Origin of the sequence: Lyngbya sp. CCAP 1446/10 (genome assembly GCF_026130175.1) — a bacterium.
Lineage (GTDB): Bacteria > Cyanobacteriota > Cyanobacteriia > Cyanobacteriales > Microcoleaceae > Microcoleus.
In genome coordinates this window covers 57,672-99,386 of sequence record NZ_JAIGNI010000156.1, presented here as the reverse complement: position 1 = coordinate 99,386, position 41,715 = coordinate 57,672, and the positions used below count along the sequence as shown (strand labels likewise).

General features: G+C 45.7%; 41 protein-coding genes and 1 tRNA gene (1 of these 42 cut by a window edge). 23 read left to right on the top strand and 19 right to left on the bottom strand.

Annotated elements, in window-relative coordinates; genetic code table 11:
• Nucleotides 1-157 precede the first annotated feature (157 nt).
• Nucleotides 158-1,459 carry a precorrin-6y C5,15-methyltransferase (decarboxylating) subunit CbiE gene (gene cbiE, locus K4039_RS28985; protein WP_265239974.1) on the top strand — a complete coding sequence of 434 codons (1,302 nt, stop codon included), beginning with the start codon at nt 158-160 and terminating at the stop codon, nt 1,457-1,459.
• 178 nt (nt 1,460-1,637) lie between these two features.
• On the opposite strand, the gene K4039_RS28980 is transcribed toward cbiE, so the two are convergent.
• The 4 genes from K4039_RS28980 to K4039_RS28965 form a co-directional block, all read right to left on the bottom strand.
• Nucleotides 1,638-2,507, bottom strand: coding sequence for a CPBP family intramembrane glutamic endopeptidase (locus tag K4039_RS28980; RefSeq protein ID WP_265239973.1), 870 nt, complete (start codon nt 2,505-2,507; stop codon nt 1,638-1,640).
• A 110-nt stretch (nt 2,508-2,617) separates the two neighbouring features.
• The gene (lpxD, locus tag K4039_RS28975) at nt 2,618-3,658 is read right to left on the bottom strand and encodes a UDP-3-O-(3-hydroxymyristoyl)glucosamine N-acyltransferase (protein ID WP_265239972.1); all 1,041 of its coding nucleotides are present in this window, start codon (nt 3,656-3,658) and stop codon (nt 2,618-2,620) included.
• Nucleotides 3,659-3,947: 289 nt separating this feature from the next.
• On the bottom strand, nt 3,948-4,262 hold the full coding sequence (locus tag K4039_RS28970; RefSeq protein WP_265239971.1) for a YkvA family protein: 315 nt from the start codon (nt 4,260-4,262) through the stop codon (nt 3,948-3,950).
• A 390-nt stretch (nt 4,263-4,652) separates the two neighbouring features.
• Entirely contained in the window at nt 4,653-5,768 is a 1,116-nt protein-coding gene (locus tag K4039_RS28965) for an SPFH domain-containing protein (protein WP_265239970.1), read from the bottom strand.
• A 315-nt stretch (nt 5,769-6,083) separates the two neighbouring features.
• On the opposite strand from K4039_RS28965, the gene K4039_RS28960 reads away from it, so the two are divergent.
• A complete protein-coding gene (locus K4039_RS28960) occupies nt 6,084-6,563 on the top strand; it encodes a hypothetical protein (RefSeq protein ID WP_265239969.1) in 480 nt (159 codons plus the stop codon).
• A 1-nt stretch (nt 6,564) separates the two neighbouring features.
• Nucleotides 6,565-7,005, top strand: coding sequence for a hypothetical protein (locus K4039_RS28955; RefSeq protein ID WP_265239968.1), 441 nt, complete (start codon nt 6,565-6,567; stop codon nt 7,003-7,005).
• A gap of 76 nt (nt 7,006-7,081) precedes the next feature.
• Here K4039_RS28955 and K4039_RS28950 read toward each other — a convergent pair whose 3' ends face one another.
• The 3 genes from K4039_RS28950 to K4039_RS28940 all read right to left on the bottom strand — a co-directional run bounded on the left by K4039_RS28950 (nt 7,082) and on the right by K4039_RS28940 (nt 11,089).
• Nucleotides 7,082-8,383 carry a hypothetical protein gene (locus K4039_RS28950; RefSeq protein ID WP_265239967.1) on the bottom strand — a complete coding sequence of 434 codons (1,302 nt, stop codon included), beginning with the start codon at nt 8,381-8,383 and terminating at the stop codon, nt 7,082-7,084.
• A 207-nt stretch (nt 8,384-8,590) separates the two neighbouring features.
• On the bottom strand, nt 8,591-10,657 hold the full coding sequence (locus K4039_RS28945; protein ID WP_265239966.1) for a hypothetical protein: 2,067 nt from the start codon (nt 10,655-10,657) through the stop codon (nt 8,591-8,593).
• 30 nt (nt 10,658-10,687) lie between these two features.
• Nucleotides 10,688-11,089 carry a hypothetical protein gene (locus K4039_RS28940; RefSeq protein ID WP_265239965.1) on the bottom strand — a complete coding sequence of 134 codons (402 nt, stop codon included), beginning with the start codon at nt 11,087-11,089 and terminating at the stop codon, nt 10,688-10,690.
• A 297-nt stretch (nt 11,090-11,386) separates the two neighbouring features.
• On the opposite strand from K4039_RS28940, the gene K4039_RS28935 reads away from it, so the two are divergent.
• Nucleotides 11,387-12,190, top strand: coding sequence for a DUF4058 family protein (locus tag K4039_RS28935; RefSeq protein WP_265239964.1), 804 nt, complete (start codon nt 11,387-11,389; stop codon nt 12,188-12,190).
• Between the two features lie 38 nt (nt 12,191-12,228).
• Here the strand turns inward: K4039_RS28935 and K4039_RS28930 are convergent, their stop codons facing one another.
• From K4039_RS28930 to rlmD, 3 genes are all read right to left on the bottom strand, one after another.
• On the bottom strand, nt 12,229-12,576 hold the full coding sequence (locus K4039_RS28930; protein ID WP_265239963.1) for a DUF5615 family PIN-like protein: 348 nt from the start codon (nt 12,574-12,576) through the stop codon (nt 12,229-12,231).
• The gene (locus tag K4039_RS28925; RefSeq protein WP_265239962.1) at nt 12,577-12,891 is read right to left on the bottom strand and encodes a DUF433 domain-containing protein; all 315 of its coding nucleotides are present in this window, start codon (nt 12,889-12,891) and stop codon (nt 12,577-12,579) included. It lies immediately after the preceding gene.
• 122 nt (nt 12,892-13,013) lie between these two features.
• The gene (rlmD, locus tag K4039_RS28920; RefSeq protein ID WP_265239961.1) at nt 13,014-14,426 is read right to left on the bottom strand and encodes a 23S rRNA (uracil(1939)-C(5))-methyltransferase RlmD; all 1,413 of its coding nucleotides are present in this window, start codon (nt 14,424-14,426) and stop codon (nt 13,014-13,016) included.
• Nucleotides 14,427-14,871: 445 nt separating this feature from the next.
• Between rlmD and K4039_RS28915 the strand changes: the two genes are divergently transcribed.
• Entirely contained in the window at nt 14,872-15,357 is a 486-nt protein-coding gene (locus K4039_RS28915; protein WP_265239960.1) for an allophycocyanin subunit alpha-B, read from the top strand.
• 272 nt (nt 15,358-15,629) lie between these two features.
• On the opposite strand, the gene K4039_RS28910 is transcribed toward K4039_RS28915, so the two are convergent.
• Nucleotides 15,630-16,031: a hypothetical protein gene (locus K4039_RS28910; protein ID WP_265239959.1), complete on the bottom strand. Its 402-nt coding sequence runs from the start codon at nt 16,029-16,031 to the stop codon at nt 15,630-15,632.
• Between the two features lie 182 nt (nt 16,032-16,213).
• On the opposite strand from K4039_RS28910, the gene K4039_RS28905 reads away from it, so the two are divergent.
• Complete coding sequence (locus K4039_RS28905) at nt 16,214-16,615, top strand: helix-turn-helix transcriptional regulator (protein ID WP_265239958.1); 402 nt, start codon at nt 16,214-16,216, stop codon at nt 16,613-16,615.
• A 33-nt stretch (nt 16,616-16,648) separates the two neighbouring features.
• Here K4039_RS28905 and K4039_RS28900 read toward each other — a convergent pair whose 3' ends face one another.
• The 3 genes from K4039_RS28900 to K4039_RS28890 all read right to left on the bottom strand — a co-directional run bounded on the left by K4039_RS28900 (nt 16,649) and on the right by K4039_RS28890 (nt 18,976).
• On the bottom strand, nt 16,649-17,461 hold the full coding sequence (locus tag K4039_RS28900) for a nucleotidyltransferase family protein (protein ID WP_265239957.1): 813 nt from the start codon (nt 17,459-17,461) through the stop codon (nt 16,649-16,651).
• Between the two features lie 87 nt (nt 17,462-17,548).
• A complete protein-coding gene (gene mazG, locus K4039_RS28895) occupies nt 17,549-18,379 on the bottom strand; it encodes a nucleoside triphosphate pyrophosphohydrolase (protein WP_265239956.1) in 831 nt (276 codons plus the stop codon).
• Between the two features lie 6 nt (nt 18,380-18,385).
• Nucleotides 18,386-18,976, bottom strand: a complete 591-nt coding sequence (locus tag K4039_RS28890) for a metal-binding protein (RefSeq protein WP_265239955.1) — start codon at nt 18,974-18,976, stop codon at nt 18,386-18,388.
• Between the two features lie 71 nt (nt 18,977-19,047).
• On the opposite strand from K4039_RS28890, the gene K4039_RS28885 reads away from it, so the two are divergent.
• From K4039_RS28885 to K4039_RS28870, 4 genes are all read left to right on the top strand, one after another.
• Nucleotides 19,048-19,119, top strand: a tRNA-Val gene (locus K4039_RS28885).
• Between the two features lie 111 nt (nt 19,120-19,230).
• Nucleotides 19,231-19,362, top strand: a complete 132-nt coding sequence (locus tag K4039_RS28880; RefSeq protein ID WP_265239954.1) for a hypothetical protein — start codon at nt 19,231-19,233, stop codon at nt 19,360-19,362.
• A gap of 23 nt (nt 19,363-19,385) precedes the next feature.
• The gene (locus K4039_RS28875) at nt 19,386-19,769 is read left to right on the top strand and encodes a hypothetical protein (protein WP_265239953.1); all 384 of its coding nucleotides are present in this window, start codon (nt 19,386-19,388) and stop codon (nt 19,767-19,769) included.
• A gap of 189 nt (nt 19,770-19,958) precedes the next feature.
• Nucleotides 19,959-21,011, top strand: a complete 1,053-nt coding sequence (locus K4039_RS28870; protein WP_265239952.1) for a folate-binding protein YgfZ — start codon at nt 19,959-19,961, stop codon at nt 21,009-21,011.
• A gap of 383 nt (nt 21,012-21,394) precedes the next feature.
• On the opposite strand, the gene K4039_RS28865 is transcribed toward K4039_RS28870, so the two are convergent.
• Nucleotides 21,395-22,213, bottom strand: a complete 819-nt coding sequence (locus K4039_RS28865) for an FkbM family methyltransferase (RefSeq protein ID WP_265239951.1) — start codon at nt 22,211-22,213, stop codon at nt 21,395-21,397.
• A 207-nt stretch (nt 22,214-22,420) separates the two neighbouring features.
• A complete protein-coding gene (locus K4039_RS28860) occupies nt 22,421-22,924 on the bottom strand; it encodes a hypothetical protein (protein WP_265239950.1) in 504 nt (167 codons plus the stop codon).
• A gap of 312 nt (nt 22,925-23,236) precedes the next feature.
• On the opposite strand from K4039_RS28860, the gene K4039_RS28855 reads away from it, so the two are divergent.
• The 5 genes from K4039_RS28855 (at nt 23,237) to K4039_RS28835 (ending at nt 28,809) form a co-directional block, all read left to right on the top strand.
• Nucleotides 23,237-23,479 (top strand): hypothetical protein, encoded by a 243-nt coding sequence (locus K4039_RS28855; RefSeq protein WP_265239949.1) that lies wholly within the window; start codon nt 23,237-23,239, stop codon nt 23,477-23,479.
• A 130-nt stretch (nt 23,480-23,609) separates the two neighbouring features.
• Nucleotides 23,610-24,692, top strand: a complete 1,083-nt coding sequence (locus K4039_RS28850; RefSeq protein ID WP_265239978.1) for an ATP-dependent 6-phosphofructokinase — start codon at nt 23,610-23,612, stop codon at nt 24,690-24,692.
• A gap of 251 nt (nt 24,693-24,943) precedes the next feature.
• Nucleotides 24,944-26,392 (top strand): YcjF family protein, encoded by a 1,449-nt coding sequence (locus K4039_RS28845; protein WP_265239948.1) that lies wholly within the window; start codon nt 24,944-24,946, stop codon nt 26,390-26,392.
• 321 nt (nt 26,393-26,713) lie between these two features.
• Entirely contained in the window at nt 26,714-28,165 is a 1,452-nt protein-coding gene (locus K4039_RS28840) for a GTP-binding protein (RefSeq protein ID WP_265239947.1), read from the top strand.
• Nucleotides 28,162-28,809, top strand: a complete 648-nt coding sequence (locus tag K4039_RS28835; RefSeq protein WP_265239946.1) for a type I restriction endonuclease subunit R — start codon at nt 28,162-28,164, stop codon at nt 28,807-28,809. The genes K4039_RS28840 and K4039_RS28835 overlap by 4 nt, the downstream gene beginning before the upstream one ends.
• Before the next feature lie 97 nt (nt 28,810-28,906).
• On the opposite strand, the gene K4039_RS28830 is transcribed toward K4039_RS28835, so the two are convergent.
• Nucleotides 28,907-29,596, bottom strand: coding sequence for a hypothetical protein (locus tag K4039_RS28830; RefSeq protein ID WP_265239945.1), 690 nt, complete (start codon nt 29,594-29,596; stop codon nt 28,907-28,909).
• A gap of 142 nt (nt 29,597-29,738) precedes the next feature.
• Complete coding sequence (locus tag K4039_RS28825; protein ID WP_265239944.1) at nt 29,739-30,602, bottom strand: TlyA family RNA methyltransferase; 864 nt, start codon at nt 30,600-30,602, stop codon at nt 29,739-29,741.
• A gap of 295 nt (nt 30,603-30,897) precedes the next feature.
• Between K4039_RS28825 and K4039_RS28820 the strand changes: the two genes are divergently transcribed.
• Nucleotides 30,898-31,107, top strand: a complete 210-nt coding sequence (locus tag K4039_RS28820; protein ID WP_265239943.1) for a hypothetical protein — start codon at nt 30,898-30,900, stop codon at nt 31,105-31,107.
• 113 nt (nt 31,108-31,220) lie between these two features.
• On the opposite strand, the gene apcB is transcribed toward K4039_RS28820, so the two are convergent.
• Nucleotides 31,221-31,730 (bottom strand): allophycocyanin subunit beta, encoded by a 510-nt coding sequence (gene apcB / locus K4039_RS28815; protein WP_265239942.1) that lies wholly within the window; start codon nt 31,728-31,730, stop codon nt 31,221-31,223.
• 357 nt (nt 31,731-32,087) lie between these two features.
• On the opposite strand from apcB, the gene glnA reads away from it, so the two are divergent.
• From glnA to K4039_RS28780, 7 genes are all read left to right on the top strand, one after another.
• Nucleotides 32,088-33,509, top strand: a complete 1,422-nt coding sequence (gene glnA / locus K4039_RS28810; RefSeq protein WP_265239941.1) for a type I glutamate--ammonia ligase — start codon at nt 32,088-32,090, stop codon at nt 33,507-33,509.
• A 1,108-nt stretch (nt 33,510-34,617) separates the two neighbouring features.
• On the top strand, nt 34,618-35,910 hold the full coding sequence (locus tag K4039_RS28805; protein WP_265239940.1) for a glycosyltransferase family 1 protein: 1,293 nt from the start codon (nt 34,618-34,620) through the stop codon (nt 35,908-35,910).
• A 106-nt stretch (nt 35,911-36,016) separates the two neighbouring features.
• Nucleotides 36,017-37,243, top strand: a complete 1,227-nt coding sequence (gene glf, locus K4039_RS28800) for a UDP-galactopyranose mutase (RefSeq protein ID WP_265239939.1) — start codon at nt 36,017-36,019, stop codon at nt 37,241-37,243.
• 158 nt (nt 37,244-37,401) lie between these two features.
• Nucleotides 37,402-37,728 carry an STAS domain-containing protein gene (locus K4039_RS28795; RefSeq protein ID WP_265239938.1) on the top strand — a complete coding sequence of 109 codons (327 nt, stop codon included), beginning with the start codon at nt 37,402-37,404 and terminating at the stop codon, nt 37,726-37,728.
• A gap of 315 nt (nt 37,729-38,043) precedes the next feature.
• Nucleotides 38,044-39,927 (top strand): glycoside hydrolase family 2 protein, encoded by a 1,884-nt coding sequence (locus tag K4039_RS28790; RefSeq protein WP_265239937.1) that lies wholly within the window; start codon nt 38,044-38,046, stop codon nt 39,925-39,927.
• A 141-nt stretch (nt 39,928-40,068) separates the two neighbouring features.
• Nucleotides 40,069-41,190 carry a beta-glucosidase gene (locus tag K4039_RS28785; RefSeq protein WP_265239936.1) on the top strand — a complete coding sequence of 374 codons (1,122 nt, stop codon included), beginning with the start codon at nt 40,069-40,071 and terminating at the stop codon, nt 41,188-41,190.
• 139 nt (nt 41,191-41,329) lie between these two features.
• A protein-coding gene (locus tag K4039_RS28780; RefSeq protein ID WP_265239935.1) for an NACHT domain-containing NTPase crosses the window boundary here: on the top strand, nt 41,330-41,715 show its beginning. Its footprint extends 1,930 nt past the window's final position; the window shows 386 of its 2,316 coding nt (coding positions 1-386); the start codon lies at nt 41,330-41,332; its stop codon lies beyond the right edge, outside the window.

The window sequence follows — 41,715 nt, the reverse complement described above, 5'->3', positions numbered from 1 at the left end:
CCCCCTCTCCCCCCTCTCCCATCTCCTCTGTTTCAAGAGTCAGGATATTGCCGATTAAATGCTTTAATTATTCTGGCTTGGTAACAAAATCAAGCAAAAAATTTATGATAAACCAGGAAAAATCAGTAATTCTGGTTTTTTAATTTTTGATGAAAAAGTGACTGTACACGTTGTTGGTATTGGTTTAGATGGAGCTGCTGGGCTGAGTTCCTCGGCGCGGCAGGTTGTAGAAATGGCGGCTCTGCTGATCGGGAGCGATCGGCATTTGAGCTATTTTCCGCAGCACAGCGGAGAGCGCTGGGCGTTGGAAGATTTAACCGAAGCAATTCTCGAAATTCGGCGTTGGTTGGCTACTGAGCCGCAGTTAGAGCCGAATGCGGAGACGGTGGAAAGGGGGCGAGGGTCGATCGTACTTTTAGTAGCCGGCGACCCGCTGTTCCACGGCTGGGGAAAGTTGCTAATTGCCCAAATTCCGGCAGATAAATTGACATTTCACCCCCATGTGAGCTCAGTGCAGTTGGCTTTTAACCGCTTGCACATCCCCTGGCAGGATGCTCATTTTGTGGGTTCCCAGGGACGTTTTTTTGAGGAACTGACGGCAAAACTCAAGCTGGGTGTCGAGAAGATTGCGGTACTCGCGGACGAAACTCGGACTCCGGCGACTATAGCAAGTTTAGTAAAAGCTCTAGATTTGCCCACACGCTACCAGTTTTGGGTTTGCGAAAATTTGGGTTCTGCCGAGGAGACGGTGGGTTGCAGGTCTCTGTCAGCTTTGCTGGGAGAGTCTTTTGCCGCTTTGAGCGTGGTGGTGATGCTGCGGCAGTCTCCACCGACAGAAGCTTTGGATTTGGGAAAGTTGCCTTTGTTGGGGATTCCCGATGCAGCTTTTATCGGTTGTGGCGATAGGCCTGGTTTGACAGTTGAACGGGAGGTGCGGGTGTTGGTACTGGCACAATTGGCTTTGCAACCGGAACAAGTTGTCTGGGATGTGGGTGCTGGTAACGGTTCTGTGTCGATCGAGATTGCTCGTTTATTCCCGCAGTCTGAAGTATATGCGATCGAGCAAACGGTTTCTGGTACTTCTGCGATCGAACTCAATTGTGGCCGTTTTGGGCTGCAAAATGTGTTCTCAATTCACGGAACCGCCCCGGAAATCTTGCATCGCTTGCGTCCCCCGCACCGGATTTTTATCGGTGGCAGCGGTGGAGGGTTGACTAAAATTTTGGGTGTTTGCGCGCTGCGGCTGCTCGCTGGAGGCTCGATCGTGCTGGCTTTGGATGCTTTTGAGGATATTGCTACTGTTTTGAGCTGGATTGGCGATCGGGTGCGCCGGGAACCGCACTGGAGTTACCGAATTGTGCAGGTGCAGTTATCACGTTCTGTTTCTGCGGGGAGTTTGACTCGTTTTGATGCGTTGAATCCAATTTCGATTGTGACGATCGATCGACATTTGAATTAATTTTAGACTTTTAACCGGAGATGAAGGCTGGTTGATGGCTCTGTTATCTGTGTTTTTTTGTGGTTTTAGTTTCGGAGTGATTGAATCTAATCTTTTTTTTTACCGCAGAGGGCGCAGAGGGCGCGGAGGAAGAGAGGAAGAGAATAGCTAATTTTAAAGGGGTTTGGGGTGTTAGGTTTTAATTTTTAATTAACAAAACTACGGCTGCTGTTGCTAGCAGTAACAGGATTCCGGCTGCACCTGCTAGGGGTTTTGCTGCTATTCCTGTAATCCATTCGGGTACATTTTGGGTAGGTTTAATTGCGCCTTCTGTATCTACGGTAGTTATACCCCAAATCCACCCGGCGTGAAGTCCGATCGCCAATCCTAAACTGCCATTGTCGGCGATGCGGGCTAAGGTTAAAACCATGCCCATCAGCCACAATCCTGGGAGTTGCGGTAGAGTTTCTTTGGCGGCCCAAATTAGGTGGGCGATCGCGAAAATGAAACTGGCGATCGCACCTGCGGTTAATATTGAGTAATCTTGCTGGAGTAGATTTTGCAAACAGCCGCGAAAGATTAACTCTTCTGTAGCGCTAATCCACACTGCTAATAACAGAGTCAGCAGAGTGGAAGGCTTCAGGATTGCAGCCGCAGGATTAATGATTGTTTCGCCTATTTCGGTTTGAACTGTGCTACTTTGCAGTTCGATCCAACCGGCGGTTAATTGCACGCCGAACAAAATTGCTAAGCTGACTACTGCTAATGTTAATCCTAGCAGCGAGGATATCAAAGTTGCGGGTTGCCAATCCCAACCCCAGTCGGTAAAAGATGTGCCTTCGATCCAAGTTGTCGCCCACAAAATGAAGGGAACAATTAAGTAGAGGGAGGCGAGTAAAGGTAGTTTTTTGTTGCCTAAAGGTTGGGGCGGATGCCATTTGAGGGCGATCGCCAGCACAATCGCTACAGGTAGCCACACCACAATCCAAGTCGAGAAAAACAAGATTATTTTGACAATTGCTGGTATTGACGGCGACATTAGTCGCAGGTTAGTTATACTATTCCACATTTAAGGGGTTGCAACTATAATACTGTTGACTGTTAACTGTTGGCTGTTAACTGTTGACTTTTGACTGTTAACTGTTAACTGACTACTGCCAACTGCCAACTGCCAATTGACTACCGATCGATCCGGCGCTGAATTTGCCTCAAAGATTGGTACATTTCCGGTAAGCGATTGTAAACAGCAGCGGCTTTGAGAAATAGTTTGTGGGGAATTGCTGGAACACCCGTCACGATCGCACCTGCGGGCACATCGCTGTGAATTCCGGCTTTGGCTGTGGCGATCGCCCCATCTCCAATTTTAGCTTGATTAGCAATGCCCACTTGACCTGCCAAAATTACATTGTTACCAATTATTACTCCGCCCGCTAAGCCAACATGGGCGGCAAAAACGCAATTTTCCCCGATTTGACAGCCGTGACCTACGTGTACTAAATTGTCGATTTTGGTATTGTGGCCGATGCGGGTTTCTCCGACTGCTGGCCTGTCGATCGCGCTATTGCAGCCCACCTCAACGCCCTCTTCCAATACCGTGCAGCCAGACTGCTCCATTTTTACCCATCCTGTGGCTGTCGGCACGAACCCAAAACCTTCGGAACCGATCGCCGCACCGCTGTGAATGACGCAATTTGCCCCGATGCGAGTACGTTCGTGAATCACACAGTTAGCGTGTAAAACCGTACCTTCACCAATTACCGCATCTGGGTAAATTACGACATTTGGATGAATGCAAACGTTATTGCCGATTTTGACTTTTGCTTGAATAACGACGTAGGGGCCAATATAGACATTTTCACCAATTTCTGCTGAGGGGTGAACGACGGCTGAGGGATGAATTTCGGATGCAGGGCGAAACGGTTGATAGAAAATGGCGATGGTTTGAGCAAATAACAATCGGGGATCGGGTGCGGCTATCCAAGCGATGTTGCGATCGGTACATTGAGCTTGCAGGCTTTCGTCTAAGGGTAAAATTAAAGCCGAAGCATTTGTAGTGGCTGTATGAGCGGCAAATTTAGCACCTTCTATGTAACTGATTGTACCCGATGCAGCTTCATCGACTGGGGCGGGGCCTGTGATTTCTCGATCGTCCGCGCTAGAGGCCTTGAGGCTGTGGCTGTTGGTTAAATTAAGTTTTTGTACTATTTCGCTAAACTGCATTATTTATCAAGATTTCCTATTCACACAGATTTCTCACAATTAAAGTTACCAGCTTTGGGGCGCTACCGGAGCATTTGCCCAAAAACTTTGGTAGGGTTTCAACCGCCGTCTTGAAATTATCTGCGTTGATCTGCGTTGATCTGCGTTGATCTGCCTTGTATCTGCGGTTGATCTATCAAAGATTTAGGCAATTCAAGCCTAGTTTAGCAGCGCCAATGGAAAAGGGAGCCGATCGTCTTCTGCTCCCACTCACTCTCAAAAAGCTGCAATATTGAGTTATTTTTGGCAGTTATTGTACAGAGGACGCTTCTACATCAACGGTGCGTGCTGTACCTTCTGAATAGGTGCTGGTTGCTTCAGATGCTGAATCTTTCTCTGTTTGACGGGATTTAAAATGGTCGATCGCCATTTGGGACACTTCCGAAATCAGCAATACTGCGATCGCCAAGTCGTCAATTTGTCCGATTACGGGGAGAAAATCGGGCGCAATGTCGATCGGGCTTACCAGATATGCCAACGTTCCCAGAATAATCCACCAGCGGTACTTGGGGTTGCGGAGCGTGTCGCGATACCAGTTGTAAACAGATTGTATAGAAAAGTTCATGGGTTGTCCTCTCGTTATATTTTCCATCTTGACAAATTCTGGATCGAAACGCTTGTCGAGATATCCCCCCTAGGGTTGGGAAGAGAATTCTACTCGGAGGTATTTGGAATTGGGGAGGGAGAAGTTGTCAAGCTGTGTCGGAAGGGCGGGGACTCTTGACAACGCCCCTACAAAAACCTGACAGATGAAAGCCGATCGAATTAATCTGCGTTGATCTGCGTTGATCTGCGGTTTTAAACCATCTTGATCTATTACGTGTATGTAGTGATTAAATCAAGTTACTTAGATTGGGATTTTTTAACCGCAGATATCAGCAGATAAACACAGATGAACGCTGATGGGATTTATCTGTGTTTATCGGGTGTTTCAAATAATCTTCATATCTCTCATTCACCCGTCTTGAAACACCCATTTTTGGTCGCCGATCGCAATTTCGCAACCATTCGCCAACCAAAAAGGCTCGTTAGCAGCCAGTCTCTGTCCGCCCACAAAAGTGCCGTTGGAACTGCCACAATCGACAAGTTGATATCGCTGTTTGCCAACTTCGTCAGTGGCCCGGCGGATCTGGGCGTGGTAGCGCGAACTTTGCGGATCTTGTAACACTAAACTGTTGGTGGGTTCCCGTCCAATTGTAAAAGGATTCGCCGTTAAACCGATCGCCTGTCCCGAAAACTTGTAGATTAAATATGCGGTGTTTTTGCGATCGCTACTTGCCAATATCGTCGGTGCAAGTTGCGGGCGATTCAGGGCTGGTGGGAGACTGTTTTGAGCAAGTTTTTCTGTCAGTTGTTGCAAATCGCGATCGAATGATGCTGCTGTTTCAGAAGCTGGAAGACTCGCCGGAGAATGACCTGAAATTAAGTTTAACTGCTGGATGGGGGCTTGAGGTGCGATCGGGCGGCCCGCTTCAGCAATTCTCATTTGCAGGGCGGCGGAATTTTCTGCTTCCTGTCGCGCACTCATTCCCTCAACTTGGCGAATAACTCCATTTGTTTCGGGAAAGCTGACATCGCCAATTCGCACGTCTTCTAAGTTAAAACCGAGTGTATAAAAGTCTTGGACGCGATCGAGCAAATTTTGGCGCAGCAACAGCCGGCCTTGGGTGATAAGCTGTTGTAAGGAAAATTGCCCGATCGCCATTCCCATACAATCCTTAACTGCACTTGCTAAAGCAGCTATAGGATCGGACAATTCCAAAGCTACCCGTTTCGGATCTATAACTTGATAAATAACCGTCAGAGTCGCATCAATTAAAAATCTATCCTTAGACAAGAAATCTCCGTGGGATTGCACGTCCAAATTGCGGAGTTTGGTGTCTACGAGGACAATTTGACACTGTTCCAGCAGGGGAAGGGCGAAGCTGAAATGCCGCCCTGATTTCAGGGTACGCACGGCGCGGCCGTTTTTGACCAACAGCCCCGTGTAACCCGCCCCGATAAAGTCCATACTAAACCCGGCCCAGCGTTCTGGGGTGACGGTTTGAATTAGGGGAGAGGCGTTGTTCATGGGATGCAGTGGAGGGAGGTTTGATTCTACTTTTAGGGTAACAAATTGCTGGGGGGCGATGCTCTTCGTTGGCGCAGCCCCCGTAGGGGCGGGCTTTAAATCGAGGCGAACGCTAACGGGCGATCGGTGTGCCTGTTTGGCAACTTCTATACTTTACGCCTCCACGAGTCCCGATTCAGCACGTACTGGCTCTAGTGTGGATCTAGAATTTATTGGCTACACTTTACTTTACGAAGTTATCGATCAAAATTGGATTCTTATAGCAACTATAATTTATTTGTTACACTTAAGAAATCATCCTAGTTTGTAAGCGAGATGAACACCATCACGATCGCCATTTCAGATGAGCGCCTGCTGAAACTACAAAAAGTCGCTGCCGATCTGAATGTATCAATAGAAGAGTTAGTCTTAATGGGTTTGAAAAACTTGCTTGCAGAGCGAGAATTTTCCTCTCCACATACTGCCACAGATATCCTCAATAAAAATGCTGAATTAGACTCAGTGGTAATTAACAAATTTTATCACCTTGCCGAGCAGTGGCAAAGTGAAGTTGCTGGAATGTCTTCGACAAACCGAATGTCTCAGCATCCTGCATATCAGGAAATTATTAATATGGGAAATCCAATTATACCGCTACTGCTATCAGAACTGAAAAAAAATCCCCTTTACTGGTTCGCAGCATTGAGTGCAATTACAGGTACAAATCCCATCAAAGCAGAACAAAAAGAAAGAGTAAAACAAATGGCATTAGCTTGGATAGAGTGGGGTAAAAATCAAGGATACGCGATTGAATAGAATGTATAAAAGACCTGAATTTGAAATTAAATGGCGGAATTTGTCTCACACTGATTATCAAGTTACCAGTCTAAAGTCAGAGGAATATAACTGCTTTGCTTGGGCTGCTGGCGAAGATGTTCGATGGTGGCAACCAATACCGGGAGAGCAATTTTATTGGCCAGAAGGCGTGCCGCAAGAGGAGACGCTAGAAGCATATATTCTGGCTTATAAAACGCTGGGATATGAAATTTGTAATGGCGACACATTAGAACCTGGATCTGAAAAAATAGCACTATATATTGACTCTAGCTGTATCCCAACTCATGCAGCTAGACAATTAGCTAATGGTAAGTGGACGAGTAAGCTGGGATGGTTGGAAGATATTGAACACGAACTCGATGGATTGGTTGGCGATAGGTACGGAGTTGTCGGTCAAATTCTCAAACGTGCGGTAAATTAGGGAAGAGCGATCGCCTTTTTTGTTATTTTGGAAAAAAGAGCGCACTTGGGGAAAATAAGGGCGATCACTCTTTTGGTTACTTGGTGACAGGGGCAATACTTACAATATCAGAGACCCAAAACAAATACACTAAAGAAGCATACTGTTTCCCTGTTTCTAGCCGATTAGCCCATTCAACCATTCCTTCTAAATCCATTGTCACCTGACCTTGCAAATTGGCAGTTGGTAAAACTTGAGTGTGTAAAGCTTGTAAAGCTTCCACTACAGTCTTTAAATTTGGACGATTTTCATAGTCAGAAGGTGAGAATTCTCCTAAAAAATTTAGTATTTCTACCTCTGTATCTAGCACTAGCTGTAAGGCTTCACTCATAGGATCAACTAGACGCTGAATATACTCGGCAAATTGTTTTTCTCCTTGCTCATCTAAATCAGGAAGTCTTTCAAAATCTCGAATATGGGCGGCAAACAACGATAACTGAGACACCGAATCAATTAGCTTCTTCCCAATTTCTAAACACGGATCTGTCCAAGTCATTAACATCAATTTCGTTAAAGCATCTGGAGGAATAGAATGGGGAACTAAATTCCACCACTTTAATTCAAGCTGTTCGTCATTTGATAACAGAACAGTTAGGTTGATATGCCATGCCGTAGCATTCAAAGACTTGCCTTTGACTAAGGGTACAATGGCAACAAAAGACCAATTTAAGTCAATCACATGGTGTCGCAAGTCCTTGTTCTTAAATTCCAAAAATGCCTGCCAAATCGCAATCAGTACGCTTTCCAATGACTTGTGTACTTCTACTGGATTTTCGCCATCAATTTTTATCCAGAGTGTCCGCTCCTGTCTCCAAAGAACCTCTTCAGATATAATCTGAATTCGTAACTTGTCAGAGCAAATATTTCGTAACTCTTTTTTGAGATGGTTTATAATTCTTCTTTTACTATTTTCAAATTGATTTGCAGACTCTTGCACAGGATTCTTTAAGCGTAAATCTGGCTGAAATGTAAATAAATACCAGAGATTCCATACACGCCTATAGACTGCCTGTTCTTGACCATCCAAAGACTCCAATTCATTGTCATTGATAAATTGAGCGATCAACTGTCTAAAGTTCTTGTGGAGCTTGGGCAAAACTTTGATTGTATTAGATAGATTGAAATTGGATATGCGAATCAAATTAGCTTTAATTCCATACTGTTCTGTGTTTTTAATTATTTGGTTTCTGCTGATCTCATTTTTCTGGTCAGGCTTCAATCCTTTTCCCAGGAGAGGGTTTAATACCATCGCATGAGTGGCTTGGTCAAAAAAGTTATAAAGAGTGTTGGTGTAAGTTCCAAAATCAGTTAAAAAAGGTTTGTATAATTTGAGGAACAAACTTCGTTTGCTGACAACGGATAACTTTTCCTTAGCCTTTTGACTAGGTGAATCTGAGCCTAGTTCATCAACAAAACCCCACTCATCAACAGCGCAAAGAGGAAGCAGGGGCTTTTTTAGCAGTATCTGCTGACAATAATCCCATCTTTTTGAGTCAATTAATTTGCCAATTAACTGAACGTTCTTTGAGTGACGGAAGTAGACTTCTCAACCCTGTTCTAGTTGTTTTAGCGCCTGGAGTATAGCCTGTCTGAGATTGAAAATTAAATCAGTATATTCCAGCCAAGTTTTAGGTCTAAAAGGTTGTAGCGCCAATCCTCTAAATGTTGAATTGACTGAGAGCAGCCACGAGATTGGAAGATAAGACTTGGGAATACCTGTTTTTTTAGTTTCATCGAATGGGATTTCACCTGACCAAACCCTGTGCCCGTAACCTTGACAAGCATACAGTTCTCGATTTGGCAGAAGTCTTCTTAATAGTCCGCATCGCTGCACGGCTTCTTCATGCAAGCGATTTTTAGTAGTTTCGGCTTCTTGTTCGTCTTCATATTGAGAGCCGTTTTGTTGCTGGATATCAACAATAAAATGAGCCGTAAGTTTTTCTCCATCATCTTCCAATGCTACTGTTTGTGTTTCTTGCCGCAAGCGATTCATAAGTCTAGAGCGATTCGTCTCCAGCCAAGAACTAAAGCCGTCTTGATATCCGCAAGACATCCCTAGCATTAAATCAGCTAATATCTCGATGGGGAGCGCATCAATTGCTCGGTCAATCTTATAATTAGAAAGCCATTCTGCTAAAGGCCAGGACACTCCAAAATGTCCTATCCAAAATATTGTTTCCGCCATACTCGACCAATCCACATCAGATGAGGGTGTTGTAGGTTGTTGAGTCCGACTTGACAACCATCTTTCAGCACGTACAAACACTTGCTTTTTATCAGTCTGACGAGCTTGATAAGCTTCTATTCGCTGCCGTCCTTCTGGAGTAAATGTATGTCCAAAGTTGCTTAACCACGATCTGCCCAAGCCTGGTGCAGCGTCTACAAAATCGCAATCTAATACAAACAGAAAACCAGTTCCTACATCTTGATATATTTCTGCAAGAAGTTGTTTATTAGCTTCAGCGTATTCCTTAATACCTAACCAAATTAAAGCCCGCGTGACTCCTGCTATTCCAGTCCACTGTTTTGGCTGATAGCAAGCAAGAGACTCTAGCAGAGGTTCAATTTCTGAACGGTGACGCGAGAAGGCGTAAAGGAGAAAGCTTTCAACATCACCTTCAAAGATAAATGGCAAACAGATGCTAGCGCTTTCTGACCACGGTGAAAATATTGGCTCGATTAGAAGGTCTGCAAGTATTGCTGAGCGTATAGGATGCAACCCTTGTATCAGAGAACCATCCGCACTAAGCCTAAGCAAATACTCTTTTTCAAACAGTTCAAAAGTTCTCTTTGGCGCAGTTAAAGCTAAATGTTTGACAAGAGGTTTAATCTGCAATTGAGATTCAAAAGCTGACGCTACAGAAGCTAATCTCAAAAGAGCAATTTCTGCATCACTTAACTTTCCTGTCCTAACTTCATCCTCAAGTCGTCTTACTTGTTGTGACAGTCTTTCTCGAAGAGAATTTCCCTGAGTCACCAGATAGACAAATTCCATGAGGGGGCCTTCACCACCAAATTTATTCCAGGCATCCTCAAAAGTTAGGAATTCTGCTGGAAGTTTCTTGCTTGTAAGAGATTGATAGATTTCCTGCGCCTCAGTCCGATTAAACGTCAGTTCAACTCCAGAAAACTGAATTTCAGCACCTGAAATACTAGCTCGACGAAAATCTTCTTCGCGAACCGTGACCAGAACTCGAATGTTTCTGTGAGTAGATAATTGTCTGACCAACTCAGTCCAGCCAATATCATTAGGTGAAATATCCAAATAAACGGCAATCGGTATACCGATTGCATCAGCTTTATCGGCTATAGCTGTCGCAATACTAAGAGCGTGTTTTCTGCTATCAATTAGTTGAACTTTAAAGCGCGATTTGTCGGAAAAGAATTCGCGAAGATAGCGAAAGGCTAAAGTAGTCTTGCCTTGACCAGAAGCGCCGTGGATAATAACGACTCTGTTTTCTTCAAATTTTTCAGCTATTTCTTGTAATTTCTTATGACGCAAGACATCAACATCAGCCAAAATATGCTCGTAACGAGCTGAAATCCCGCGATAAAATTCATCGGATAATTCATCTTTTACTTGGGCATCAATCTCTTGCTCTTCTAAAGGCACAATTACCCGTTCCGCTTCGGGCGAGTTCAGTCAATTGTTCAGGGTAACATTCCCCCCGATGGAAGATCCCTGAAAGTTTCCATAGATTTTCTCTGCGTTCGTAATATTCTGACTTGTTTGTGGCTGAGACTTGACAGCATCGGCCAAAGCTTGAACTGCCACCGCGATTTCAGAGTCGGATTTAGCTGCTGACTCGACTTTTTCCACCAAAACGGCTTCTCCATAATCTTCTGGCTGCTGTTCAACTAATTTTGGATGTTGTGCTACCAATTCTATGGCACTTGCCGTATCAGGAGACTTACGCTTGAGCAGTTGCATCAACTTGCCAGCTTGCTCTAATACCTTTTCTCCCAAAGTTTCACCTGCCTTTTCAGTGGCTTTCGTTAAAACCAGAGTTGCAGTTGCGATCGCGCCAGTTGTGAGGGGGTCCATATCTTACCAATTGTAAATGGAGTTGAGTTAGCTATGTAGCTTTCTATTAAGTATCTTAGCTGCAACAGTAGAGAAGCGTCAATGATACAAATCCAGACAAGTCTTTAGTGTGAGCCACATATCCTTCCTGAAAAGAGCGATCACCATTCCACCCACCATCTAACTAAATTACGTACGCGCGCCGCGCAGCTATCCCCTAGGAAATCGCCCTTTTCTTCCCAAAAGGCGATCGCCCTTGTCGCAACATTAACCCAGTGCTAAAATGATTATAAAATCAACAAATCCCAATAAAGTCCTATGCCCTCACCCTTTCCCGGAATGAACCCCTACTTAGAACACCCCGATTTCTGGCAGGAAACTCACAATCGATTAATTATTGCGATCGCCGATTCGATCATGCCTCAAATTCGCCCCAAATATGAAATCGCCATTGAAAAACGCATCTATCAAATTAATGATATCAATGACAATAACGAGGACTCGCTGTTAGTCGGCATCCCCGATGTAGCAATCAAACGTCAACCCAATACCCCCGATATTCCTACCGGTTCAGTTGCCACTGCAACCCTCACAATTCCCACTACCGTCAAAGTGCCAGCCCCCGAAAAAATCAAACAGAGTTACCTAGAAGTACGAGAAATGGCAACTAAACAAGTTGTAACCGCAATTGAAATTCTTTCTCCAGTCAACAAACGCAGTGGAGATGGCAGAATTACTTACCTCAAAAAACGCCAAAATATTTTAGGTAGCCTAACCCATTTAGTTGAAATCGACTTGCTGCGAAAAGGCGAACCCATGCCCGTACTTAACAATTCCATTCAAAGCGATTATCGCGTTTTAGTCAGTCGCAGCAATCGCCGTCCTCTGGCAGAACTTTATGCTTTTAATCTGAGCGATTCTCTACCTGTATTTCTACTTCCCTTGCGTGAGGAAGATGTAGAACCCATTGTTAACTTACCAGAATTGTTCGCAGGTGTTTACGATCGCGCGGGCTACGATTATCGAATTGATTACGATCGAGATCCAATACCGTCTCTGTCAGAACAAAATCTGGTTTGGGCAAACCAACTGTTACAAGAAACTGGACTGCGAGATAATTAATTCTATTTAATCTTATTACTATTAATCGACGAGCGCCCCTAAAAAGGAATATACTCAACAGCATTCATCCATTCATCAGATTCCGAAGCTAAAGCAATGAGTTCCAAATCCTTAACAAATTGTCCGATCGTACCGCCTAACTGATGTCCAAATATCAAACCAGCAAACTGTTTTTGCTGACGCTGCCAATCGTGAGCCATTGCCCTAAAACCGATATTTTGAGTAAATAATACTCTCCCTAATTGAGTGGTACGTTCCAAAAGTTGGTCATCTGGCAATTCTATCGCACCATCTTCGATCGCACTCAAAACATCCACACCGCGACGGCGCAACTGTTCGGTAATTGCTTGCGGAATATGAACGTCCATGTACAGAGAAATTGCCACTTACAACAACCCCTTAGCTCGCATTCTCACGAAAAATGGTGAAGGCGAAAGCAAAGATTTTTCCTGTTGTACCTGCTCCCATTCCATCCGAATTTCTCGATCGATTTCTGCTTGAAAGTCGAAGTAATAAGCCATCGCTGCATGAGCCTCCGACTGCATCAAATAAGGATGCTGGCGGCATATTTCCTCCACAGACCAACCGTAAGCTAGATAATCCATCACAATCTGAGCAACCCGCACGCGCGGTATCCGCTGCAACCGTGCGGGTTGACCCGCTACTTTCTCGATATGAGGATAAATTAAAGCTGATGTCATTGCTTTTTGGATCTATCTCTACAGGAGCTTAGCATCAATATTATTATAACACTCAACCAAAATGAAAAGAGTTAAACAAGCCGATCGCCCTTTCATTCCCAAAAGGCGATCGCCCTTTTGACTCACCGCACCAAAAACGCGGCACACTCCACATGAGAAGTCTGAGGAAAGAAATCCGCCGGCTGCACCCGCGCTAACTTATAATCTCCATTTTCGCACAAAATCTTCAAGTCGCGAGCCAAAGTAGCAGGCTTGCAGCTAACATAAACAATCCGATTTGGCTTAATTTCCTTGATAGCTTCCAACACCGCGCGATCGCACCCTTTTCTCGGAGGATCTAGCAATACAATATCCGGTGTCAATCCCAAAGTAGGCAGCAAATCCTCTACAGTTCCCACCTGAAAATCGACATTTCTCAAATCATTTAATTCAGCATTTAATCGGGCCTGCTCGATCGCCACAGGTTGCACTTCTAAACCGATCGCAATTTTAGCTTGTTTTGCCAGCGGCAAAGTAAAAGTCCCAATGCCGCAGTAAGCATCAACCAAAACCTCATTTCCCTGCAAATTTAATTCCCCGACAATCACCTGCAACAGCCCTTCGGCGGCTTCAGTATTTACCTGGAAAAAAGTATCTGCTCTTAACTGAAAGTTCAAACCAGCAAATTTTTCTCGCAGATAAGACTGGCCAGCAATGCAGCGAGTTTCTGAACCAAAAATTACATTAGTTTGAGCTGAATTTACATTCAAACAAACACCTACAAGTTGAGGATACTGTTTCAGCCACTCAGCCGCTTGTTCTTCGATTCCCGGCAAGTCTCCAGTGCGAACTATTAAAGTTAGCAGCATCTCCCCCGTGCGCCGTCCGATTCGCAAGGACAAATGACGCAATTCTCCTGTATGTTTCTTTTCGTCGTAGACTGGCCAATCTCTCCAGTGTATGTCTTCTTTGATTTCTTTTAATAACGGATTGAGGCGCGGGTCTTGCACCGGACATTGATTGAGATTGACTAATTTGTGGGTGCTTTTTTGATAGTAACCTGCTTGGACTTGACCTGTGGCAGAAATTGCTACGGGATAAGTCGCTTTGTTGCGATATCCCAAAAATTGGGAAAATCCTTCGATTTTCCCCGTTAACATTTCATCGACTTGCAAATCGTTAAATCCGCCAATCCTTTCTAAGGCTTGAATGACTTGATTTTTCTTGGCTGCAAGCTGATATTCATAGTCTACGTGCTGCCACTGACAGCCGCCGCACTTGTCGGCGACAATACAGTTGGGTCGGATGCGGTGTTCTGATGCTTCGAGAAGTGTGTCCAGCTTACCTGTAGCATAGCCTGGTTTGACTTGCACGAGGCGGGCCAGGATGCGATCGCCCGGAACGGTATCGGACACAAACACTACAACCTGCTCAAAACGACCAACTCCGTCGCCGGTGTCTGCCAAGTCGGTAATCTCAAGCTCAATCAGTTGACCTTGCTGGCAAGGGTTTGCCACTTTCGTCGAGTTTCGGGTGGGGAATTTAGATTTGGTCACAAGTAGTCGTGGTAGGATTTAATATGGTAATGCAATATCGTTCTCTCTTTCGAGAGATAAGTAGATCGCACTTAAGCTCAAGCGCAGCCTGTCTTCCTGCGGCTGAACGTCTTGCTGCTACAGCCAAGCTTTAACCGGGGAGATTGTACTCGATCGAGCCTGTGCGATATGCTATTGGGGCCAAGCAGTCCAAACTCGTCAAACAGTCTCAATGTCTGCCGACATCCAAACTCTTGCATCGCAGTTTTTGAATTTTCCCCCCAGTACCTTGGGACACAAGGAAACTGGCTTAGTCACTAAGCATAACGCTTGCGGAGATTTACTATCTACTTCTAAGATTGATTAATGTTAGCAGCAAGGTAAGTCGCCCAAGCAGGAATCTCATCTTTAAGAGATGGGAATGTCAATTAATCTTTTCCTCAAATATCCTCAAATTTGAATAACAATGAGCGTAGTTAGCCAATTTATTCTCCAAGCCGATGACGAACTTCGTTATCCCAGTACCGGCGAACTCCAAAGCATCAATGATTTTTTTAAGACGGGAGAACAGCGGGTGCGTATTGCTACTGCGCTGTCTGACAGTGAGAAAAAAATTGTTGAAGAAGCTAGCAAAAAACTCTGGAAAAAACGCCCTGATTTTATCTCCCCTGGAGGCAATGCTTACGGCCAGCGCGAACGGGCTTTGTGTCTGCGCGACTACGGCTGGTATTTGCGTCTGATTACCTACGGTATCTTGGCCGGTGACAAAGAGCCGATCGAAAGCATCGGTTTGATTGGTGTTCGGGAAATGTACAATTCTCTGGGCGTTCCTGTTCCTGGCATGGTGGAAGCTATTCGCTGTTTGAAGGAAGCTTCTTTGGCTTTGCTCAATCAGGATGATGCTCAGGAAGCTGCTCCTTATTTTGATTATATCGCTCAAGCAATGTCTTAATTGAAGAGGCGATCGCTTTTGTGGATGTGGCGGAGCATTCGCGGGTGATTTTTGGGGTGATTTTATCTCGCCATTGCTCGCAAATGTTTCGCTTCTGTTGACAGTTGACAGTTGACAGTTGACAGTTGACAGTTGACAGTTGACAGTTGACAGTTGGCAGTTGGCAGTTGGCAGTTGACAGTTGATAGAATCTAAGGCAATGGTTTGAGCAATTAACAGCGTTCTCACCGTTGGGTGCGGTTGTTAGATTTAGGGAATCTGCCTGATTTCTGCTACGAAGCTATGCAGTTTGAGCTTTCCCAGATTTCGAGAATGTCCTGTCTTTCAATGCACATTTGAATCAAAAAGTCAAGCGTTTTTTGTAAGTATTGTTTTTTGAATTTCCTGGTGTCGCGCTGAATTGATGTTTTGAGCTGCGAGAGTTCTCTCAGGGTGGGGCAAGTTTGAATTTGGTGGGCGATCCTCTTCGAGGGCTTCGCTAACGCATTTTGCCATTCTTCCAGCCTGCGGTACGAGATAAATTGTCCGCCTCTGTGATGGTGCACAAACACTACGCCAGCCCAGCACTCCACTCGCTTAATTAAATTTTGGCTGATTTTGAGGAATTGGGCGATCAACCGGGCGGTGATACGGAGCTTTTTCGAGGGCTGGATACGGCGAAAAAGTGCTGTCATGGCTGAGTCACTCCTGAAATTGGGGCTTGAGTTAGTTTGTGTCTGATTTTCACCTTATAACATTCTACACGAATGCAGACAAATTGCAACTATGTTTGTGAATGTGTAATGCTCAAATCTTGTATGCTGCCTTTCGTAGAGCAAAAGTAAAGCTCGCTTAAGGGTTAAATTAGGTCTGTAAAATGCCGGGATTTCTTGACTTTAAGGCTGTAGTCGAGCAGGAAAGGCTGCGTCCTGTGCGATTTACTGATACGGGACGCGGTAGATTGGGAAAGCTTCTGAAAGCAGGTAGAGAGCTTCGAGGTTGGTCAATTATTGAAACAGAAATGGTGACAAAAGAATATGAGGCGGCTTTGTTTCGGACAGCGGGAGAACCCGTACCCAAAGATGTCGGTATCAGTAATGCAACTGTCAGCCGCTACGAACGGGGCAAATTAGAAAGCTTGGATTGGCGATCGCTCTCCCTGTTATGCTTTGTCCTGAAGCCGATCGATCCCATAACAAATCAACCCCTCGAACCCACAAACGCCCTTTACATCGCCTGCGAACATCCGCCGTACAACGACGCGAAGCTTTACGAGTAGATTACCTGGCATTAGTTGCGAGTACAACAAAGTTTACTCTTCGGCCTGACTTTCCAGCCACTCATTAAAAACCGTCACCGCAGCGCGCACCCTCACCAACAAGGGCTGCATATTCTGCGCCAACTCTAACACGCGATCGCCCTGCAAATCGACCTTATATCTGTGCACTACTAAATGACGAAATTTTCGGTAATCATCAAGTTCCAACAATATAGAACCCTGCCATAGCGGAGGACGGTTTTTGCCACCCGCTTCCGCGACTTGGCGCAACAACTCCTGATGCCAATTCTCGCCGCGGGGCATACCTCCATCCAAGACAACAGCCACTCGCTCGCTAATTCTTTCAAATCCTGCATACAAATCACTGACGTAACTAGCCAAACTAGGAGTTAGAACTATTTCTGGTAGAGTCTCAGCTTGTGCCAAAATTGTTTCCACAACCGCCCAAGTTTGGTCGATTCTAATCATCTCATCTTCAATGCGAGTTTTTAGAGCTAAATACATATTATTTGGCATGGGTTTTTCTTTGAGAATCCGACAGCGCAACTGAGGTGAAGCATCTTCCAACTGTACCAAATCTACTTTCAGCCAACCCGGACACAAAGATTCTAATTCGCCGTAAGCCTTCCACCATTGAGCGTTTGAGATACCTACGACGGCCAAATCTATATCCGAGGCCCAGTGCCAAGGACTATCACCAGCCAAGGAACCAAATAAAATTACCTCTTTTGCTGCGTAGTTTTTCTTGAGCAATTGGATACATTCTTTCGCTACAGATAGAGCAATTTTTTTCCTAATTTCCAGGGATTCAGGCTCAATTGTTTCACAAACTCTTTGGTAATTCATATTCAAATTTGACCTCTTGCATACATATTTGAATGGTACATAAACCGCAGATTATGGCTGATAAACACAGAGAAACGCAGATAATTTTTAGAGGGTTTTAGACTTTTGCTTCGCCAGCAAAGCCTTAGCTTGCTGCCACAAAGCCTCTAACTCTTCGGGCGGATAATCCGATAAAGGCCGATCGCACGCAGCCTCAACTTTAGCAAACCGCTGTACAAACCGATCGTTCGTTCCCTGCAAAGCAGCCGACGCATCTAAATCGTACCAGCGAGCTAATTGAATCAACACAAACATAATATCTCCCAATTCCGACTCCTGCGCCGCCTTGTCCTCGTGTTTGAGAGCGTGTTCAAATTCTGCTACTTCTTCGTCAAATTTATCCCAAACGCCGTCTACACTGTCCCAGTCAAAACTCACTTCCGCAGCTTTTTGAGAGATTTTTACCGCTGCGGTGATTGGGGGCAAAGTGCTAGCATAACGGCTCATTTTTGAGGCTAAAGTTGGCGGGTTTTCCGAATTTGTGCCTTTTTCTGCTGCTTTGATTTTTTCCCAGTTTTCGTTAACTTCATCCACGCTGTTGACTTCTACATCCCCGAAAACGTGGGGATGTCGCCGAATCAGTTTTTCGGTAATCCCCGCAGCGATTTCGGCGAAGCTAAATTGATGGGATTCGCTGGCAATTTGTGCTTGCAAAATTACTTGTAATAGTAAGTCGCCCAATTCTTCAACGATCGCACTTTTGTCTCCTTTGCGAATCGCATCGGCGGTTTCATAGGCTTCTTCGATGATGTGCGGAATCAGAGTTTGGGGAGTTTGGGCTAAATCCCAAGGACATCCGCCGTCGGGCGATCGCAATGAGGCCACAACTTCCATCAGGTTTTCCAGTGCTACGAGCGATCGACTGTGAGAATTTGACATCGGAATTCACCTATTAGATTTGTTAGACGTGCGGCGGGGAGCTTTGATTTTGCGCCTCTTAATTGTCTGAGGAGGGCGCAACCCGCTAAATCCTTTCTTTTTGAATCTTTTGTAAGCCGAGCCGCCCCAATCGCTCAGATAGTGGCTCATCGCGCCCAATTCAAGACCGATGTAAATGGCTATAAATTCGATATAGTGTTCGGAGATCGATCGACCCAAACCGAAAACCGCTTCTTGCCAATTTCCGGCTAAGTTGCCAATTTTTTCGGCGATCGTCAATCCCAACAGTCCCACAACCGCGATCCAGATCGCGAGGTACAAAATTCGCAAAGCAGTGCCGATCAGAGGCCCGTGGGACAAAAAAGAGCGGTGGCGCAGGCTTTTTTGGTAGGGAAGCCAAATAAATTTGAACCATCCCCAGCGCTGATACTGACAGGAGTAGATGTCTAAATCTGGGCCAAACATCAGTCCGCCAACTAAGAAGCTGCCGGAAACGAGCAACGTCAGGTTGCTGCTTTGAGTATGGCCAAAGGTGAGGCCTGCCACCAAGGGCAAACTCCATAGGGTTATTTGATCGTGCGTGCGGCCAGAGGGCATTAAAAGTTTATGATTTTTTTAGTTGATCTTTCTGGGATACTGTGATATGATAAATCCCTGTAAGCGCAATTGGGCGATTAGCTCAGTGGTAGAGCGCCTGCTTTACACGCAGGATGCCGTAGGTTCAAATCCTACATCGCCCATACCCAATTGAAAAGCTGTGTGCAAGAGCTTGAAGTTTTAACCCCTTGGCTATCTGCTATTTCTTCGGAACAGGCAAGATGCCTGTTCCACAAGCAGAAATTTAATGTCTTGTGGAACAGGTATCTTGCCTGTTCTTAAAAAACTTATTGGCAACGGTGCAAGATGTGCGATCGGCTAAATTTAACATTTTGCGGCGGATGTCTCACAAGTTGGCACCCGATGCAGGAAAATTAATTAATTGATTTTCCTTTTTAGAACCTTGTATATGAAGCCTAAGATAACTAGCCCGATCGCCTGGAAGCAAGCTGAACTTCTCATGCAGCCCGCCATGATCCGAGTGCTCGACAACATCCGCAAACAATTAGAGGAGTCTGTGTGGACGGGAACTTATCAAGAGGTGCAGGTTCCGATTCCCGGCTATCAACTAATTTTAGAGCATCAAGGCGAGCAAAGATCGATCGATATTTGGGAACTTTGCTATCGAGTCTGCTTTGTCAACTACCAGCCAGCCCACACTCAAATGCAAAGCCAAGAAGTCATAATTGACACTCTTTTAATTGACGAGGACACTGGCGATGTAGATTGGAATCGTCTTGAGCTCAAAGCTAGTCAATTAATCCAAGAAGTCTTTACTAATTTGAATCATTAGTCAGTTGTCAGTTGACAGTTGACAGTTGACAGTTATCAGAAACTGGCTTGTTTTTTCAGAAGAATACTTGGTTACAGCCTGGAGATTCTGTAAAAAACTCGGTTTCTTGAGATCTGAGTGCGATCGCCAACTCAAACTCAGCATAAATCATTCAATACACGATCGCTAAGATCTTAAATCTCAAATCCTATGCTAATTCAAGAATTGCACGACATTCAAGCCGCAGCCGGCGCTACTTTTACAGAGTTAGCAACCACAGAAACAGTCCCCGTTAGTTTTGGTAACGACAGCGCCGCCATCGCAGCAACGAAACAAGGTGCGGCTTTGTGCGATCGCACTCACTGGGGACGCATTCAAATCTCAGATAGCGATCGCCTGCGGTTCCTACACAATCAAAGTACCAATAACTTTAACATACTCAAACCCGGTCAAGGTTGCGACACCGTTTTCGTCACATCCACCGCCCGGACGATCGACCTCGCCACCGCCTATGCTACAGAAGATGCTGTAATATTGCTAGTTTCAGCCAACCGCCGCCACCAATTACTCGAATTGCTCGATCGCTATATTTTCCCAATGGATCGCGTAGAATTAACAGATCTAACCGATACAACAGTTGCTTTCAGTCTCCTCGGCCCGGAAAGCAGTAGCTTACTAGAAAAACTCGGAGTTACCGAACTTGAAAATCAACCCTACGCTACTCATAAATCGATCGACTTTGCAGGTATAGAAGTCAGAGTTGCGGTTGGTAGCGGTTTAGCCACTCCTGGATACACCTTAATTGCCGCAGCCAGCGATGCAGCCCGCCTGTGGACTGAGTTAGTCAAAGCTGGGGCCGTACCAATGGGCGATCGAATTTGGGAACAACTACGCATCGAACAAGGCCGCCCCGCCACAGATTTTGAACTCACCGACGATTACAACCCCCTAGAAGCGCGCCTGTTAAACACAATTACCTACGACAAAGGCTGCTACATCGGCCAAGAAACAATTGCCAGATTAAACACCTACCAAGGAGTCAAACAGCAACTTTGGGGCGTGCAATTGAGCGACGCCGTTGCACCCGGAACAGTCATCACCATCGGAGAAGAAAAAATAGGAAAACTCACCAGTTTTACCAAAACAGAATCCGGCTTTTTTGGTCTTGCTTACATCCGCACCAAAGCCGGAGGCGAAGGACTGAAAGTGCAGCTAGGAGAAATTGCCGGAGAAGTAGTAAACCTGCCTTTTTTAAATTTGTAACTATTTTTGTGGAACGGGCATCTTGCCAGTTCCAAAATTCAATCAAAAGAAATTTGTAACTATTTTTGTGGAACGGGCATCTTGCCAGTTCCAAAATTCAATCAAAATAAATTTGTAACTATTTTTTTGAAACGGGCATCTTGCCCGTTTCAAAATTCAATCAAAAGAACTTGTGTAAGAGATATTATAGATTCGTAGTGAGGACTTCAGTCCGCATAAATCATAGGACTGAAGTCCTTACTACAAACCCAAACTATTTTACATATAGCGGTTTTCAAGCGTGGTGAAGTATGCCCTATGCCCTATGCCCTATGCCCTATGCCCTATGCCCTATGCCCTATACCAGAAGCGTACCTGATCTTTCTGAGAAAGGCTATAACATATCAAATGATAACATAATCATCGCTCAAAACCGCTTTACTCACCTGCGGTTCCGGCTCTACGGGGTCGCTGTAATAAGCATCAATGTGTTTGATAAAACTTTCCCGATAAGTTTTCAAATGCGAGTTAAGTGCTTCGATATCCTGCTCTTTTTTCGCGTAACTGCTATCTCTTCTAAATTGACCAGATTCCTTAACAAAAGCCATATCAATTTGCCACAAAGCTGCATCAATCGGGCGATAGGCTAAATCAACAATATCGTAAGCTGCAAATCCTTGGGACTTCATAAAACTCATTACTTCATACATCTGACCAAACAAAGTAACTTCTACAATTACATATTCAGTCTGCTGCAAAATCTCAGTTGCTCCCGCTAAAACATCTAATTCCTTGCCGTCTACATCAACTTTAATTAAATACGGGCCCGGCAAATTTCTTTCCCTGCATATACCATCCAGTGTAATAGCTGGAATGTTTCTCAAATAAGGATTGCTGCTATCAGTAATCGGATTTTCCGAAATTGAAGAATGTAACATACCTGGACTGACACTGAGAGTGCAAACTCCCGATTCTTTGGCCGCCGCAGCAATAATGTATTCTCCACTTTTGAGCTTGCGGCAAATTTTGGCGAGGTAAGGTTCATTTTCGGCGATGGGTTCAATTAGCAAATGTCGCGCATTGGGGAAAGTTTCGTAAAGGTTAAATGTTCCCAATGCCGCGCCGACATCAATCACGGTTTTTGGCTCAAAACCTAATTTTTTCGCCAGCATTAAGCTGCCTGTCATGGTGTTTCTGAGAATTCCTGTTTGTTGTTCGCTCACAATTTTTATCCTGATTTTAATAAGATGGACTAACTTAATATTACGTCTAGTCGCAAAATTATTATATGTCATTGCGAGGAACGAAGCAATCGCAATCATCTGCGATTACTTCGTTCCTCGCAATGACGGATGAAGCAGCGATACAATAAATGAAATGTGTTAGAGATTGGGCGAACGGTAGGGTTTATTTCTCAACCTACCCTGCTATTATTTCGCCGACTTCTGCGCCTTTTTTTCCGATTCTACTGATTGCAAAGCTTCGTCAAGAATTGCCCGTGCTTCTTCAGCTTTTCCCCTAGCTTCTCGATAGCGGACATTAGCTTGAGCGAAATTTTTGAGAACCTTGAAACCGTCTTTGAGACGACCAATTTCCTCGGCAGTTACAGGCTCATCTGTAAACAAAATATCGATCGCCTCCCGGATTTTTAGGGCTTCTTCGCGGGATTCCATCACCTTCAATTTGAGACTTGCCAAATTGCTCAAAATCTGCACTGCTTCAGTAATTGCGTCCTCACCGTCAGACACAGAAGCATCTTCGATCACTTCAACAAACTGCTTGGGCCCAAATCCTTCTGCGAGCTCTGTAGGTAGCTTACCTTCATCCATCAGCAGCATCAGCCGATCCATCGCTTCTTCGCGGGCTTTCGCTGAATCTTTCCCTTTGACAGTTAAAATAATTTCGGGGCTTTGAGGAAGTGTATAACGAACCATATTTTGACCACAAGTATGCGAAAACAATTGAATGATATTTTATCTTGATTCGATCGCCTGTTGCAGCTATCCATCCGCCCCATTACCAGAAAGAATTGGTTTAAAGCCTGAACCCTTGTAGGGAGAGATTAAAATCAGACTATTGATTACTCCAATCCTCGGACTTCTTTTGTCAAGTGCTGTCAACCCAACGACTGGCTCCCCTCGGCTTCGCTCAAGCCAAGCTGTCAACTGTCAACTGTCAACTGTCAACTGAATGAACAACCGCTTGCCAAAACTCGACAAATATACACTCAAAAGGAACCCTCGACCATGAAAGATAAAATTCTTAACTTCCTCAACTTGATTCTAGTAGCGGATGTATTTTTCGTCTTTGCTATTTTTGCGTGGTTTGTGATCGCCGTAGCAGGGCGATCGACCGGGGTGAATCTCGGTTTCGATTTATGGTACAGTCTGTGGCAGCCCGTATTTAATCCCGCTCTCGGCATTCTCATGGGCGGTGCAATTCTCAGCGGCATCATTAACCAAGTTTCTAAACGCCTCAATCCCAAGTAAAATTTATGTTGTATTTGAGACTGTGATTTGGGACTTTTGAGCCACTAAATTAGGTCGAAAATCAGGATTGAACGAATCGGGATCTAAAAATATCAACTCATGTTCTGAGCAACAAAAGTCTGGCTTAATTATGGGAGAACAAAAACGTATCGGCATTCTCACCAGCGGGGGTGACTGTGCCGGCTTAAACGCAGTGATTCGAGCCGTTGTTTACCGCGCCACGGAAACTTACAATTGGCAAGTGATGGGTATTCGTCAAGCCACCAAAGGGTTGATGAGTCGTCCTCCCGAAGCAATTGCGTTGAATGTGGAAAAAGTAGACTCCTGGCTGACCATTGGCGGTACGATGCTAGGGACTACAAACGAGGGCAACCCTTTCGCCTTCCCGATGCCTGATGGGACTGTGCGCGATCGCTCTGATGACATTATCGAAGGCTATCATCAACTAGGTTTGGATGCCTTAATTGTCATAGGTGGCGATGGCAGTCTAGCCATTCTCAGGAAGATTGCCAAACAAGGCAATTTGAATTTAGTTGCTATTCCTAAAACTATTGATAATGATGTCGGAATTACCGAGCGATCGATCGGTTTTGATACTGCTGTCAATATTGCCACAGAAGCACTAGACCGCTTACATTTTACCGCAGCAAGTCACAGCCGCGTGATCATTGTTGAAGTCATGGGACGCGATGCCGGACATATTGCAATTAGTGCCGGAATAGCTGGGGGAGCTGATATAATTCTGATTCCCGAAATTCCTTACAAAATTTCCCAAATTTGTGCCAAAATCAAAGAACGCCAAGACCGTGGAAAAACCTACTGTTTAATTGTAGTAGCGGAGGCAGTTCGCACAGAAGCAGGCGAATTAGTAATGCACACAAATCGCTTAGGTCAAAGTCGATTAGGCGGAATCGGTCAGTATTTAGCTGATACAATTTCTGAATGTAGCGGTGCAGAAACCCGCGTCACCGTTTTGGGACACACTCAACGCGGGGGAACACCTTCTTCGCTAGAAAGATTAATTGCTTCTGCTTTTGGCGTCGCAGCAGTTGATTTAATTGCCGAAGAGAAATTTGACCGCATGGTATCTTGGCAGCAGCGAGAAGTTGTCAGCGTTCCATTGGAAGATGCGATCGCCAAATACAGACCCGTAGACTTCGATGGTACTCTGGTTAAAACGGCGCGCGGTTTGGGAATTTGTTTGGGAGATTAGACAATTACCCGTCCGATTTCTCAAAGATTAACAGTTTGTAGTAATGACTTCACTTTTTTCTTGCTTAACTCAACTGCAAGGACTGAAGTCCTTACTACAAAAATTTTGCACTTGTCCAAAAACTTTAGGGTGTAATCCGCACGGGTAGCCCGATCGCCAGTTTGGATGCCGCAGAGTTACCATAGAAGATAGTCCGGGATGCCAAGCCCGGTAAGGTTAAGCTTGGCGATAATACCCACAGGAAGGGAAAAATGACACTTAACTTGCGGCGACCGATTTTGATAGGCGGAATAGGACTTTCAGCAGCGCTGTGGCTGTTGGAAACTCTCCAGCATTCGGGTTCAGAAATGGGCGAAACGGCACTCATCGGCTTGGCGGCAGCCGGTGCAGGGTATTGGTGGTGGAAACAACAATCCCCCAAACTCGAACTCGCACTCCCGCAACCCCTGGCCAACCGGGAAGCAGCCGAAAAAGCGATCGCGACTGCCGAAGCAGCAATTAAACTGCTCGCCTTGGAAGCTCAAAACTCGGCAAATCCGGCTCATCTAACAGCAAAGCTCGATCGACTCAAAGCCGAATTAGACCGACAAGACTTGCGGATTACCGTCACAGGCGGCAAAGCAGTCGGTAAAACTGCCTTAATTCAAGTTCTAAACTCTAATTGGGCATCTCAACAGCCACAAAAGCAGATTTTCTCAGAAACAGCAGCGCTGTTTGCCAATACAACAAATATCGATACCAAAATCGGCGGTGATTTAGTGCTGTTTGTGACAGCGGGCGACATCACCGATTCCGAGTTTAAAACATTATCTCAACTAGCGTCCGCAGGTCAGCGCGTGCTGCTAGTCTGGAACAAACTAGACCAATATTTGCCAGCGCAGCAGTCGCAGGTTTTGAACTCTTTGCAGCAGAAAATGCAAGGAATATTGGGGACAGAAGATATAATTGCGATCGCAGCTTCTCCCAATTCGATTAAAGTTCGTCAGCACCAAGCGGACGGCACATTTAAAGAACGCATCGAAAATCAAGTCTCTCAACTTGAGTCGCTGACAGCAAGATTGACTCAAATTTTAGCTCAAGAAGGGCAACAGTTGGTCTGGGCGAGTGCCGTGCGCGAGGCTGCAAGTATCAAATTAGAGGCAAAAACCTTATTAAATGTCGTTCGGCGCGATCGGGCAATGCCCATCATCGAACAATATCAGTATATCGCCGCCGCCGCCGTTTTTGCTAACCCAGTTCCCGCCTTAGACTTGTTAGCAACAACCGCCATCAGCACCCAACTCGTAATCGACCTCGGCGCTATCTACCAGCAAAAGTTTTCCTTAGACCAAGCTAAAACAGTAGCGGGAACTTTAGCAACCCAAATGTTCAAACTGGGATTAGTAGAACTGTCTACCCAAACTATTACGGGACTGCTGAAAAGCAATGCCGTTACCTATGCAGCAGGAGGCGCGGTGCAGGGAATTAGTGCAGCATATTTTACCAGAATAGCTGGACTGAGTTTGATTGAATATTTCTCAACTCAAGAATTGGAAAATGCTAAAGGCATCTTCAATCTTACGGAACTGACGAAAACTTTGCAAGCAGTATTTATGCAAAATCAGCAAGTTTCCTTCTTGCAAGCTTTCATCAACCAAGTTGCAAGTCGTCTCTCGCCTCAGACATCTGGGCCCCAGGTTGTTAATTCGGCCGCCAATTAAATAGTCCTGGAGGCAAGGGCGGCCAGGAACCTTGTCTGTCTGACGATTAGGGCCAGATCCCCCCTAACCCCCCTTGCAAAAGGGGGGGACAAGAGCATTCTCAAAGTCCCCCTTCTTAAGGGGGATTTAGGGGGATCTGGCCTCGGCAGTAAACGAGATATACAAAGGGTTTGACGTGGTTGTTAACAGGCCTTGACAGTTCCGTGTCCCTACATAACTCCCAAATAAACAGCTAGAAATTTATCAAAAATTGTATTAAAATAAGAAATAGAATGTTATATTTCCACGCTCAATTACATTGCTTAAAAAAGCCGATCGCCAATGGCTGACAATTCCCTTCAAGAAAATCGCCTATCCCTAGCCCGCGCCAGTTTGCGCCAAGCCCTCGCGCGCTACTCCCACCTGCGCCAAGGCAAAAAAAACTCAAATAATACAGAATTAGAAGCCGCGCTGCAAACTCAGTTAGATATTTTAACTTCTACCTCGGAAAAACTCGATCATAATGTCATTCGCATTGCTACCTTTGGTCTTGTCAGTCGCGGCAAATCAGCCGTATTAAACGCACTTTTAGGTCAAAAAATCCTGCAAACAGGCCCTCTCAACGGCGTGACTCAGTGGCCGCGTTCCGTGCGCTGGACAATTCCCTCTATTCCCACCGCCGAAGGTACAGAAAAAATCCAAGTAGAATTAATTGATACTCCCGGAATTGATGAAGTTGGTGGCGAAGTGCGCGGCGAAATGGCCAAACAAGTAACTCGCCAATCTGACTTAATTCTGTTTGTTGTAGCGGGCGATATCACTCGCACTGAATATCAAGCTTTGTGCGAATTGCAAACCGCTCAAAAACCGCTGATTTTGGTTTTTAATAAAATTGATCTGTATCCAGAATTAGACAGAAAAGCTATTTACCAAAGTTTGCAATCACTGGGAAATTCCGAACAGTTAGCAGCAGATACGGTGACAGATGCCACAGATACGGAAATTTCGGGCGATCGCCCAAACAACACCTCCGATCAATCTACACCAAAATCCGCTCCTAAAATTGCTAAATCTTTAGAAATAGTCATGGTAGCCGCCGAACCCGCACCGGTACAAGTGCGCGTCGAATGGTCAGATGGAAGTGTCACCCACGAATGGGAGTCGCCTCCCGCCCAGATAGACCAACTCAAACACAAGATTTTGACAATTCTTAACAGAGAAGGGCGATCGCTCCTCGCACTCAATGCTTTAGTAGAAGCTAGGGATGCCGAAGCAAATATTGCCCATCAAGTTCTCAAATTGCGGCAAACAGAAGCCGACGATTTAATCTGGCAATTTGCAAAATATAAAGCCTTAGCGGTAGGCTTAAATCCCGTTGCTTTCCTCGATGTAATGGGAGCAACAGTCGCAGATTTAGCCTTAATTCGCTCTTTATCCAGACTTTACGGTTTACCCATGACTGGTTACGAAGCCGGGAAACTTTGGCAAACTATTTTCTCCAGCGCAGGCGGCGTACTTTTGGGAGAATTAGGTAGCAGTTTCCTCTTGGGATTTGGTAAAAGTGCAGCGGCTGTCGCCCCGCAAATCGGCTTTTCTACTTTCGCCGGAGTTGCTGTCACTCAAGCTAGTTTAGCAGCTTACGGAACCTATGCTGTCGGTCGCGCCGCCCAAGTTTATTTAGAAAAAGGCTGCACCTGGGGCCCGATGGGACAAGATACCGTCATTCAAGAAATTCTAGCTACCATCGAGCGTAATACAATTATCGATCGCTTGCAGCAAGAGTTTAAAATATGACACAAACAACAGCCATTACTGAAATTATTGCAACTTTAGCAGATGTTGAATCTCGATTCAGGATTACGCGCACTGAATCCGAGGGATTTTTTCCCGAATGGTATGCAGATTTGCCCGAAATTACAGAAGCTGATAAAAGTGCTCTCAATTTAATTCGGCGGCGATATCTCTATCATCTCAATGATGGAAATCTGACAGAAGGAACTGTCACCCTAATCATGGGTTCGCCTCTATTGGAACGAGCAGGTTTTTACGATTCACCTTTTAAAATGACTGCTGAAAAATCTGTAAGAATTGTTTTAGAGGAGGAGGATGAGGAAGTAGAAACTCTCAAGGGACGGATTGATGTTTTAGTGATGCAAAATCAGTTCTGGGTGACACTCTTAGAGTCGAAACGCACCACCATTTCAGTAATGTCTGCACTTCCCCAAACACTAGCATACATGACCGCCAATCCCCGTAAGGATAGACCTAGTTTTGCTGCGATGACAAATGGCAGTGAAATTGTATTCGTCAAGCTAGACTTTCAGAATCCACCTCAATATGACTTATCAAGAATATTTTCACCGCTTCCTTTAATGAATGAACTTTATACGGTTCTTCAAGTCTTAAAAAAAATTGGTCAACTGATTACTGAGTCCTAAAAATTGCAGAAGACTCGGCGGTTGAAACCGCCGAGTCTTCTCTTCAGTCCGCGGAGGCAGACTTCGTTTGTATAGTCGCGGTTTCAACCGCCGAGTCTTATCTTCCCGCGATTCTCACGCCTTCCCTAAAATGAACAATCGTCGCAATTACCGCGATAGAAAAATAAAATAGTCTAATCAGCCAAAAACAAACCCGCATTGACCAAGAAACAATCGTCGGAGCCACACCCGTTAACTGCACAAATCTGGAATTAACTTTTTTTTCAAAGCTGTCGAGGTCTTTCATCTCAGATTGTTTGGTCGGAATCACCGGAAACTGACCAGTGTATACGTAATAACCGAGAAAACCCTGCAATCCTACCTTTCTCTGCAAAAATGAGTTAGTTAATGTTGCAGTATCCGCAGGCAATAAGTTATCCGATTCCCCTACTTTTTCCAGCCAAGCATTATATCTAATAGCTGGCGTACTCATAAAAACCAAGGGAACTATAACTATCAACAAAGCCGCACTAATTTGCCGTCCATATTGAGGAATCAAAAGTTTTGTAGCCACGCCAAATCCCATGCCGATAAAAGCAAATATTAAGATATTTAACAGTTCAATAATTTCGATGCCCCTCAACAAATCACCGATAATTAGAATTGTATATAATAATTTGTCTGCCAGCAGCAGAGCTGCGAATTTGATCAGAATTGAAACGCCTACAATAGTAGCTGCAATCGCTAAATACCCGATGCCACCTAGGATGTACAGGAAAATCGAACCGGCTTGTTTTAATGGCTGCATGGAATTATTCACTAAGTGAAAGTTTAGGAGTCTGATTGACAAAACAATTTGAAATTTTAGATAAATCTGGAGTTCTAAATTTGAATTGTAAAATTGATTAGCTCGATCGGTTGCAGTCAATCTCAAATCTCAAATCTCAAATTTACAATCGATTGACAAGTTCCCGCGCGGCCGCTTTGGCGACTTCTGATATCCGTTCCTTCACAACACCTTCTTCGTTAGCGCAGCCCTCGAAGAGGATCGCACTTTCGTCTGGTTCCGGTTCGCGATCGATCCCCAACCATAAAAGATACTCGATATTACCAGCCGGGCCAAGTAAAGGCGACCACGTTAAGCCTTTTTCCTGCCATCCTAAAGCTGTAGCTGCCTTCCACACTTGAAAAATCGCATCGGCTTGAGTTGCTGAGTCTCTGACTACGCCTTTTTTCCCGACGCGATCGCGCCCAACCTCAAATTGCGGCTTTACCAACAATACCGCTTCTCGCGGCGGTGCCAACAATTCCCACAGCGCCGGTAAAACCTTATCGAGGGAAATAAACGACACATCCACTACCGCCAAATCTGCTCGCCCAGACTCCCCATAAAGTTCTGTAGCCGTCATGTACCGCAAATTGGTGCGTTCTTTCAAAATTACCCTCGGATCGTTACGCAAGCGCCAATCTGCTTGACCGTAGCCCACATCTACGCCGTAGACTAGAGTCGCGCCGGCTTGTAGCAGACAGTCGGTAAAACCGCCTGTGGAAATGCCGCCGTCGAGACAAATTCTGCCCGCGACGGGAATCGCAAAAACTTCTAAAGCTTTGGCTAATTTGTCGCCACCTCTGGAAACGTAGCGCGATCGCTCTTTAATCTGAATATTTGCTGCAATATCAACCTCAGTCCCTGGTTTGTCAATTACCTGCTGGTTGATGGAGACTTTCCCAGTCCGAATCAAGGCCTGAGCTTGTTGTCGGGAAGTGCACAAATCTAGGTCTACCAATAAAGTGTCTATTCGTTGTTTAGCCAAGGTTTTTAATCTGTACGGATCGGGTTTAGGACAGTATCAGATTAGCACTTACGCACAAGCCCGACTGCTGATTTTTGGCTACCATCTGGTTTTCCCAGTAGAAGCTGGCCTTCTTCGCCCACCGCCATTTTTTCCGGGTTTTCCAGATCTGGTGGGCGATCGCCCTCACCTCACATTATGTGACTGAGAACGCTCTCCGTGTTGAGTTCAATCACAGACAAACATTCGTAGAATCACACAAAAACTTTGGCGAATAGCGGATTATGTAGCTACAGGTCAAACGGTTACAAATAAAATGCGATCGATCATAAAAAACTTTAACTTTCCAATCAGAAATCCGGGCTTTTGTCAAGAAAATCCCCTGGCCTTCGTCAGCGGTAACATCATCCACATCCTTTACGCAAACGGCGAAGTAGAAGCCACAACCGCCGAACAAGTCGATCGCGGCCAAACTAAAAATCCCCTTGATAAATGCCTCGTCTGGGGATGTATCGGCGATTTTTAACCCATAAAAAAGATCGCTTGGAGGCACGGATGCCCAAAAAAGCGATCGATCCAACGGCTCCTAACTGCAAGCCACAAATACAATTTGCTGCTAAAAGAACCAGCTTGCTTGACTTAAATATCTTGTTCGCTCAATTCGCGAATCATGTAATCAAAAGGCTGTTCCAGAAAAGGCCCCACAGACAAGCCGGCAGCTTCCACCTGAGCCTTAACCATCTCCTTCATAATGCCGATCCCCATCACCGTCGGGCCAATGGGAACGCTCAGAGAATTGTAAGTTTCCCGCAAACCTTGCAGCACGCGCTCGTCCAGCACATCGGTACTTCCAGCCACCAGGGCGTAAGTAGCGTAGCGCAAGTAGTAGTCCATATCCCGCAAACAAGCCGCGTAGCGACGAGTCGTGTAGGCATTTCCACCGGGACGGATCAGTTCGGGCTGTTCAGCAAATAGCTGAATACCAGCTTGCTTGACAATTTCCGCAGCATTGCTGTTAATCGCAGCCGCCGCCTGTACCCGTGCTGTGCCCGTTGCAAAATAAGATTTCAACCGATCGATACCATCTCGGTCTAAATACCTACCAGCAACATCATAATTTTCAATCAGGCTCGTCACTGCATCGCGCATAAGTTTCTCTCCCAAAAATCTTTATCAATACTTTTCTATCTGAGATAGACCGCCTATTGTAGACTACTACAAATCGGCCTTTGATTAAGATTTGAGATAGGATTTGCACAGAGGGTAGTCCCTCCCCAGCAACTGACCGCAAAGTTCAGCCTTTTGCCTTAGATCAACAGCCGAAACATAGACCAGGCAAGAATCACGAACTGCCCGCCCGCACTGGGCGCACTTTGAATATTTTGTATCTTTTGCTACAAAAACGTGGTTACTGAAAGCCTACGATCGCCCAAACAGTCTAAAATCTGCCGTTAGCGAAGCCCTCGAAGAGGATCGCCAAGACACAACTAACATCAGGAGTAAGTCATGTTCCAGACACCCCAAGAAGCCCTAAACTACATAAAAGAAAATAAAATCCTGATCGTTGACCTAAAATTCATCGATATGCCGGGGATCTGGCAACACCTTTCCCTGTACCACGACCAAATCGACGAAACCGCCTTCACAGACGGCGTACCCTTCGACGGTTCCAGCATTCGCGGCTGGAAAGCCATCAACGAATCAGACATGACAATGGTCATCGATCCTACCACCGCGTGGATTGACCCCTTCATGGCAGAACCCACCATCAGCTTCATTTGCAGCATCAAAGAACCCCGCACCGGCGAACCATACGGTCGCTGTCCCCGCACGATCGCCCAAAAAGCCATAGACTACTTAAATACCACCGGCATCGGCGATACAGCATTCTTTGGCCCGGAAGCAGAATTTTTCATTTTTGACGACGTTCGCTTCGACCAAACCCAAAATTCCGGGTACTATTACGTAGACTCGATCGAAGGTCGCTGGAATTCCGGCAAAGAAGAAGCAGGCGGCAACCTCGGTTACAAACCACGTTACAAAGAAGGTTATTTCCCAGTAGCACCAACCGATACCTCTCAAGACATGAGAACGGAAATGCTGCTGACAATGGCAAAATGCGGCGTACCAATCGAAAAGCACCACCACGAAGTCGCCACCGGCGGTCAATGCGAACTCGGTTTCCGCTTTGCAACATTAGTCCAAGCCGCTGACTACTTAATGACATACAAATACGTCATCAAAAACGTCGGCAAAAAATACGGCAAAACCATCACCTTCATGCCCAAACCGCTGTTTAACGACAACGGTTCCGGGATGCACGTTCACCAGTCGATTTGGCAAGACGGCAAACCGTTATTTGCAGGCGATCAATATGCAGGTTTCAGTCAAATGGGACTGCATTACATCGGCGGCATTCTCAAGCACGCGCCGGCACTTTTGGCACTCACCAACCCGACGACTAATTCCTACAAGCGTTTAGTTCCGGGCTTTGAAGCTCCTGTAAACTTAGCTTATTCTCAAGGAAATCGATCGGCATCAGTGCGGATTCCGTTGTCTGGTACCAACCCCAAAGCCAAGCGGTTAGAATTCCGCTGTCCCGATGCCACATCCAACCCCTATTTAGCCTTTGCAGCTATGCTGTGCGCCGGCCTAGATGGCATCAAGAATCAAATCGATCCGGGCGAACCTTTGGACGTGGATATCTACGACCTTTCCCCTGAAGAATTGAGCAAAATTCCTTCAACTCCCGCTTCCTTGGAAGCCGCTTTAGAAGCTTTAGAACAAGACCACGCTTTCTTAACAGAAACAGGCGTCTTTACCGAAGACTTCATCCAAACCTGGATTTCCTACAAACTCGACAACGAAGTCAACCCGATGCGGTTACGTCCTCATCCCTACGAGTTTGCTCTCTACTACGATTGTTAGGAAATTAAGCATTAAAAATGGCATAATTCCCATTTATAATTCTTAATTAAAAAGAACGCCGCCCTGAAAAGCGGCGTTTTTTTGGAGTTTATATCAATTATGAAAAATTGCCACATAGAAATTATAGGCGATAATTTGTAGGGAAACGGCACGGTGGAATGTCCGGCGGGTAATCATACAAATGACAGATAATTTATATAGAATTAATAATTCTAGCAAGACTTTTCAGCAAGACTTTTCAAAGTGGTATCTTTGAGTCGCGGGTTGGCAGCGATATTTGGTGGGGGAATTGCATATATTGAGGAACCCTCCCTAAGACGGATGATTGAAATTGGTGCTCTGCGCATGACTTTAACCTCGCACCCAGAGCACCAATATCGTCATCTTGGTTTCTTGCCACTGAATCGAGTAAAATCCTAGGTTTCTCGTGGCTTTTACCAGATTTCTCCGGTATGATTGACAATGGTATAAGATGTCGGTTTAAGGCGAATACATAAACTATCAATTCTTAATCTATCGGAAGTCATAAATCTAGGCAGAGAACTTGTATATTAAGATACAAAATTGGCCAACCTGCGATCGGATAAGTTTAAAAAAGGCGACTTTTCTGAAATCACAGGGCAACAAAAACTCGTGAAACGAAGCTGTCCCGGAATCCCAAATTTTATCTGTTTTACCAAATAAATCCATAAAACTCGCTAGTTTTTAACCCGTACCTGCCAATTAAGAGTCATTTCACAAGAGCGATCGGTATTTTAACCGCTTTTGAACCAAGAGTGCAAGCTAGGCGCGCCCTGAGATCGAAGTCATCCTTCAGATAGAAGTAATAGCAGTAAAATTGAGTTAGATTTAGCAGCAATAGCAAGTTTAACAAAATTAACTTATCTCCAAGTTTCACTCCTGAAAAAAGCAGATAAGCGTGTTTTTACGCAGCTAAGCAGTTGCCTTGTTTGGTCTAATAAATGCGCCGCTTGTTCGCCAATAAAAATTCTCTGATTAATGCTTGCGACTTTCAGTAAGACACTGCCAAGCAAGATATCTTATTGACAATTTTTCATTACTAAATTTTCCTGGAAAAAATTTCATCAACCAATTATCGAGGCTAATTATGTCCCCGCCAGAAAGCTCAATAAACAATAATTATAGCAATAAAGGTCGAGCATGGGAGATCCGATTTACCTGGATAGATCCAGCAAAATCTCCCTCTCAATTCGCTCCCTCGCCAGCCAACTTATCAAAAGCTGCTGCTTTAGATGCACCGGATTTAGTTTGTTTGTCTCATTTGCGGTGGAATTTCGTCTATCAGCGTCCGCAACATCTCTTAGGCCGCTGTGCCAAAAATCGCCGCGTATTCTTTATAGAAGAACCTGTTTTCAACGCGGCAACTGATTGGTGGCTTGATGTCAGCATTCACGAAACCGGAGTCTGGGTAATAGTACCGCACCTGAGCGAAGGAATCAGCGAACAAACAGTGCAAACTGCTCAGCAAGCCATGCTCGATGATTTGTTTCAATCAGCAGAAATTAGCCAGTACATTCTCTGGTATTACACACCAATGGCTGTCAGTTTTACCAACCACTTAAAACCGCTAGCTGTAGTCTACGACTGCATGGATGAACTGTCAGCATTCCAAGGCGCACACCCGGATTTAAAAGCAAATGAAACCCAACTATTAAAGCGCGCCAACGTCGTATTTACAGGCGGACACAGCCTCTACGAAGCAAAGCAGCACCAGCACCCAAACATTCATGCTTTCCCTAGCAGCATCGAAAAAGAACACTTTGCCGCAGCTAGGAATATTTCAAAAGCACCTGCGGATCAAAAAGACATTCCTCACCCGCGTTTGGGATTTTTTGGCGTCATAGACGAACGCATGGATATCGAACTGCTGGGCGGCATTGCGGAAGCGAGACCGGACTGGCATTTAGTCATCATTGGCCCGGTGGTGAAAATCGACCAGGCAACTCTACCAACTCACCCAAATATCCACTATCTCGGCGGCAAATCTTATCAAGAACTGCCAGCGTATCTTGGCGGGTGGGATATAGCAATGCTGCCTTTTGCGATTAACGAATCGACTAAATTTATTAGTCCGACGAAAACTCCCGAATACCTCGCTGCCGGCAAACCGGTGATTTCTACTCCGATCCGCGACGTGGTGCGGCCCTACGGAGAAAACGGCTTGGTTCGGATTGCGAGCAATGTTGAAGAATTCGTTGCTGCTGCTGAAGCAATCCTGGGCGAAAGTTCGGAAGTTCGCGCCAAGTGGCTGGGCGAAGTGGATGCCTTTTTAGCAGACAATTCTTGGGACAATACCTGGGGTGAAATGCTGGAATTGATCGAAAGTGCGATCGAAGGCAGAAAGGCAAAAGCAGATGACAGGCTAAAAGTTTTAAGTTAGAAATATCGAGGTTTAACACTCAACCATACTAGCTTACCAATTACCAATTACCGATTACAAATTACCGATTACAGATTACAAATTACCAAACAATAGAGGTACTTTAATGTTTGACTATTTAATTGTCGGAGCCGGATTTGCAGGTAGCGTCATTGCCGAAAGACTAGCAACTCAGGCGGGCAAAACAGTCTTGATAATTGATACCCGCAATCACATCGGTGGCAACGCCTACGACCACTACGACAACCACGGCATCCTCGTTCACAAATACGGCCCCCACATTTTTCACACTAATTCGCGCCCTGTTTTCGAGTACCTTTCGCAGTTCACCGATTGGCGGCCCTACGAACATCGCGTCCTCGCCAGCGTGGACGGTCAACTGTTGCCAATTCCGATCAATCTCAACACTGTAAATAAACTTTATGGGCTGAATCTGACATCATTTGAAGTCGAAGATTTCTTCGCGAAAGTAGCCGAACCAAAAGATTATATTCGCACTTCCGAAGATGTCGTTGTCAGCAAAGTCGGCCGCGAACTTTACGATAAATTCTTCCGCAACTATAGCCGCAAACAGTGGGGAATAGACCCGTCAGAACTTGACAAATCAGTGATTGCGCGCGTACCCACCCGCACTAACAGGGACGATCGCTATTTCACCGATACCTATCAAGCAATGCCCCTGCACGGCTACACTCGGATGTTTGAAAAGATGCTGTCTCACCCAAACATCAAGGTGATGCTGAATACCGACTACCGGGAGATTGAAGGTTTTATTCCTTACGGGGAAATGATTTATACCGGCCCTGTGGATTCCTATTTCAATTATTGCTATGGCAAACTGCCTTACCGTTCCTTAGAATTCAAGCACGAGACGCTGAACGTACCCGTACACCAAGCAGCACCCGTGGTAAATTACCCGAACGAGCATTTATATACTCGCTGCACGGAGTTTAAATACCTCACCGGACAAGAGCATCTCAAAACGAGCATTGTCTACGAATATCCCCAAGCTGAGGGAGACCCTTATTACCCGGTGCCTCGTCCGGAAAATGCCGAAATATACAAGAAATATAAGGCTTTGGCTGATGCCACTCCGGGAGTTTCTTTTGTGGGGAGGCTGGCGACTTACAGGTATTATAACATGGATCAAGTTGTCGCTCAAGCTTTGACAACTTATACTCAGATTACAGCCAAGCCGATGATTGAAATGGTGGGCAATCTTAACGCTTCTGCCTCTAATTTAAGCTCGTCGAACGCAGTTGCCGAACTCCCAGCCGCTGTTTCTCTAGAAGTCGTTGCTGTCAATGGCAACGGCAAATCTGCTAGCAAATAGCTGTAAGCTGTGATTTTGTGGGGAAAAGTCTACGGCGATAGTTGAAAATGTAAGGTGCGCAGTGCGCACCCTACTTGGTTTCCCTCAAAATTTTTTTTTAACAATTCAAACAAGGATTGAGGTAAAAATGAGCGTGATCGTGAAAATAATTTTGTCTCATGAGGTTTTGGAAAAATCTCAATTTTTTTTATTTTCAAAAAGAAATAAAGCGCCTAATTGAAAGCGACGGCAAAATTCTGATGCTGGATTTCTCAAATATAAAATTCTTGAAAAATTCGGAGTTAATGGCTGTAGTGGCGATCGTGAAATTAGTTAGAGACAGCGCCTGTATACTTTTGATATCTGCTATGAGCGAACAAGTTAGAATGCTATTTGAACTCACGGGATTAGAACAGATATTTCAGTATTTGCCACATCCCGAAGAAGTTCCTCTCACAAGTGACCTAACTGAACCTTTAGGAGGTTTGCAAAGTGTTGCCAGCTAAAGGGAGAGGGGAGAGGGGAGAGGGGGAGAGTTGGAGAGTGGGAGAGTGGGAGAGGGGGAGAGTGGGAGAGGGGGAGAGTGGGAAAAATCTTCCTTCCTTCTTCCTTCTTCCTTCTTCCTTCTTCCTTCTTCCTTCTGACTAAGGACTAAGGACTAAGGACTAAGGACTAATGACTCATGACTAATGACTTCAGCATAAGCCTTCAGATGAGGCTGTTTTAAGGTGCAGAACTTTTGCAAATTAATCAGCAAAAAACTTGTGAAAGTCGGGGGAATTGTCGCTAACCTATAAATATAACTTTGGGTAGATGTGCCGATGAGTTGGTTAGGTAGAGAAGTAGAAAATTGCGATATTGAAGAGTCTTCCACTCTAGACAATAAGGTGACTGTTCAAGGGCGCAAAACAGGTTATCCGCGCCCGCAATTGCGCCGCAGCAACTGGATTTGTCTGAACGGTCAGTGGAGGTTTGCTTACGACGATGCGGGACGCTGTGTGCAGCCGATCGACATTACCGACTGGAGTCACACTATAGAAGTGCCATTTGCTCCCGAATCGGCAAAAAGCGGGATCGGTGACACGAATTTTCACGCCAACTGCTGGTACGATCGCGAATTTGACTTACCCCACACAGAAAGCAGAGTTCTCCTCCACTTCGGCGCCGTAGACTACCGCGCCCGCGTCTGGGTAAACGGTCACTTTGTCATCGAACACGAAGGCGGACACACTCCTTTCTCGGCAGACATTACAGCAGTTCTTAACCCCATCGGCCCGCAGCGGGTGACAGTCTGGGCCCAGGACGATCCGCAAGATTTGGCAAAACCGCGCGGCAAGCAAGATTGGCAAGTGCAACCGCACAGCATCTGGTATCCGCGCACGACCGGCATTTGGCAGACAGTCTGGGTAGAATTGGTGCCTCACACTTATATCGAGCGCATCCGCTGGACTCCGCAGTTTGAACGCTGGGAAATCGGTTTTGAAGCGTTTGTGGCGGGCGATCGCCAATCCGGGATTCAAATTAAAGTTAAACTGTCGATCGGCTGTTTGCTGCTGGTTAACGACACCTACGAAGTCATCAACGGCGAAATCCACCGCCGCATCGCCCTTTCAGATCCGGGGATCGACGACTACCGCAACGAACTGCTGTGGAGTCCCGAAAAACCGACATTAATTAACGCACAAGTGGAGTTGTGGGCGGACGGCAAACTGCTCGACGAAATTAAATCCTACACCGCGATGCGGACTGTCAGCATTCAGCGCGATCGCTTCATGCTGAACGGCCGCCCCTACTACCTGAGACTGGTGCTCGATCAAGGTTACTGGCCTGACACCCTGATGACTGCCCCCTCCGACGAAGCTTTGCGCCACGATGTCGAATTAGTCAAAGCAATGGGCTTCAACGGCGTTCGCAAACACCAAAAAATCGAAGATCCGCGCTTTTTGTACTGGGCCGACGTGCTGGGGCTGCTAGTTTGGGAAGAAATGCCCAGCGCCTACCGCTTTACTCGCAAAGCCGTTGACAGGCTGACGCGGGAATGGACGGAAGTGATCGATCGCGACTCCAGCCATCCCTGTATCGTAGTCTGGGTGCCCTTCAACGAATCTTGGGGAGTTCCCAATTTAGTCGAAGCGCCAGCCCACCGCCACTACGTCCAAGCGCTGTATTTCCTGACCAAAACCCTCGATCCGACTCGCCCGGTAATTAGCAACGACGGCTGGGAAAGCACAGATACCGATATCCTGGCGATTCACGACTACGACAACAACCCGCAAACTGTGGCCAAGCGCTACGGGCCCGAAGTCCAGTTAGCGGATTTGTTCAATCGCGGGCGTCCGGGAGGGCGAGTCCTCACCCTCGACGGCCACCCGCACCAAGGACAGCCGGTGATGCTGACCGAATTCGGCGGTATCGCTTGCGCTGGTCGCGAAAACCCCGATTTTCACAGGGTTTGGGGCTACGTGCGCGCGTCGGACACGCAGGAACTGCAAAGGCGCTATACGGCGCTGTTGCAGGTGGTAAACCGGGTGGAAATGTTTAGCGGATTTTGTTACACGCAGTTGACTGATACTTTCCAAGAAGCTAACGGTTTGCTTTATGCCGATCGCACTCCCAAATTTCCCATAGAGGCGATCGCGGCGGCAACTCTCGGCTGGGATATTCCCGAAGAAAGTTCGCTGTCGCAAGCTATTACTCAGTGCTAAATACACTACAAACCAAAATCTCGTTTGTAGTGAGGAATGCAAGTCCTTTTTTAGGAATATTTAAGGACTAAACTCCCTACTACGAACCTTAAAACCTCGCTGTCAACTGTCAACTGTCAACTGTCAACTGTCAACTGTTTAATGATGTTTCAAAGTTTTTTCATGGGCGGTTTTGAATGTTCCACACACAAATTGCGATCGGGAAAACGCCTCGATGTCACAGCCGCTACCGGCCACGATAAATTCGCAGTCGCCGACTACCAACGCTTGCAACAGCAAGGCATTTACACAGTCCGCGAAGGCCTCCGCTGGCACTTAATTGAACAGTCGCCGGAACAATACGATTTTTCCAGCGCCCTGCCAATAATTCGCGCCGCCCGCGATACAAAAATGCAGGTAATTTGGGATTTGTTTCACTACGGCTGGCCGGATGATATTGATATTTTTAGTCCCGAATTCGTGTCCAGATTTGCCAAGATGGTGCGCGCTTTTATGCAAGTGCTGACTGACGAAACCGACCAAATACCATTTGTGACACCTGTCAATGAAATTTCATTTATTGCCTGGGCTGGCGGCGATGTCGCGTACATCAATCCCTTTGCGGAGGGGCGGGGAGACGAACTCAAAATTCAGTTAGTCAAAGCTGCGATCGCAGGGATAGAATCAGTTTGGGAAATCAATCTCCACAGCCGCATCGTTCAGATTGACCCGGTAATTAACATTATTGCCGATCCTGACAAACCGGAGGATAAAGACGCGGCGGAAGGTTATCGTTTATCTCAATATCAAGCATGGGATATGTTGGCGGGACGCTTTCGCCCCGAACTTGGCGGCCAGGAAAAATATCTCGATATTATTGGGGTGAATTATTACGATCGCAATCAGTGGATTCACAATCAAGATCCGATGAAATACACCGATCGGCTGTACCGCCCGTTTAGCGAGATGCTGCAAGAAGTGTTCGATCGCTACGGCCGCCCCTTATTTGTAGCAGAAACAGGCACTGAAGACGATTTTAGACCTGTCTGGTTTAATTATGTGTGCAATCAGGTAGCGGCGGCGCTGAAAGCAGGAGTTCCGGTAGAGGGAGTCTGTTTGTATCCGATCGTCAACCATCCGGGTTGGGACGACGACAGGCACTGTTACAATGGTTTGTGGGATTATTGCAATGAATTGGGCGATCGAGAAATTTATCAGCCTTTGGCGGATGAATTGCAGTATCAAAGACAGCAGATTGAACCGTTGCTCAAGTCAAAAAACTAACAGTTTTAAGACTGGCGTTCTAACTCTAATGTAGGGTGCGCACTGCGCACCTTATATGCTGGGACTAACAAATTATTATAAAAATGCTCGATCTTAAAAAAATTTTGAATTTTGAGTCTTAACATGAGGTTGTTATTTTATGGTAAAACGATCGCTCCAAGCATCCACTTCTGGAATTCAACGGGCGAAAGCAGCGTTTGCCATCAAGGGCTGGACTCAGGACAATCTAGCCGGAGAAGTCAACTTAAAGACTCGTCAGCCAATTGGGCGATTTTTTACAGGCCAACGGGTCGATCGCCAGAATTTTTTAGCCATTTGTACAATACTAGATTTAGATTGGCGAGACATTGCCGACCATCCGGCTGCGGAATTTCCAGAACCCGGAGACGCCGCCGAGACTGCCTCTGGGAATATTGACAGTTTAGTGCAAGTTGTGCGATCGCAATATCGCGACACAATTCAAAACCAATGCGGTATCTTGCAATTACTCGACATCAGCCGTCCAGTCAGCATTGATGACATCTA

Excerpts from the sequence above, each read along its gene's own strand:
- mazG (WP_265239956.1), bottom strand. The coding sequence starts at position 18,379 with ATGTCAAATTCTCACAGTCGATCGCTCGTAGCACTGGAAAACCTGATG.
- K4039_RS28845 (WP_265239948.1), top strand. The coding sequence starts at position 24,944 with ATGACACTTAACTTGCGGCGACCGATTTTGATAGGCGGAATAGGACTT.
- K4039_RS28830 (WP_265239945.1), bottom strand. The coding sequence starts at position 29,596 with ATGCAGCCATTAAAACAAGCCGGTTCGATTTTCCTGTACATCCTAGGT.
- K4039_RS28935 (WP_265239964.1), top strand. The coding sequence starts at position 11,387 with ATGCCCTCACCCTTTCCCGGAATGAACCCCTACTTAGAACACCCCGAT.
- K4039_RS28805 (WP_265239940.1), top strand. The coding sequence starts at position 34,618 with ATGTCCCCGCCAGAAAGCTCAATAAACAATAATTATAGCAATAAAGGT.
- K4039_RS28840 (WP_265239947.1), top strand. The coding sequence starts at position 26,714 with ATGGCTGACAATTCCCTTCAAGAAAATCGCCTATCCCTAGCCCGCGCC.
- K4039_RS28790 (WP_265239937.1), top strand. The coding sequence starts at position 38,044 with ATGAGTTGGTTAGGTAGAGAAGTAGAAAATTGCGATATTGAAGAGTCT.
- K4039_RS28900 (WP_265239957.1), bottom strand. The coding sequence starts at position 17,461 with ATGAATTACCAAAGAGTTTGTGAAACAATTGAGCCTGAATCCCTGGAA.
- K4039_RS28905 (WP_265239958.1), top strand. The coding sequence starts at position 16,214 with ATGCCGGGATTTCTTGACTTTAAGGCTGTAGTCGAGCAGGAAAGGCTG.
- K4039_RS28795 (WP_265239938.1), top strand. The coding sequence starts at position 37,402 with ATGAGGTTTTGGAAAAATCTCAATTTTTTTTATTTTCAAAAAGAAATA.
- K4039_RS28850 (WP_265239978.1), top strand. The coding sequence starts at position 23,610 with ATGGGAGAACAAAAACGTATCGGCATTCTCACCAGCGGGGGTGACTGT.
- K4039_RS28960 (WP_265239969.1), top strand. The coding sequence starts at position 6,084 with ATGAACACCATCACGATCGCCATTTCAGATGAGCGCCTGCTGAAACTA.
- K4039_RS28910 (WP_265239959.1), bottom strand. The coding sequence starts at position 16,031 with ATGACAGCACTTTTTCGCCGTATCCAGCCCTCGAAAAAGCTCCGTATC.
- K4039_RS28915 (WP_265239960.1), top strand. The coding sequence starts at position 14,872 with ATGAGCGTAGTTAGCCAATTTATTCTCCAAGCCGATGACGAACTTCGT.
- K4039_RS28940 (WP_265239965.1), bottom strand. The coding sequence starts at position 11,089 with ATGGACCCCCTCACAACTGGCGCGATCGCAACTGCAACTCTGGTTTTA.
- K4039_RS28980 (WP_265239973.1), bottom strand. The coding sequence starts at position 2,507 with ATGTGGAATAGTATAACTAACCTGCGACTAATGTCGCCGTCAATACCA.
- K4039_RS28835 (WP_265239946.1), top strand. The coding sequence starts at position 28,162 with ATGACACAAACAACAGCCATTACTGAAATTATTGCAACTTTAGCAGAT.
- glf (WP_265239939.1), top strand. The coding sequence starts at position 36,017 with ATGTTTGACTATTTAATTGTCGGAGCCGGATTTGCAGGTAGCGTCATT.
- K4039_RS28955 (WP_265239968.1), top strand. The coding sequence starts at position 6,565 with ATGTATAAAAGACCTGAATTTGAAATTAAATGGCGGAATTTGTCTCAC.
- lpxD (WP_265239972.1), bottom strand. The coding sequence starts at position 3,658 with ATGCAGTTTAGCGAAATAGTACAAAAACTTAATTTAACCAACAGCCAC.
- K4039_RS28820 (WP_265239943.1), top strand. The coding sequence starts at position 30,898 with ATGCGATCGATCATAAAAAACTTTAACTTTCCAATCAGAAATCCGGGC.
- K4039_RS28925 (WP_265239962.1), bottom strand. The coding sequence starts at position 12,891 with ATGACATCAGCTTTAATTTATCCTCATATCGAGAAAGTAGCGGGTCAA.
- K4039_RS28785 (WP_265239936.1), top strand. The coding sequence starts at position 40,069 with ATGATGTTTCAAAGTTTTTTCATGGGCGGTTTTGAATGTTCCACACAC.
- K4039_RS28870 (WP_265239952.1), top strand. The coding sequence starts at position 19,959 with ATGCTAATTCAAGAATTGCACGACATTCAAGCCGCAGCCGGCGCTACT.
- K4039_RS28855 (WP_265239949.1), top strand. The coding sequence starts at position 23,237 with ATGAAAGATAAAATTCTTAACTTCCTCAACTTGATTCTAGTAGCGGAT.
- apcB (WP_265239942.1), bottom strand. The coding sequence starts at position 31,730 with ATGCGCGATGCAGTGACGAGCCTGATTGAAAATTATGATGTTGCTGGT.
- glnA (WP_265239941.1), top strand. The coding sequence starts at position 32,088 with ATGTTCCAGACACCCCAAGAAGCCCTAAACTACATAAAAGAAAATAAA.
- K4039_RS28965 (WP_265239970.1), bottom strand. The coding sequence starts at position 5,768 with ATGAACAACGCCTCTCCCCTAATTCAAACCGTCACCCCAGAACGCTGG.
- K4039_RS28875 (WP_265239953.1), top strand. The coding sequence starts at position 19,386 with ATGAAGCCTAAGATAACTAGCCCGATCGCCTGGAAGCAAGCTGAACTT.
- K4039_RS28860 (WP_265239950.1), bottom strand. The coding sequence starts at position 22,924 with ATGGTTCGTTATACACTTCCTCAAAGCCCCGAAATTATTTTAACTGTC.
- K4039_RS28890 (WP_265239955.1), bottom strand. The coding sequence starts at position 18,976 with ATGCCCTCTGGCCGCACGCACGATCAAATAACCCTATGGAGTTTGCCC.
- K4039_RS28970 (WP_265239971.1), bottom strand. The coding sequence starts at position 4,262 with ATGAACTTTTCTATACAATCTGTTTACAACTGGTATCGCGACACGCTC.